This window comes from Streptomyces sp. NPDC001796 (assembly GCF_042892355.1).
In the GTDB taxonomy this organism is placed as follows: Bacteria; Actinomycetota; Actinomycetes; order Streptomycetales; family Streptomycetaceae; genus Streptomyces.
In genome coordinates this window covers 1-55,817 of the sequence record NZ_JBIAUC010000031.1, presented here as the reverse complement: position 1 = coordinate 55,817, position 55,817 = coordinate 1, and the positions used below count along the sequence as shown (strand labels likewise).

The following is a 55,817-nucleotide window of genomic DNA, read 5'->3' as shown; positions in this document are numbered from 1 at the left end:
ACGCCGGCCATTGAGCCAGTCAGCCTGAGACGCTGCGCCCCAGGCACTGGCGGCTGAGGCGCGCCCGCAGTCGGGCGATATCAGGCTGCGACACAGGGGAGCCACCCCGTCACATCAGGTGAGACCGCCCGGCGGGGCGGTTCCACATCCAGCCTCTACACGGCAGCCGTATGCCGACGCTGAACCGTGCAATGACCATGGTCGTCGGCTTGTTCCCGGTCTCCCTCCTGAAGGGGGAGACCGTCGGCCTCGTCGAGCTGAATCACCCGCGTCATCCGTTCACCGAGGCGGCTACGCCGCCGACGCCTCCTGGGACCTGCCGAACGAACCGGTCACCGTCACAACAGCCCGGCGCCTGGCCGCCCGTCAGCTCAGGGAATGGGGTCTGGAGCCGCTCGTGACGCCCGTGGAGTCGATCGTCAGCGAACTGGTCGCCAATGCCATCCGCCACGGCGGCGGACCCAGCCGCCTACGGCTCATCCAGCACCGGGTGCTGACGTGCGAGGTCTTCGACAGCCACACCGGCCAGCCGCGCTCCCGCCGTCCCCACACGCTCGACGAGCACGGCCGCGGCCTCCACCTGGTCGCCCAGCTCTCGCGCAGGTGGGGCTCCCGCTGCGCAACGGACGGCAAGGTCGTCTGGGCCGAACAGGACCTGCCCGCCAGGGCCGGTGCCCTGTGACCCGTCGGCGAGCCGCGCGCGACAGCGCACCTTGCGGAGTGCGTTCTTAACGCTTCCGTCGACGCCCGCCCCGGCCCGCTGCCGCTCCCGCGGTTGTCGTTTCCCTCTCCGGGCCGGGCCGATCGGCTGCGACCACCAGGGCTGCCAATAGCGTCGTGACCGGCACCGAGGCCACCAGGCCGATCGAGCCCACCAGCGTGCGCACGATCTCTTCGGCGACCAGCTCGCTGTTGGCGACCGTGGCCACGCCGCTCTGGGCGATGGAGAAGAGGAGCAGGAGGGGCAGTGCGGCGCCGGCGTAGGCGAGGACGAGGGTGTTGACGACGGACGCGATGTGGTCGCGGCCGATGCGGATGCCTGCCCGGTACAGTCCGCGCCAGCCCATCGTGGGGTTGGCGTCGTGCAGTTCCCAGACGGCCGATGTCTGCGTCACGGTGACATCGTCGAGCACGCCGAGCGAGCCGATGATGACGCCGGCGAGCAGCAGACCGCTCATGTCGAGCTTCGGATAGAGGCCGTGGATCAGGCCGGTTTGGTCGTCGGTGTTGCCGGTCAGGGCGGACCAGTCGATGAACTGTGAGCCGAGGATGCCGATGAGCGCCAGTGAGAGCAGGGTGCCGAGCACCGCCACCGAGGTACGGGCGGACAGACCGTGGCACATGTACAGGGCGATCAGCATGATGGCGCTCGATCCGACCACCGCCACGAGCAGCGGGTTCGAGCCCTGGAGGACGGCCGGCAGGATGAAGAAGTTCAGCACCAGGAAGCTGATGGCCAGGGCGACCAGCGCCATCACGCCGCGCAGCCGGCCCACGACCACGACGGCGAGGGCGAAGATGCCGGCGAGCAGGCCCATGGGAAAACGGCGGTTGACGTCGGTGACCGAGTACTGCAGGTCCTTGGGCGCGGAGGGTTCGTAGGCGGTGACGACCTTCTCGCCCTGGTGCAGCTGCCGTGCCTGGTCGGGCTGCACGATCTCGGTGAAGGTGCGTCCCTTGTCCTTGCCGGTGTCGACCCGGATCGTGGCCTTGTGGCAGGTGCCGTTCGCCTCCTGCTGTGCCGAGTTGCCCTCGGCGGTGGAGGTGTCGCCGGTCGGGGTCTCGCCGGAGGCGTTCACCGCCTTGCAGCTCACCTCGACGACCTTGGTGACGGTTGCCTGCTGGGTCTGCTGGTCGAAGCCGACACCGGTGTGCTTGTGCGGCGGGGCTCCGCCCGGCCACAGCACGACGAGCCCCACCACGACCGCGGCGGTGAAGGGGATCAGGATCGCCGCGATGACCTTGCGTAGGTGCCGGGAGACCGGCGCCGCGGGCCCGTGGCTGTGACTGTGGCCGTGCGAGTGGCCGTGTCCGTGACCGCCGGCTCCCGCTTCGGGGCTGTGACCGGAGCCATGTTCGGCGGCGGTCGCTGGTGCGTGCCCATGGCCTGTCGTCTGAGAGAGGGGGAGGTGGCCCGCGCCGGCATCGGGTCCGTAGCCGGGGTGAGGTATCGACTCAGGGACATTTCCGTACCCGTAGTCGTGGCCGTACTCGCTCGTGCGACCACCTCTGGGTCGGGGCGGGTCACCGACCCGGTTCCAGTCTCCGGCGCTCTGCCGGTCAGCGGTGCCCATGCCGTCTCCCTCGCGGTTGTCCGTGCCCCCTCCGGAGCCGGTCCTGCGCGGCGGCTCTGAGGAAGAGTACGGGAACGGCTGTGGCGTGGACTCAGCCCGAGCATCGCCACTGTGGGATTCCGTCGAGCCCCAGGCCATGGCCGGAGTCATCGCCGCCGCGGGCGCACCGCTGGCCCTGACCGGGGTCGCCACCGCGGTCGATCCGGCACTCGTCCTGCCGTACCTGTCCAACGGCGACGACCTGGCCGACGTCGGCCTCGCCGCCGCTCCGACCGACCAGCGCACGGTCGCCGACACCTTCGCCCGGCAGCTGGAGTATCCCACGGTGATCGCCCTCGGCGACGACGATTCCTGCGACGAGGTCGCCGACGACACCGACCACGCGCTGCTCGCCCAGCTCACACCAGGCGCACGCAAGGTACGGGTGCAGAGCGACGGTGCCCTGGAGGCAGCGCTGTCGGCGGGCTTCGACGTGGCAGCGGCCGCCGCCCGCGTACATCCTGCCTGCGCGCTGCTGCCGCAGTCGTGCGACGAGCACGGCGTGAGCACCTTCGTCTGGCGGCGCGAACGGCCCTTCCATCCGCAGCGCCTGTACGCGGCGCTTGAGGACCTCACCTGCGCCGCCGCGCGCAGCCGGGGGCGGTTCTGGCTGGCGGACCGCCCCGACACACTGCTGTCCTGGGACGCCGCCGGCGGCGCGCTGTGCGTGGAGTCGGCCGGGCCCTGGCTGGCAGCTCTGCCCGACGCCGCCTGGGAGATGGTGCCCGCCGAGCGCCGCCTCGCCGCCTCCGTGGACTGGCACCCGGAACACCGCGACCGCTGCCAGTACCTCACCTTCACCTCGCCCGGCCTGGACCGCGACGGCCTGTCGGCCCTGCTCGACTCCTGCCTGCTCACCGACGACGAGTACGCGGCGGGCAGGGACCGCTGGAAGCAACTCCCGCACGCCTTCGACGACTTGCTCGACCCCGTGACCTGAAAGAGAGGACCGACCTCCCCATGACCCGACGCACAAGCATCCGGCGCCAGACAGCCAAGCGCCAGCGCACCAACCCGCTGGACGCCGCCGGAATCACCTACATCGACTACAAGGACACCGACTTGCTGAGGAAGTTCATCTCCGACCGCGGCAAGATCCGCAGTCGTCGGGCGACCCACCTGACGCGTCAGCAGCAGCGGCAGATAGCACAGGCCATCAAGAACGCACGCGAGATGGCGCTCCTTCCCTGCAACTCCCGATAGGGCGATGGGCGCCGCACCTTCCGTTACGCCCTGTACCGGTAGCGGATCCGGCCGTGGGTGAGGTCGTAGGGGCTGAGTTCCACGAGCACCCGGTCGTACGGGAGGATCTTGATGCGGTTCTTCCGGATCTTCCCGCTGATGTGGGCGAGCACCGTGTGCCCGTTCTGGAGTTCCACCTTGAAGGTGGCGTTGCGCAGGCACTCGATGACGGTGCCTTCGGCTTCCACGCCCCCTGCTGCCTTTGTCATGGTCTCTCACTTCTCCCGTTCTATGGCGGCGAATTCGGTACGAAAACGGTCGCTCGGTGCGATCTGGTGGCGCGTCAGGGGCGGACGAGCTCCAGGGCGCTGGCCGCGCGCCGGGCACCGATGCTCTCGAACAGGGCGGTGGCCGCCGCGTTGGACTCGTCCACCTCGGCCCATGCCGAAGGGGTCCCGGAGTGGTGCAGCGAACCCAGCGTGTGGGCCAGCAGCGCCCGGGCGATGCCGCGGCGATGCCGATCGGCCCGGACGGCGATCAGCCCGATCCGTGGCTGCCGGGTCAGCGGCCCCACCCGGACCAGTCCCACGTAGTCGTCCACGTGCCTGGCCACCGCGTACTTCGACGGGTCGAGCACGGTGGTCCCCGCCGGGCGGGGCAGCACCTCGGCCGGCATCGTCTGCCATCCGACGGTGGCCTCGATCTCGCCGCGGATGAGGCGGTCCAGGGCGCGCAGAGGGCCCTGCTCCGCCTCACCGGCGGGCACGATCGTCATGCCGGACGGGGGCCGTACCGAGCCGAGCCCGGTGATCTGCGGGTCGGTGGGCACGAGACAGCCCCACTCGCGGCGTGCGGTGGCGAAGCCGGCCCGCTTCCAGGCGGACCTCGAGTCGTGGTCGGCCTCGTCGACGACGGTGTACAGCGGTGCCGGCAGGTCCGCCGGCATCGCGTCGGCGATGCGGTCGAAGACCGCGCCGTGCCACGCGTCGATGCTGACGAAGAGCCGCCCGTCGGGCCGACGCGAAGCGACGCCGCGGCCGACCGTCAGGTCGTCCTCCACAGCGTGCCACTGCGTGTCCGAGACCCGCGTGACCACAACCGGATGGTTGTCCGTGCCCGGGGACGCCGGCCGGCGGGAGACGGATGCCTGCGGCTGTGCTCCGGGATGCGACTGCTGCCCTTGACGGTGACCACTCCGGATAGGGAGCGCGCCGGAGTTCACCGGCGCTCGTCCGCCGCCAGCCCTCGGCCGCAGTCCGGGCACACCCCGGACAACTCCACCGTGTGCCGGACGTTCGCGAACCCGGAGGTCTGCGCGACGGTGTCGGCCCATTCCTCCACCGGGCCGGAGTCGACGGGCCGGCTCAGGCCGCATTCGGTGCAGATGAGGTAGTGGCGGTGTTCGGGTCCCGGGCGGTAGCGGAAGAGGCGTTCACCGCTGGTGTCGCGCACCATGTCGGCCCGGCCGACGCTGGCCAGGCCGGCCAGCGTGCGGTAGACCGTGGAGAGGCCGACTGGTGAGCCGGCAGCGGCGAGCTGGTTGTGGAGGGCTTGGGCGCCGACGAAGCCATCGGCACGGATGAGCGCCTCGACCACGATGGTGCGTTGCTGGGTGAGGCGGCCGATCAGCGTGACGTCGTGCGAGGGGGTGGGGGTGCGCTGGCGGTCGGGTGCCATCGGGTGCCTTCGCTCATGTGCCGGTGGGGACGGCGGTGTGCGTACGAGGACGGGGGACCGGGCGTCGTATGAGGAAGGTCGCGGCGTAGACGGCCGTGGCGGCGGCCATGATGGCGAAGCTCGGCGGCATCTTCGGCAACGCGTACGAGGCGAACAGCCCCGCCCACATCTCCAGCACCGCCAGCCCTGCGGAGAGGGCGAGCGCACGGTAGGGGCGATCGGTGACCCGGATCGCGGCGCCCGCCGGGGCGGCGAGCAGACCGAGCAGGAGCAGGGAACCGACCGCCTGGGTGGCCTCGGCGGCGCTGATCCCGGCCAGGGCGAGGAAACCGTATCCGAGCAAGCGGACAGGTACCCCACGAGCCGCGGCCACGGCCTCGTCGAGCGTGGCGAACAGCAGCGGCCGGGCGATGAGGACCACCAGCAGGCCGACCCCGGCGGCCACCAGAGCGGCGACGGCCGCGCTGCTGGAGGAGATGCCGAAGACGGAGCCGAACAGCACACTCACCCCGGCGGTGCCGTTCGTGGTGCTGCGCGAGGTCGTGTAGAGGGTGATGAAGAACGCGCCCAGGCCCAGGATCCAGGAGAAGACGCTCCCGATGACCACGTCGTCGGGCCGCGCCTTGCGGCCGAGGGTGCCGAAGAGCAGCGCCATGGCGATGGTCGCGGCGAACAGCCCGAGGCGAAGATCGGCGCCGAAGGCGAGAGCGGCCATCGCACCGGTGAAGGCGACATGGCTGAGCGCGTCGCCGGTGAAGACCTGGGCCCGCAGCACCAGGAAGTAGCCGACCAGCCCGCAGGCGGCGGCGATGGCGGTACCGGCGAGGAAGGCGTGCAGGAAGAACGGGTGGGACAACGGGGACGCGGCGAGCAGGACGGTCATGCGACCACCTCCTTGGCAGCGGGCGTGGCCCCGGCCCGGGTGCGACCGAGTACCTCGCGCAGCGAGCGCCGGCCCAGCGCGAGCAAATATCCGGCGAAGGCGATGGTCGTCACGAAGAAGCCCAGAGGGTAGGGCCAGTAGTAGGCGGCGGTCAGCCCCAGCCAGGTCGCGGCGAAGGCCAGCAGAACGGCCAGGGTCAGACTCAACGCCGGGCGGGCGGTGAGGACTTGCGCGGTGGCGGCCGGGATCACCATGAGGGCGAAGACCAGGAGGGTCCCGGTGATCTGGCTCGCCTCGGCGGTGGCCGCACCGAGCAGGACGAGGAAGACCACCGACAGGGCGCGGACCGGCACCCCGCGCCCGCCGGCCACCTGCGGGTCCACGGACGCGAACAGCAACGGCCGCCCGATCAGCGCCAACACCGCGAGCACCACCGCACCGACCACGGTCAGCACGGTCACCTGGGAGGAGGTGATTCCCAGGAAGGTGCCGAAGAGGATGGTCTGCGGCCCCTCCAGCAGCCCTCTGTACAGGGCGGTGAACAGGAACCCGGACGCGAGCAGAAACGCCTGCACCGTCCCGGTCAGCGCCGACTCCTCGTGCTCACCGCCGCCCCGCAGGGCCGCGATGACCAGCGCTGCGGCCACACACAGCGTGAAGTAGCCGTAGACCGCGCTGAACCCGAGCAGGAGCGCCCCGGCGGCGCCGGGGAAGGCGACGGCGGAGACGGTGTGCGCGGCGAACGTCTGCCGCCGCAGCACCACGATCCACCCCACGACGGCCGAGACCACGGCCACGACCGCGCCGGCGCGGAACGCGTTGACCATGAATGGGTAGGACCACATGTCCTGGAAGTCGGTCAGGAGGTTCCACGACCAGGTCGGTGCCCCTGTCTCAGCCAGCAGCATGACCGCTCCCCGGGGTGTCGTGCCGGTCGGTGTGCACGGCCGGTGCCTCCGGCTGGCCCACCACGACCAGCCGCCCGTCCGAGGTCTGCAGCACCTCGACCGGGGTGCCGTACAGCCGGGTCAGCGTCTCGGAGGTGATGACCTCGCCCGGCGTGCCGGTGGCGGCACCGCCCTCCGCCAGGTACACCACCCGGTCCAGGTGGTGGAGTATCGGGTTCACGTCATGGGCGACCATGACCACCGAGACACCCTCGTGATGGCAGATGCGCCCGATCAGCGCCGCGACGGCGCTCTGGTTGGGCAGGTCGAGGCTGTCCAACGGCTCGTCGAGCAGGAGCAGTTCGGGTCGGCGGGCCAGTGCCTGGGCGATCAGTAGGCGCTGCTGCTCGCCGCCGGAACACTGCCCGATGGGCCGGTGCGCGTACGCCGACGCTCCGACCAGCTCGATCACCTCGTCCACCCGCGCACGGGAGGCCCGCCGACGCGCACTCGGGAACGGCAGCGGCACCCCCCACCGGTCACCGTCCAGGCCCATGCGCACCACATCGACACCGCGAATGCGCAGATTGGCGTCGAAGCTGCGCCGCTGCGGCAGGTAGCCGATGCGGTCGTTGGCCTGTCCGGGCCGGGCGCCGAGCACCCGAACCTCGCCGGCCGCCGCGGGCAGGGCACCCAGCAGAACCTTGATCATGGTGGACTTGCCGACTCCGTTGGGGCCGAGCACGGCGGTGAACTCGCCGGCCCCGATGCGAAGGTCCACACCCGACCACAACGTCCGGCCGCCGACCCGCACCGCGGCCCCGCGCAGGGCGACCACCGGATCGCTTCCTGCTCCACTTGCCGTGTCGTGACCCCCGCCTCGGCGGCCGGGGACGGCGTGGCCGCTGGTGTGTGTGACGGCTTCGCGGGCCTTCGCTATCGGGTTCATGGCTTCAGTTCACTTCCTGGTGGCCTTGGCCAGGGCCTGCTCGATGCCCTGCAGCTGGGTGGTCTGCCACTGCTGGAAGGTGGCCCCGGCGGGGGTGAGGGTCTCGGTCACCGTGGCGACCGGAATGCCCTGGGCCTTGGCCTCCTTGACCTGCGCCTGCACGTCCGGCGTGGAGTTCTGGGAGTTGTAGACGTAGAGCTTGATCTTCTTGTTCTTGATCTGCTGGTCGATGGCGGCCTTGTCCTTGGCTGTGGGGTCGGAGCCCTCGCTCATCGCGTCCAGGAACGTCTCCGGGGTGAGCATCTTCAGCCCCAGGCCCTCGGCGAGCGGCGTGACGATGGACTCGGAAGCACCGATCGGCGTGCCCGCGTACTTCGCTTCGATGTCGGCGACGAGCTTGTTGTAGTCGGCGAGCGTCTTCGTCTCGAAGGTCGTCTTCTGCTGGTCGAAGTAAGCCGCGTCGGCCGGGTCGATCTTCTTGTAGTCCGCGGTGATCTTCTCGATGACCTGGTGGACGTTGTCCGGGGAGTACCAGCGGTGCGGGTTGCCGCCCGGCTTGATGCCGACCAGGTCGCCGATCTTGAGCTGGGTGCGTCCGCTGCCGGGGTTGGCGGCCAGCAGCTTGTCGGCCCAGGTGTCGTAGCCGATGCCGTTGACGATCGTGTACTGGGCGGCGGCCACGGTGCGGGCGTCGGCAGCCGTGGGCTCGTAGTCGTGCGGGTCGGCGTCCGGGTTGTCGATGATGCTGGTCACCTTCACGTGGCTGCCGCCGAGCTGGGAGGCGATGCTGCCCCAGAAGTTCTCCGCCGCCACCACCTGGATCGTCTTGCCCGAGCCGCTGCCACTGCTGGTCGCGGCGGTGTCGCTGGTGTGCGAGGAGGAGGTCGAGCAGGCGGTCGCCGTCACGGCCGTCAGGGCGGCCGTCGCGGTGACCAGTGCGATCCTCGCGGTCGGCCGGGCGGAACGGGAGGCGGGGGCGGTGGACATGCGGGAGCTCCTTCGGGCGATACCGGGCGCGCAGCGGACACGCGCCGGCCGTGTGGCGACACCTCCGACGCTAGATGGAAATGATTTTCAGATCAATGGCAGATGAAAACCATTGCCATCTTTTGACCAGGCGTACGACTGCTCGGGGGCTGCGCAAGTAGGGGGTGCGGCGGATGCCGCCGGGACAAGCGCTGACGGCCGTCGCTCACGAGGACCGGGTGTCCTGGTGGGCGACGGCCGCCGAGGGGACGAAGTGGCCGGCCGGCCTGATTGCCGAACGCCGGTTCCGGCAGTCGGCGGTCGCGACCGGCAGTGGTTCAGCAGTCGCGGAACTCCGGCGACTGGTTGAGGATCTGCGCCCGGAGCGAGGTGAAGCGGGCGTGGGTCTCGCCGCCGCGTGCCTCGGGGCGGAAGGCCGCGACGCGGTGGCAGTTCTGGAAGGCGAGGGCGATGCCGAAATGGCGTTCCAGGCTGCCGCGGATGGCGTCGCTTGACAGGGCGCGCAGGAGCTGGCCGCGCTCCGTCTCGGAGGGTGGCGGGGTCTGGTTGTCGGCGAACTCGGCCGTGCCGGACCGCAGTTCCTCGGCGAGGCGGGCGATGAGGTCGTAGGCGTACGGCAGGGAGGTGCGCACCGTTTCCACGAAGTCCTGCTCCCGCACCTCGCCGTTCTCGGCTTCGGCGAGCAGCTGCGGGGAGACGTCGAGTGACATGAAGGGCTGTCCTGTTCTGTGGTTCTTTTGGTGGAGGGGATGGGGTCAGGCGAAGACGGTCAGGGCTGCGGGGCCGTGCTGGAAGTCCGGGTCGACCTGGGTGGCGAGGTCATGGCCGGTGGCCTCGTTGGCCCAGGCTGCGGCGTTGCGCAGGTGGAACTCCACGGCGTGCTTCTGGAAGGTCGCCCAGTCCTTGGGGCGGGTGTCCACGGCCGCGCGCAGCAGGTCCAGGGTGCGGGTGTTGTGCGGCTCCAACTCGCCGTGGCCGCGGCCCTGTTCCTGGGCGCGTACGTAGAAGGACTGCGCGAAGTGCGCGAGCAGATCGTCGCCGACGTGCTCCTTGAGGAAGAGCAGGTCGTCCTCGCCGGTGACCTTGTTGCCGACGACGGCGACCGGGACGCCGAACTCGGCCGCGTGGTCGCGGTACTGGCGGTACACGGAGACGCTCTTGCGGGTCGGTTCGACGACCAGGAACGTCATGTCGAAGCGGGTGAACAGGCCGGAGGCGAAGGCATCGGCGCCGGCGGTCATGTCGACGACGACGTACTCGCCGGGTCCGTCCACGAGGTGGTTGAGGTACAGCTCGACCGCGCCCAGCTTGGAGTGGTAGCAGGCCACTCCAAGGTCGCTCTCCTTGAAGGCGCCGGTGACCATGAGCGGTACGCCGCCGACCTCCTGGACGTGGTGGCTGTGCACCTCGTCGTCGCCGAGCAGCCGCAGCAGCCGGGACCCGCGTCCGGGCGGGGTCGTCTTCACCATGGCTTCGATGGAAGGGATCCGCGGATTCGTGCCCCGCAGGTACTCCTTGATCTCACCGGTGCGGGCGCTGAGCGGCGGCGCGGCGAAGACCTCGTCCTCGTCGAGGCCGAGGGCGTACGCCAGGTGCTGGTTGATGTCGCCGTCGATCGCGACGACCGGCGCTCCCGAGTGCGCCAGGTGACGGGAGAAGAGGGCCGACAGGGTCGTCTTGCCGCTGCCGCCCTTGCCGACGAAGGCAACGCGCATGGCTAGCCACCCTCCTTATTGAAAATGGATGTCATGCGCATAGGCTGGTGGTGCGGCCGGGTGCTGTCAAATCACCGGAGCTGCAACTGGCTGATTCCCACAGCGGGTCTGGGACCACGCGGCGGCAAACAGGGGATCCCTTTCACTCATACGGAGGAGACTCAGAGATGAGCGATACCGCAGGCGGCCGTCAGTGCCGCCCTTTCACCCTCGTGGTCTGCGGCTCATGCCGTGCCGCCGCGAGGGGGCGGGTGATGGACGTACTGCGCCGTGCGGTCCGGGAGTGCCCGCATGGGGTGATGGTCTCCGCCGGTTGCCTCGTGAGGGTGCTGCACTGCCGCAGGCGCCGCGGGCTGCACGCCGCCGTGCAGCCGTGCGGGGCCGACCGCAGGCCGAGTGGTGTCGTCGTACGCCTCGGTCCGCTGGTGACGGAAGCCGACGCCGAGGCGGTCGGGGCCTGGCTTCGGGCCGGAATGCCCGACGACGGCACGCTGCCCGACCGGCTGCGCACGGCCCCGGCGCCGCAGCAGGTGGCACACCTCAACTGACGTACCCCTCCTGGATGCTGTGCGTCAGCCGAGGTCGCGTACGCCGAGGCGCAGGTGCTCGATGTGGTGGACGGCCTGGTCGAGGAGTTGGGCGACGTGGTCGTCGTAGAGGCTGTAGACGATGCGACGGCCGTCGCGGCGGCCGGTGACCAGGCCCAGGGCGCGCAGCAGGCGCAGTTGGTGGGAGACGGCGGACTGTTCCATGCCAATGGCGGCGGCGAGTTCGCCGACGGGGTACGGGCGTTGCCGCAGGGTGGTGAGGATCAGCAGGCGGGACGGTGTGGCGAGGGCCTGGAGCGTCGTGGCGACGGAGGCGGCGGTGGCCTCGTCGAGCCGGGCGGCCGCGAGAATGTCGCGGCCGCCGGCGTCGAGGTCATCGGCGTGCACGGGCGCGGGCCTCGCGCGGCGGGCGGATGAGCTGGAGCGCCAGGGCTGGCGGTGGTTCGGCGATGCCGGGTCCGCCAGCCTGCGCCCAGTGCAGGAGGTCGTCGGTGCAGTCGTCGTCCATGGCGAAGCCGACCCAGACGGCGCGGCCTCCGGCCCGGCGCCCGGCGGTGGAGGGCTGGACGACGATGACGTTGGCCTGGTCGCAGGGACCGAGGCAGTCCGTCGTACGGACCTGGAAGCCGTGCTCTGCCGCGCCGGCGCGCAGTCGGTCCAGTTGCCAGGTGTGGTCGGCGCCGATGGGGGTCCCTCCGGTCGAGCGAAGCCGAGACTGGGGGAGCTTGCGCAGGTTGCCGCAGCAGCAGCCCCGGCACACGACGAGCGTGCAGGGGCGGGGAGCGGCCGCCCGGATGACGGGCCGGTTCACAGCGCGGTCCGGGACGGCACGCCGTACGTCCGGACCTGGCCCATGGTCCCGTCCCGCGATCGAGTCCGGGGCACACAAATCCGGGCCACCGCGATGCGCGGCTCAGCCGACGAGCTGCTGGCCTCCGTCGATGTCGTAGGTCGCACCGGTGAGTGCGGTGTTGGTCATGATGTGCACGGCGAGCGCCGCCACGTCCTCTGGTACGACTACGCGGCCGATCGGCAGCGTGGCGCGCAGTTCCTCGCGGCGGGCGTCGAGTGCGTCGCCGAGCAGCCGGGCCGACAACGGCGTGTCCACGAAGCCGGCGGCGATCAGGTTCACCCGGACCGGCGCGAGCTCGAGTGCGAGACTGGCCGTGAACGCGGGCGTCGCGGCGGTGACTGTAGGGGCGACACCGAGAGCGGCCCGGATCCGGCGGGCTCCCGTGCCGCTCATGAGCAGCAGCGTGCCGCCCGGCCGTACGGTGCCGGCGCAGTGGCGTGCGACCTCGAGGGCGAGCACCATGTGGTCGCTGACGGCCCGGCGCGCCTGGGCGGCGTCCATGTCCAGAAGGCGGCCGTATGACGGGCCGCCCGCGGTGACGTGGTCGATCGGCCCTGGCAGCTGCTGGAAGAACCGTTCGAGTTGCTCCGGGGCATGGGCGTCGAAGGCGGCGGTGCCGAGGGCGTCGGCCTCCTTGGCGGCGGAGCGCAGGCGTTCGGGGTCCCGTCCGGTGAGGACCACGCCGGCGCCCTGGGTACGGGCGAGCCGTGCGGTTGCCAGCCCGATGCCCGCGCTCCCGCCGATGACGACGAGGGTCTGCCCGTGCAGGGCCTGGTCGCGGGATCCGTAACCCGCAGTCGGCTCGACCGTCATGATTCCTCCCGCGCTGTGGTCTTGCCTGGGTTTCGTCCTGGGCGAAGGCGAGCAAGAACTTGCGGCTGGCAGGGTCGGTTTCTACTTGTTGAGGAATTCCAGAAGGTCCCGGTTGAACCTCTCCTTGTCGCCCGGCACCATCGCGATGCCGTGGGAGCTGCCCTCGTACACCTTCAGCTCGGCGTTCGGGATGATCTGGGCGGACTTGCGGCCGGTGGCGTCGATGGGCACGACCTGGTCGTCGTCGCCGTGCACCACCAGGGTGGGGATGTCGAATTTCTTCAGGTCCTCGGTGAAGTCGGTGTAGCCGAAGGCGTCCACGCATCGCACGCCGCCTTCGATGGTCTGCGCCATCGCCATGTACCAGAAGGCGTCCTTGTTGCCCTGGGTGACTTTGTTGCCGGGGCGGTTGGCGGAGAAGAAGCCCTCCGCGGTGTCCTTCCAGAACTGGGAGTGCTCGGCGAGGATGCCGTTCTTGAGTGCGTCGAACACCTCGTCCGGAACGCCCTCGGGATTTTTGGCAGACTTGATCATCACCGGCGGGATGGCGGACAGCAGCACCGCCGAGCGCAGCCGCCCGGTGCCGTGTCGGCCGATGTAGCGCGCGAGCTCGCCGCCCCCCATGGAGTGCGCGACCAGGGTGACGTCTCGCAGGTCGAGGTGGGTGAGCAGGTCGTTGAGGTCGTCGGCGAAGGTGTCGAAGTCGTAGCCGTCCCAGACGGGCGTGGAGTGTCCGTGGCCGCGGCGGTCGTGCGCGATTCCGCGGTATCCGGCGTCGACGACGGCCTTGAGCTGGTCCTGCCAGGCGTCGCCGTTGAGCGGCCAGCCGTGGATGAACACCACGGGACGCCCCTGCCCCCAGTCCTTGTAGAAGATTTCGACACCGTCGCGGGTGGTGCAGATGGGCATGTGGCCTCCGTTGGCGCAGCTCCGGCCGTACGTGGGCAGGCCGGGCGGAAGAGAGGGATGTTCTGGCACCCGCTTGCCAGCGGAACGCAGGCCCGCACCGGGCGCAAGCGTCGACCGCCAGATGGCCTACGTGACGGTGGTGCTGGCCCTTCGATCGAGCCGATGCTCGCCGAAGCACGACGATCGCCGCCTGGGGACGAGGCTCTGCGGCGTACGGGATCGCGGAGCAGAAACTGGACGGTTTCCGGGCCGGCCCTTCGCGCGTCCCGGACTCGTGGTGATCCTGACATCGCCGCCGCGGCCGCCGAGCTGAGCGAGGCGGCCGTGCTCGACGGTGAGCTCGTCGGACCGCACGAGGGGCGGCTGCATTCGGTGAGCTGCAGCGCCGTCCAGGCCACGACGGAACGTCCGGCCTGCCTGATCGTTTCCATCGTTTGTTGCCACCGCGGTCCAACTCGGTCCAGCGCACGATGTTGGCGTTGCGTTCGGCCGTGGCCCTGATGACGGGCAGGCGGCCGTGTTGGTGAGTCAGTAGGTGTGCAGCCAGCCGGGGAAGACGTTGATGGCGGCGGTGCTGTCCTGGAGCAGGCGCAGCCGGTAGTCGGGGTCTGTCCACGCCTTGGCGACGACCTTGGCCCCGTTGAGCGGGCCCACGTTGGTCTCGTACTGGGTGATGATCCCGTTCATCACCTGCGGGTCGATCAGGCCCCGCTCGGTGAGCAGCTGCTCCAGTGCCTCGGTGCGCAAGGCCACGGAAGGAGGTTCGTCCGGGCCGCCGGCGGTGGTGGGCGTGCCGTGGTCTCCAGGTAGCTCTCGTACATGTCCACGGTGAGGGCGAAGCGTTCGGCGTCGGCGCCCACCAGTTCGCGTGAGTCGAACCGGACCGTGTAGACGTGCTGCGGGTTCTCGCCCAGGAAGTGCGCGTTGGTGTCCGGCAGCACATGGGCGGGCTGGATGATGTCGACGACTCCGGTCTGTCCCCGGATGTAGCCCGGCAACCGGATGTGCGTTCGGCTCACTCGAATGGTCGGCATGCCTCCTGTCCAGCATCAGCTCGGCGGGAGGGCCACGCAACGCGGGAGCAACGCGGCTTCACCGTGAACGGGCGCGCAGTCGCACCGCTTCCAGGAGGAATGCGAAGCCTGCGCACCCCGGGCAGTCTGGAGGTGGGGCGCGTGGCATGTCCTCAAGTCGCACGGTCGCCAGTGGCGACGTCACCGCTGACGCCCGGCACGTCGGGAAGAGGCCCCATGAACGAACATCCGCTGATCGAAGACCACGGACTCATCGGTGACCTGCACACGGCCGCGCTGGTGTCCACCCGGGGAACGATCGACTGGTTCTGCAGCCCGCGATTCGACTCGCCGAGCATCTTCGCAGCACTGCTCGACGGTGACAGCGGCGGTCACTGGACGATCACTCCCCAGGCGCCGACGTATGCGACCAAGCAGCTCTACTACCCGGACACCTGTGTGCTGCTCACCAGATTCATGACCGAGCAAGGCGTCGGCTCGGTCGTGGATTTCATGCCTCCCGCCTCGCCACGCAGTCCGACGAACCGGCACCGGCTGGTCCGCATGCTGCGCTGCACGCGTGGCGAGATCTCGTTCGACATCGAGATCGCCCCGCGGTTCGACTACGCGCGGCAACCGCATGAGGTCACGTCGTCCATGGGCGGCTGGCATTTCGCCGGCCGGGGCACGGACTTGACCATCCATGTGGTGGACACACTCGACGACGAGCGCCTGGACGACGGGAGAATCCGCGCAGGCAACGCGCTCATGTCCTGCGCGGGTCCGAAGGTACCTTCTCGGCGTGCACGTTCTGGTACGTGGAGGCCCTCGCCCGCGCCGGCCATCTGCGCGAAGGGCGATTGGTCTTCGAGAAGATGCTCACCTACGCCAATCATCTCGGTCTGTACTCGGAAGAGATCGGGCTGACCGGTGAGCAACTGGGCAACTTCCCTCAGGCGTTGACCCACCTCGCTCTCGTCTCCGCCGCGCTGAGCCTGGACGCCCATCTCGACGCCGCCGTGCCAGGTTTCCCTCCCACCTCGCCGGTTCCGGTTCCCTATCTCTACGCGCAACCGATGACGGCGGAGGCCGGAGGTTCGCCGGTCACGCCGGCCAGCCCGTATCCGCCGGACCACATCGTCCGCAGGTGAGCGCACCAGCCACCAGGTGACGGGCATCGGTTCTCGTCTCACGCTGCCGCGTGACGGCGGGGGCGGTGGCGGGAGGCGATGGTGGCGGTCAGGGCCTCGACGGCGTCGACGGTCGCGGTGCTCAGGGCGACGGCGCGGCCGGTCGCGGCGCTTTTGGTGCCGTCGGACGTCTCGGCCAGCAGGCCGGAGCGGGCGGTGAAGGAGTCGTACACCGACCGCAACGCCCCCGGGGCCACGGTCTCGGCTCCGGCGGCGGCGCGGGCCAGGGCGGTGAGGTGTACGTGCAGCGGGTCGGCCAGTTCGGTCAGCTCCGGCACGGTCTCCTGCGGGGTACGGGGCAAGTGTTCGCCCAGCAGGGTGGCACAACCGGCGACCGTGGAGACCTGAGTCCTGATCTGCTCCAGCTGCGCGTTCGACCAGGGCCCGCGGTGCTCGGCGGGCTCGCCGTGCGACTGCTCCACCGCGGTCTCCATGTGCTCCCGGACCTGCCGTGACCGCGCCCGCAGCGCGTCGACGGCTGCCAGATCGGCCGCCCCGACGTCGGCGTAGCCGGTCAGCAGTTCGGGCAGTAGCCGGTCCTGCACGCGCAGCCACTCCGCGAGCAGGCCCGGCAGCCGCCGGGTGGACCAGGTCGGCCAGACCAGGAAGATGAGCTTCGCGAGCGCAGCGCCGACCACCGTGTCGGCGGCGCGCGCCCACGCCGTGGGCCCGGGCAGCCCGCCGACGTGGTGGATCAGGAAGACGATCCAGGTGGTCAGCCACAGGTTGAGCATCAGCTGCCTGGTCCGCAAGGTCGCGAACGACGCCGCGGCCAGCACCACCGACGCGACCGCAAGGCCGGTGGGCGACCAGTGCGGCAGGGAGAGCATCCAGGCGAAGAGACCGCCCAGCACGGCCCCGGCCGCCCGTCCCCAGCCGCGGGCCATGGTGTGCCCGTACCCGGGGAAGAGGACCAGCATGGTGGTCAGGGCCACCCAGAAGCCGTGCGCGGAGATGCCCAGCCCGCCCCAGCCGCCGATCGACCGGCCGATGACCTCGGCGAGCACCACGCCCACGGCGAGCCGCACCGCGTGGCGGAAGATCGGCGACTGGAGATGCAACTGGGCCCGGATGCGCCGGGCGGTGCGTGCCACGGAGGGGGTGCCCGCGTACAGGCCCGGCACCTCGGTGTGGGGTTCCAGCACATCGCCGACGCGGCCCTCCGTCGAGCGCCCGGCCAGCTGCTCGGCCACCCGCAGCCGTGCAGCCAGGTCGCGCGGGCCGCGCACGGGCGAGGCCTGTGCCGCCGACTCCAGCACGGCCCAGACCTCATCGGGCGTGCAGACGGTGACTGCATGACACAACCTCGGCGAGGCTGGTCGCCTCCGGTTGCGCCGTGGAGGTGCAGACCCCAGTCTGCTTCCTATGGACGGCATCCCGGAAGCCAGTGCGCTGCCCATACTGGTGACGGGCGCGGCGGGCAGTGTCGGTGCCGTCGGACGATCTGTGGTCGAGGGGCTGAGGCAACGGGGCCTGCGCGTCCGCGCCATGGTGCATCGCGAGGACGAGCGAGCGGAGGCTCTGCGCGCGACGGGAGCCGAGGTCGTCGTCGGAGACCTGACGCGCGCGGTCGACGTCGCCGACGCCCTGGCCGGTTGTGGACGTATGTACTTCGGCATGGGCGTGTCGGCACAGTATCTCGAGGCTGCCGTGACGGCAGCGGCCGTCGCCCGCGCGTACGGACGCCTGGAAGTGTTCGTGAACATGTCGCAGCTCACTGTCTCGGAGATGGATCTCACCAGCACCTCCGAGTCCGTGCAGCAGCGGCAGCACTGGATGGTGGAGCAGGTCCTCGGCTGGTCAGGCCTGCCCGTCGTCCAGATCAGGCCCACCGTGTTCATGGAGAACCCGCTGTTCCGTGTCGGCTTCTCCTCGATCGCGAAGAACGGAAGCATCAGATTGCCCTTCGGCCGGGCGAAAACCTCCCCTGTGACGGCTCGGGACGTCGCCGCGGTTGTCGAGGAGATCCTGGCCGATCCGGCCCCGCACATCGGCCGAATCTACGAGCTGACCGGCCCGCGCTCGGAGGACACCGCGGCCATGGCGGCAGAGCTTTCCGCAGCTCTTGGACGACCGGTCGGGTACACCGACGTCCCGTTGCAGGAATGGATCAACGACGATCTCGGACCGCTGGGCCTGCCGGACCATGCCTTTCAGCACATCTCCACCATGGCTCGTCTTCACGCCGAGAATCGATACGACCGCAAGGCGGACGGTGTCGAGCAGGTCACCGGGCGGCCTCCAACGGGGGTGGCCGATTACGTCCGTGACAACCCCAGCCTGTTCAGCCTCTGAATCCGGGTCCTCGTGGTGCGGTGTACGCACTCTCCGACAGGACGGCCTGGCCGGCGTAGGCGCGTCCAGCGCAACGTCGAAGACCATGCGGAAGAGGGCATCGAAGGGGGCAAGACCTGGCCGCCCCGGGCGCTATCAGCGTGCCCTCCACGGCGCTGAGGATGAACAGCGCGGCCTCCTCGACGTCGAGAGCGGCATCACCTGCCTCCTGGGCCTGGCGTGAGCACCCGCCGGATGTGCGCGGCCCACCGCTGGCCGCCCTGGATGGCGGAGCGGATGTCCTCGGAGTGGTCCGGCACCTCGGCGCCGAGTTGCACACCAGGCATCCGAGTCCGGGGCCGAAAGCGCCTCTCCCGCTCCAATCCAGGGACAGGCGGCTCGCTCGCGCCGGGGATTTCAGGGACCGACCGGCGGGGTTAGATCCAGCACCGGTCGTTTGTGCCCGATCTGCATCAATTCCACTTCGGCTCCTCATCGAAAGGGGCGTTGTTCGAGATGGTCTGTTTCAGGATGCCTTTTGGTCGGCGGGCTTCTCGATCGCGGTGGTCACCCGTGCCCTTCGGAAGAGCACCGGGAGCCACAGGAGACATGCCAGCAGGGGGACCGCGGCGTAGGTGGCCATGCCCACACTGGAGCCCAACCCGTCCATGAGCGCGCCGAGGACGAGATAGCCGGTGCCGATGAGCGCCGACTCCACGAATGCGATCATCGACAGCAGGCTCGCCCGGTGGCGCGACGGCACTGCCTCGTGGAACACGTTGTCCACGAGCACGGCGGTGATCTCGGGAATTCCGACCAGGACGAGGAACGCGGCGATGGTGACCCAGACAAGGCCGAGGCCGCTCAGGCCGAGCGCCACGGCGAGCGTCAGGAGAGACACCGGGACGGTGACCCGATACCCGATGCGCCGGTTCGCGCGGTCCGACAGCAAGGGAGTGAGTCCGCCGACGAAGAATCCCGCCGATATGACCACGCTGACCAATGCGGTGCCCGCTCCCTGATCGGAGAGGGTCTTCTGCGTGAAAATGATGTACGGCGTCAAAGTCGCATGCATCAATCCGGACACCACGACAAGCGTCACGAGCGCCGGCGTGGCGACCCGAAGCATCGCCCGCCATGCTGTGGCGTCGCCGTGCTGCTTCTCGGCTCCGCCCTGCTCGTCCACCGCGTCCGCACCGCGGATCTCGGGCACCCGTGACATCAGCACCACCACGGCCAGGACGAGACAGGACGCCGAACCGACGTAGACGACTCCCCAGGAGATCCGCTGCAGTTGGCCGCCGAGGACGATGGCGATTCCCGAGGTGACCGTCCCGAGCATGGTGAACCGGGAATTGATCTTGACATAGTTGGCCGTTGCTCCACGACGCACGAGCAGGTCGTACAGCAGGGCGCGGTCCGAACCGGACACACATGCCATGCCCACGCCCTGCCCGATGAACAGCGCCAGGAACACCCAGTAGCTGGAGAACGTCCCCTGGGCGAGCAGACATCCAGCCACCAGCATCTGGCCGATCACGACGCTGGCACGCCTACCGATTCGGTCGGCGATGACTCCCGTCGGCAACTCCGCAAGTCCGCCGACCAGGTAGATCAGTGTCTGAAGGAGGGCCACTTGCCCGGCGGAGAAGCCCCGCTGCTGAAGGAAGAGGACGAATACGCCACGCTGGAACAGCGAGTTGGCGAGCACGGCGTACACGTAGAACGGGCGCGTGACGCTTCGTACTGCATCGTCGACTGCAGCCGACCCGCCAGGAGCCTCCGTGGTGCTGGTCATGCTGCGGGCTCCCCCTGGTGACTCTGGTGATCAAGGACGTCCTCCACCACCACCGCCTTCGCGTTCGGCGTCGTACAGCCCCCGGAATTCGGCCTCGTCCGACGTCTCCGGCCAACTCGGCGACCGCCCGGTACAGCGCCTGAACGTAGCGCTCGTCGTCGTGGATCGTGCCGTCGATGTCGAACAGCACCGCGTCGACGGGCTCGGCCGGCCGCTCCCCGCTGGGCGCGGAATGATCCCTGGTCGGGGGCTTCACGGTTCACCTCCTGGCTCGGAGGACCCACTTCTTTGCTTGTAGGGCTGGATGCCTCGCCGACGCGGCTTGGGGTTGTCAGGTATGCAGTGCCAGCACGCGCCGGGCGGCCCGGTCGTCGACGACCAGGGAGTGGGCCAGTCCGCTGTTCAGGACAGTATGGATGGCTCGGGCCTTGGACTCGCCGCCGGCTACGGCGATGACCTCGGGGATGCGTCGGAGCGCGTCGAACCCTATGCCGATGGTCCGCTTGGCGAGGTCGGGGTCGACGGGCGTTCCGTCCTCGGCGAGGGGGATGGAACACGTCTCGGCCGCCACGTCCTCGGACGACAGCGCGGCGAGCGTCTTCGGTTCCAGCAGCGGGTAGAGCTGGGATCCTTCGGCGTCCCAGCTGCCGACGGCCACGGCTGCCTTGGTGATGGAGCCGAATCGCGACACCGCGGCGGCGATGCCGGGCTGGGTGAGGATGGCCTGCGCGGTGGCGGCGTCGGAGACCACGAGGGGCGCGTAGATGGGATAGACAGGGCCGTTGGAGACGGCGGCCAGCCGTCGTACCAGATCGGCCGAGTTCGCGCTGACCGTGCCGGTGACGCCGGTCATCTGCACGATGCTGCAGGGGGCCAGGCTGGTGAGTGAACGGGCCATCGCGTGCAGGGTCCGGCCCCAGCTGACGCCCAGGATGTCGTCCTCGGTCACGACCTCGGTGAGCAGGGCGGCGGCGGCGGTCCCCAGCTCGCGGCGCAGGGTGGCGGCGTCGGATGCGGTGGTCTTGATGACGAGTACGTGTTGCAGGTCGAAGGTGCGGCGCAGCTGCTCGGAGAGCTCGCCGTCCACTGCGGTCGGGGTGGCGATCTCGATGCGCACGATGCCCTTCTCGAGGCACTCGTCGAGGATGCGCGCGACCTTGTAGCGCGAGATGCCGAACTCCTGGGCGATGTCGACCTTCGACCGGCCTTCCAGGAAGTACTGCCGGGCGATGGTGGTGGCTCGCAGCATCTCGGTCGGGCCCATGGAGCCCTGGGCTGCGGCTCGCAGCATGTCGGTCGGTCCCATGGGGTCCCCCTCACGAAGAACGGGTACGCGAGCCACACGATACCTGATGCGCCCGCATGAGCGCAGTTTTCTCATCTGCGCACGTATTTCGCCTTCAGGTCGCGCGTATGTGCTCAGGTGGGCGATACCTCAGCTGGATGGGCGACATGTGGGCGCCCGCTGCGCTGCGATCAGGGGTGCCACGGCAGCGAGCGCGCCCATATGGGCGCACTCATTGACATGTGGCCGAGCCTTCCGTCTAGTGTCACCCATCAGCTCGCCCAAACGGGTGGCTAATTTGTCAGATGGGCGGAGAGCGGGTCTCCTGCCCGGGGTACTGCGACGGATCCGTCAACAGGCCGCGCAGGACCTGCAGGTGAAATTGATCAAGGGAGGTGGGACCGATGCGGGTCCCCTTCGCAGGATGCGCGGCGAGCGGCAGGGCGTCTCGTCGCCGGACGTACGGCGGTCTGTCATGACCGCGGGCGTGGGAGTGGCCGTCGGCACCCCGGTGGTGGAGGCGCGCGGGATCCGCAAGAGCTTCGGCCATGTCGAGGCGCTCCGCGGGGCAGACTTCGAGGCGCGGGCCGGCGAAGTGACCGCTCTGATCGGTGACAACGGCGCCGGCAAGAGCACCCTGGTGAAGGTGCTGTCGGGCGTGCACACCGCCGACGACGGAGAACTGCTCATCGACGGGAAGCCGGTGCGTCCGACCTCGCCGCAGGACATCAGGGCCCATGGCATCGAGACCGTCTACCAGGATCTCGCTCTTGCCGGTGACCTGACCCCGTACGAGAACGTCTTCCTGGGCCGGGAGCGGCGCAAGGCCGGTGTCCTGGGCCGGGTGGGTCTGGTGGACCGGCGCACGATGCGGGAGGAGACCGCCAAGGTCTTCTCGGATCTCAACGTGCGGATCAAGGACCACAAGGCACATGTGTCCGCGCTGTCCGGTGGCCAGCAGCAGAGCGTCGCCATCACCAGGGCCGCCATGTGGGCGTCGCACCTGGTGATCATGGATGAGCCGACGGCCGCGCTCGGTGTGGCGCAGACCAAGAGCGTCCTCGCGCTCATCCGCCGCGTTGCCGAGAGCGGCATCGGGGTGGTGCTCATCAGCCACAACATGCCCGACGTCCTGGAAGTCTCCGACTCCATCCAGGTCCTGCGCCTGGGCCAGCGGGTGGCCGCGTTCCGCCGTGGTGAGGCGCAGGTGCCCGATCTGGTGCAGGCGATGACCAGCGGCACGTCCATGGAGGAGACCTCATGAGCCTGCTCGACCACGAGACCTCGGTCGGCGAGGCGATCGCCAACCGTACCCCGTCCGCGCTACGGGACCGCACATCCCGGCTTGCCCAGAGTCTGCTGGCCCGGCCGAGCATGGGCATGCTGGTCATCCTGCTGCTCATGGTGGTCCTCTTCTCGGTCCTGCGCCCGGACGCGTTCCTCGGTGCCTACAACTTCCGCAGCATCGCCCTGTCGGCCGCCGTGATCGGCGTCGCCGCCGTGGGACAGACGTATGTGCTGGCGACCGGCGGCATCGACCTGTCGGTGGGGTCGGTCCTGGTGTTCGGGACCGTCGTATCGGCGAAGGTCATGGGCGCGATGGGCGGCATCGGCGCCGGATGGGGCGCTGTCATCGTCGGCGTCCTGGTGTGCGTCGCCGCCAGCGCCGTATGGGGGCTGGTGAACGGTCTGATCGTGACCTGTCTGCGCGTTCCCGCGCTGATCGCCACCCTGGGCACCCTCGGCATGGCGCTCGGCGCGGCGCAGATCCTCAGCAGCGGCCTGGACATCCGCACGGTGCCTTCCGTGATGACCACGTACATCGGCTATGAGAACTTCGCCGGCATCCCCCTGCTCGTACTGATCTTCCTGCTGGTCGCGGTCGTGGGCGGACTGGTGCTGTGGCAGACGGTGTACGGCGTCAGGACCAAGGCCATCGGTTCCAACGCGCAGGCCGCGTTGCGGTCGGGCGTCCCGGTGCGCCGCCACCTGATCTCGGTCTACGTCCTCAGCGGCGCGCTCGCGGGTGTGGCCGGCGCGATGAGCCTTGCCCAGTTCTCCACCACCACGATCGGCGGTCACACCAGCGACAACCTCACCACCATCGCCGGAGCGGTCCTCGGCGGCACCAGCCTGTTCGGCGGGGTGGCCACCGTGTTCGGCACCGTCATCGGCACCTTCGTGCCCGTGACGCTGCAGAGCGGTTTCACCATCGTCGGCATCCAGCCGTTCTGGCAGACCTTCGCTGTCGGCGCCGTGCTGGTCCTGGCCGTCTTCATCGACCAGGTGCGCCGCGGCAACCAGAACCGAAGGTAACCCCCACCGGGGAGCAGTCCCCGGCCTTCCCGCACAGTCGTCGGCCGCTTCCCCCGAGCCGCGTCATCCGCCGCATGACAGGAGTGTCCATGTCCACGTTCGTCCCCGGAGTCTTCCAAGGCGCCACTCGCCGCACCGCGGTCGTCGTCGCCGCTGCCGGCCTTGTTGCCGTCGCCACCGGCTGCAGCAATTCCGCCACCACCGCCTCGTCGACCTCCCGGAAGGAGGTCAAGAGCGTCGCCCTGATCGGAGGCGTGAAGGACAGCCCCTTCTATGCCGCGATCGACTGCGGTGCCAAGACCGAGGCCAAGAAGCTCGGCGTCGGCTACAGCTACGCCGCCCCGGGGACGTTCGACCCCTCCCAGCAGCAGCCGGTGCTCTCCTCCGTCGTGGCCAAGAACCCCCAGGCCATCCTCATCGCGCCGACGGACAAGACCGCGATGTTCCAGCCGATGCACCAGGCCAAGCAGGCCGGCATCAACCTCATCACCGTGGACACCAAGCTCACCGACACCTCCGACCTGTCCAGCCAGGTCAACAGTGACAACATCGCGGGCGGTGCGCTGGGTGCCGACACCATGGCCAAGCTCATCGGCGGTAAGGGCAAGGTCGTGGCGCTGAGCGAGCCGCCGGGCAGCAGCACCGACGACGAGCGGGTGAAGGGCTTCGTCGACAGGATGAAGTCCAAGTACCCGAACATCACCGTGCTGACCACGCAGTACGCCGATCACTCCGCGCAGGCCACCGCCTCCAAGGTGAGCTCCGTGCTTGCGGCGAACCCCGACCTGAAGGGCGTCTTCGCGGTGGACAACTTCACCGGCGACGGCGCGCCCATCGGCGTGCGCAACGCCAACGCGCGCAAGAGCGTGAAGATCGTGGCGTTCGACGCCCAGCCGAGCCAGGTGCAGGCTCTCAAGGGCGGCGACATCGACGCCATCGTGTCGCAGAACCCGTACGACATGGGCGTCAAGGGTGTCCAGTACGCCGTCGACCTCGGCAAGGGGAAGCAGGTTCCCAAGACCGAGATCACCGGACTGATGGCCATCACTCAGCAGAACATCGACGACGCCACGGTCAAGCCGTACATCTACAAGTCCTGCTGAGAACGAGCATGGGCCCGGCGAAAACCGCCGGGCCCGCAGGGACAAGGGTCGCCGCAGTGCCCGACACCCCTGGGCACATCGCGACCGCACATCCTTGGTAAGGAGACACCGAAATGCCCTCCGTCGCTGGAGTGGACTCCTCAACCCAGTCCTGCAAGGTCGAGATCCGCGACCTCGACGACGGTTCCCTGCTCGGTTCGGGGAGCGCACCGCATCCGCCGGCCTTCCCGCCCAGCAGTGAGCAGGACCCGGCCTCGTGGTGGGCGGCCCTCAAAGCCGCGTTCGAAGCCGCGCGGCGCTCGGCCGGCGTGCCCGGCAGCGACATCGCCGCGGTCTCCGTCGACGCCCAGTGCCACGGCCTCGTCGCGTTGGACGAGCAGGACGAGGTGATCCGGCCGGCGAAACTGTGGAACGACACCACCTCGGCACAGCAGCTCGAACGGCTCAAGCAGCGCATCGGGGCACAGGAGTGGATCCGCGCCGTCGGATCCCTTCCCACCGCCGCCTTCACACTCAGCAAGGTGGCCTGGCTGGCTGAGAACGAGCCGGACAACTTCCGGCGGCTGCGCAGGATCCTGCTGCCACACGACTGGCTGACCTGGAAACTCTCCGGGCGCTACGTCACCGACCGCTCCGAAGCCTCCGGCACCGGCTACTACAACGCGGTGGAATCCCGCTATCTGCCCGAACTGCTGGCCCACGTCGACGATCGGCGCGAGTGGCTGGAGGTACTGCCCGAGGTGGTCGACGACTCGCGGGCAGTCGGAACGCTGTGTCCGCGGGCGGCGACCGAACTCGGCCTGTCCCACGGGACGTTGGTGGGACCCGGAGGCGGCGACCAGCATGCGGCGGCCCTCGGCTTGGGCATCGAGCCCGGCGACGTCGTCTACACCTTCGGCACCTCCGGTGTCGTCTTCACCACCAGCCGCACCCCGGTCTTCGACCCGACCGGCATCGTGGACGGGGTCGCCGACATGACCGGCGGCTACCTGCCCCTGGTGTCCACGCTCAATGCCGCACGGGTCACCGACACCTTCGCGCGGATCCTCGGCGTCGACCACGGGGAACTGTCCAAGCTGGCCCTCACCGCGCCCGGAGACTCCGGGCTGGTCCTCGCGGCGTTCCTGGACGGCGAGCGCAAGCCCAACCGCCCCGGAGCGCACGGGCTGCTGGCGGGACTCACCTCCCACACCACCCGGGAGGACCTGGCCCGCGCCGCCTTCGAGGGGGTGATCCTCGGGCTGGTCTCCGGCGAGCGGCACCTCAACACCGCGGGAGTCGCCACCGGCGGCCGGCTCATCGCCACCGGCGGGGGCTCACGCTCCCCGGCCTACACCCAGCTCCTGGCCGACCTCACCGGCCGCGAGGTCCTCCTCGCCGACGCCCCGGAGGCGTCCGCACGGGGAGCGTGCGTCCAGGCCGCCGCCATCGCCCTGGGCCGCCCAGTGCGGGAGGTCCTCAGACAGTGGGCTCCTGCAACACAGGTCGCCGCCACACCGCGCGCCGGCTCCGAGACGGCACGCGCACACGCCGCCGCCCGCTACGACGTGCTCGCCGCCTGGGACGCCCTGGACGCCGATACCTCCGGCGCGACAGGAAGGACGTCGTGAAGGGCTGCACGGGTTCGCTGAACCCGGCCATCACCGCGCAGATCGACGGTCATTCCGGCGCCACCCTGGCCGGAAGCATCTATGCGGTCGCCGAGTCCGACCGGATGGCCGCCGCACGCCACCTGGCCAAGGAGCGGCTCTGGATCCACGCCGACGTGATCATCGACGACCTCACCCACCGGGGCGTCGACCTGTCCCTTGTACGCACGCTGAAGGACCGCCGGCTCGGCCCCCTGGACGTCCACCTCATCGCGGAGGAACTCGACGGCCCGCTCGACGAGGTCTGCGCCGCGAAGGTCGACCGCGTCACGTTCCCCTTCGAATCGTGCGCGGACCCGACGGCCGTCGCCGAGCAGATCCACCGCAGCGGGGCCGAGGCGTGGCTCGCGGTCGCGCCGCAGACCAGTCTCACCGCCGTCCAGCACGTCCTGGAAGGCGTCGACGGGGTGCTCGTCATGCTCATCAAGCCGGGCAGCTCCGACACCGCCGATCCGGCCCTGCTGGCCAGGGTCGAGCAACTCGCGCCCGTTCTTCCGGCGGGTGTCGACGGGGGAGTCGACCAGACGAACCTCGCCGCCTGCCTGCGTGCCGGCGCCCGCTACGTCGTCTCCGGCCGGGCGCTGTTCTCCACCACGGCTCCCGCCGTCCTCCCCTCCGAAGGAGTGTGACCATGTCCACCACGTCAACGGCGATCCCCGAGACCATGCGCGCGAGCGTCCTCACCGGCGTCGGCGAAATCGTCATGGAGGAGCGCCCAGTTCCCCGGCCGCAGCGTGACGAAGTGCTGATCAAGGTCGCCGCGGTCGGTGTCTGCGGTTCGGATGTCCACTACTACCGGGAAGGCCGAATCGGTGACTTCGTCGTCGACGCGCCGCTCGTCCTCGGTCACGAGGTCTCCGGACGCATCGTCGCGGTCGGCGATGACGTCGACGCCTCCCGGACCGGAGAGCGGGTCGCCATCGAACCGCAGCGTCCCTGCCGTGTCTGCGGGCAGTGCAAGGCGGGCCGCTACAACCTCTGCCCCGAGATGGAGTTCTACGCCACCCCGCCCATCGACGGCGCCTTCTGTGAATACGTGACCATCCAGGCCGACTTCGCCCACCCCGTGCCCGACGCCGTCTCCGACGAATCCGCCGCGCTGCTCGAACCGTTGTCCGTCGGCATCTGGGCCTCCCGCAAGGCCCGTATCGTGCCCGGCTCCCGGGTGCTGATCGCCGGTGCCGGTCCGATCGGCGTCATCACGGCCCAGGCGGCCAGGGCGTTCGGCGCCGCCGAGGTCATCGTGTCCGACCCGGCGGCCGACCGCCGGGCCCTGGCCGAGCGGTTCGGTGCCACCCGCACGCTCGACCCGACGAAGGAGGCGGTGCGCGACCTGGCCGTGGACGCCTTCATCGACGCCTCCGGCGCGACGCCCGCGGTCATCAGCGGCATCGAGGCCGTCCGCGGGGGCGGCGTCGTCGTCCTCGTGGGCATGGGCGCGGACCAGATCCCGATGCCCATCCCCGTGATCCAGGCCCGCGAGCTGATCATCACCGGAGTGTTCCGCTACACGGACACCTGGCCCCTCGCCGCGCACCTCGTCGCCTCGGGCCAGGTCGACCTGGACAGCCTGGTCACCGCCCGGTTCGCACTGGAGGACACCGAGAAGGCGCTCAACAACGACAAGGTGCCCGGCACCCTGAAGACGCTGGTGGTGCTCTGAATGGGCGTCCTCGACACGTTCGCACTGAACGGCCGCCGGGCCCTGGTCACCGGCGGCAACCGCGGACTGGGTCTGGCCTTCGCCACCGCACTCGCCGAAGCCGGCGCCGACGTCGCAATCGCGGCCCGCGACGGCGAACGCACAGCCGGCGTGGTGAAACAGGCAGCCGAGCAGGGGCTGCGCCTGCACCCGATCACGGCCGACATCACGGACGACGCCGACGTGGAGCGCATGACAGGCGAGGCCGCCGACGCGCTCGGCGGCCTGGACATCCTCGTCAACAACGCCGGCACCTGCTTCCACAACAACTCCTGGCACGCCACGGACGAAGAGTGGGCGCAGGTCTTCGACCTCAACGTCCGCGCGCTGTGGAAGTGCAGCATCGAAGCCGCACGCCACATGGCCGACACAGGCGGCGGATCCATCGTCAACATCGGCTCCATGTCGGGCCTCATCGTCAACCGGCCCCAGTGGCAGCACGCGTACAACGCCTCCAAGGCGGCCGTGCACCACCTCACGAAGTCCCTCGCGGCCGAGTGGGCCGATGCCGGGATCCGCGTCAACGCGGTCGCTCCCGGCTACGTCAAGACGGAGATGGCACCGGTGGACCGTCCTGATCTGCGCCGCCACTGGATCGAGGACACCCCACAGCAACGCTATGCGCTGCCCGAGGAGATAGCACCGACCGTCGTGTTCCTCGCAAGCGAGGCGGCGTCGTTCATCACCGGTTCCGTCGTCGTGGCCGACGGCGGATACACCGTGTACTGAGAAGCGGAGAACTACGTTGACGCAACACATCAGGCGCGTGGTCGTGACCGCCGACGAGGTGGGCTGGGAGACCGCGCCGGCACCCGTTGCAGGACCGGGCGAGGTCCTCGTCCGCACCTCGCTCGTGGGCGTGTGCGGCTCGGACACGCATGCGGCGCTCGGCAGGCACCCGTTCATCGAGCTGCCCTACCGCCCCGGTCACGAGGTCGTGGGAGTCATAGCGGCCACCGGCAGCGGCGTCGAGAGCATGCGCGTCGGCGACCGCGTCGTCGTGGAACCCAATCTGTACTGCGGCTCCTGCTTCCAGTGCCGCTCCGGCCGCTACAACATCTGCCGGCAGCTGAAGGTATTCGGCTGCCAAGTGCCCGGTGGGCTGGCGGAGTTGTTCACAATCCCGGCCGGCCGGGTGCACATCCTGCCGGACGCCATGTCCGACACCCAGGCCGCGCTGATCGAACCGCTCGCCACGCCACTGGCCGCCATCGCCAAGGCGGGAGACCTTCGGGGACGCACCGTGGCGATCCTCGGCGCCGGGCCGATCGGCCTGCTGCTGCTCGCCGCCGCCAGGCACCAAGGCGCCACAAAGGTCGTCGTCACCGATCTGCTCGCATCCAAGCGCGCCCGCGCGCTGCGCCTGGGAGCCGACGCGGTCTTCCCCGCCGACTCCCCCGACCTGGTCAGGGCAGCCCACGATGCCTTGGGCGGGGCCGCGGACGTGGTCTTCGACTGCGTCTCCCGGGAGACCTCGCTGGCCCAGGCCGTCGACCTGGTGACCAAGGGCGGCCTCGTCGTGGTCGTAGGGGTGGGCCTGCCCGGGACCACACCGGTGCGCATCGACCTGATCCAGGACCGCGAGATCCGTCTCGTGGGAAGCCTGATGTACGTCGCCGAGGACTTCACCCAGGCGATGTCCCTGATCGGTTCCGGAGTGGTGGACGTCGACGAACTCGTCACCGCGACCTTCCCGTTCCACGAGGCGGACAAGGCGTTCGCCGCCTCCTGTGACCCCGAACAGGTCAAGGTACTCATCACTGTGGCCCCGGCGTGAGCGGGTGGGGGCCCGGATGCTCGACCCGAGACCAGAGAGGAGTGGCCCAGTGAATCCTCGATCGGTTCAGGAACGCCGGATGTGGCTGGCCGTCCGACACGAAGTGGCGAACCTCCTCCAGGACGTCGACGAGAACTCCTTCACCGCTGCCGTGGCCGAGCTCCGGACTCGGGGGCGACGATGGTTCGCCACCGGGCAGGGCCGCTCCGGGCTCGTGGCTTCGATGACGGCCATGCGGCTGATGCACCTCGGCCGGGAAGTGCACGTGCTGGGGGAGGCGACAGCACCGTCCGTGAGGGCGGGCGACGGGCTCATCGTCATCTCGGGTTCCGGTGAGACACCGGTCTCCGTGCACTTCGCCCGCAGGGCGGCGGAACTGGGGGCACGAACGCTGATCGTGACCGCGAATCCGGCGAGCACGCTGGCAGACCTCGCGGACATCGTGCTGCCCGTGCCGAAGGCGGCGACCGACCAGTTCGGCGGCAGCTTGTTCGAACAAGGAGCCCTGCTCATTCTCGATGCCGTCGTCATGGAACTCGCCGCTGACGACGGTGACGCCTACGAGCAGATGCACGCTCGCCACACCAACATGCAGTGACGCCCCCCCGGGTCCGGCCACTCGGCGGCGAGATGCGCGAGCGGCCCGCAGGAGGGGCTGCCCTCGAAGGGTTTGCGTGCGTTACTGACCTTTGTTGTGTGTTGTCATAGCTGCTGACCGTTCTTGATCGTTGCGGTGTGCCCGATGCGTGCGGTAGGCGCACGGGGGCGGGATGACCGCCAAGGAGCAGTCGTTTCGCGAGGCTATGCGATTGCAGGCCGCTGATCGCTTCGCTCGCGGTGAGAAGAGCTCGGTGATCGCCGCGGAGTTACGGGTCAGCGTGCGGTCGGTGGAGCGGTGGCGGCGGGCCTGGCAGGAAGGCGGCACCGCGGCGTTGCGCTCGAGCGGACCGGCGAAGCGGCCGTATCTGGATCGGGAGCAGTTCGCTGAGCACCGCGTCAGGCACCTTGAAACCCAGGAAGTGGCATGGCGCCCGCAGCCTCAAACGCTGCGCGGCCCGGGGTCTTCCACCTGGTCAGACCTGTGCAGTCGCACCCCCCGTCCTAGGGGCAGTCGTGAGACGTGAGAGGGTCTGAGGCGTGAGTGATCACCGTCGAACACCCTGCAATACCGCTTTGACGGGCCAGAAGAGGCTCCCGTCCTGATCCTGGGACCCTCACTGGGTACCACCTGGCACATGTCGTAGAGACCGTCTTCGGGCGTCCATGTCAGTCCAGGGCGGGCATGAAACTCCAGGTCAGAGCGTTCTGGTCCGTGAGGGGCCGCCCAGTCGGTGATTGCTGCGTGATAGACGAGTGATACGGCGAGGACCCGCCGGGGTCCTGCCTGCCGGGACTCTACTCGGAGCTCTGAGACGGCGCAGCCGCACCGGATTGCTCCGGTGCGGCTGCGCCGTGAGATCGGCTGCGCTGTCGCGGACGATGCAGTCGGCGCCTCACGCAGTCCGGGTTCCTGCGACGATCTGGGAGTGCCTGATTTGCGATCGCACCCGCCTACTCGTCCGTAACGATCCGCGTAGCACATGGCGCGCCCCGGCCACGCGCGGGTAGGGGCGTGAATGACGAGGCGGTGGCCGCGCTCCCCCCATGGCGATCTCGCCGGTCCGGGCGCTGACCTGACCAACCCGGTGGCCGTCGACCGCCTGCGGGACATCCTCTAGGCGTCGAGGGACGCAGCGTCGCAACAGCGAGTGCGATGTCCTGGGGGAGCCTGCGCGCGAAAAAGGAGTAAAAAGAACATATGCGTCTGCGGGGTGTCTGGCGGGACCGGCTCCCGGAACAGCAGCGCGGTCTGTTGGTGACGGCGCTGGCGCTGATCGTGGCCATCGCTGCGGTGGACATCGGCATAGGGACCAGTGTTCACCTGGGCCCGCTGCTGGTCATCGCGCCGACGTTGACCGCCGCCTTCGCCGGTCCGCGGCTTACCGCTCTGGTCGGGGCTCTGGCGGAGGTCGCCCTGGTGATCATCGCGATTTTCCACGGCGGACTGACCACGACCAACCACGTGGCGCAGCTGATCGCCCTGGCTGTGCTGTCAGCTCTGGTGGTCTTCGTCTGTTATGTGCGGGAGCGGCATGCCCGGGAGCTGAGCCGGTTGCGGGCGGTGGCCGAGATGGCGCAGCGGGTTCTGCTGCGGCCTCCACCTCGTCGGATCGGGCCGTTGCGGGTGGCCTGGCTGTATCTGGCCGCCGAGGATGAGGCCCAGATCGGGGGTGACCTGTTGGCGGTCGCCCGCGCTGATCACCCCTGCACCCGGGTACTCATCGGCGACGTACGAGGCCATGGTCTTGCCTCCGTCGGCGAAGCATCGGTGGCGATGAGTGCGTTCCGTGAGGGCGCTCACCGGTACCCCTCCTTGCCCGAGCTCGCCACGGCCGTCGAAGAGAGCATCTGCCGGAACTTGGAGGAGGTCGCCGACACCGCGCACGATGCCGGCGAGCACTTCATCACCGCCATCATGATCGACATCCCCGATCAGGGCCCACAGGCTGAGATGCTCAACTGCGGCCATCCGCCGCCCCTGCTGATCCGCGGTGGCCAGGTGACTGCCCTGAACTCCCGCCGTCCCGCACCCCCATTGGGCCTGCGTGCCCTGTGCGTACTCAACGACCGGACCGACCGGTTCGCATTGGAACCGGGCGACATGCTGCTGCTCTACACCGACGGCGTGATCGAAGCCCGCTCACCGACCGGAGCCTTCTACCCGCTCACCGAACGCGTCGCTTCCTTCCCCGCCTCAAGCCCCGACGCCTTGCTGCACCACATTCACCGCGACCTGCTCGCGCACACCGGCGAGCAGCTCACCGACGACGCCGCTTTCCTGATCATCGAACGCACCCCGTCACACCATCTGCACCGGCCGCTCCTCGCGTCCCATGCCGACGGTCGCACTCGTCCACAGCCAGCTGGCCGTCACGGTCTGGCCCGCTGAACACGTTCCGCGCATTCCCTCACCCCGATGCGAGCGGGCGACCACCATGCTCTTCCGTTGCACAGTCTGCGGCGCCCACCTCGCCCACGCCCGGCGGAGGCGGTGCCCCCGGCGCCGAGGACAGCTGCCGCGGTGATGGCGGCCAAGGTGGTCGCGAGAGCGGCGCGCTGCACGAGCTTGTGCATGGTCGTCTCCCTGTCGCAAGGGCTGGCCGTGGTGGGTCGGCCAGGGCCCGAAACCCCTTTCCATACGCTGCATGGGACTGCCCCCCGACCCCGCCACGCGGTCCGCACCGCACTTCCTGCCGGCAACGCCCCGCCATGCGGGGAGCCGTCGAGAGAAGGGCGGACGCCGTGCTCCTGGAGCTGTTGGAGGAGCATGGGAAGGCGCCTCCGTCAAGGGCGAGACCAAGCGGCTGAACGCATCGAAGGGCGAGGGCAGCGCCGGCGTGAACCTCTGATCGTGCCTGCGGCACGAAGAGAGGGCGTCGCACGACACCGGTGGCGCGCGAGCTACTCCGTTTCGTTTCGAAGCGCGGGTTGCGGACGGGCGCTGCTCACATGGGTGCGGTGAGCCCAAAGCAAGCGGAATTTTGAGTTCCGGAGACCAAGATCCCGTGCCGTGGTCGCGGGTTGACTGCTCTGTGTGAGTGGCAGGAGCCGGCCACTCGGCCCGACCGTCGGGTCGTCACCGTGGTGCTGTGACGGTGTCTGCGCGGCCGGGCCGACGGAACTGAAGCACGGTGCGAGGCACGCATGGACAGTTTGCTCGGAGCTTGGGTCCTTGAGGACTTCTCGCTGACACGACAAGGGACGGTCGTCCGTCTGCTCGGGGAGCGTCCCAGGGGGGTGCTGCACTATGCCGCCGACGGCTGGATGAGCGCACTGCTGACAGTCCATCCCGATGATGCCCCGTTCGTATCCCCGTTCGAGGAGATGGCCACCGGGACCGTGGCGTACGCCGGACGCTGGGAGCGCGAGGCGGACGGGTCGGTCGTGCACCACGTTCAGACTAGTCACTACGCCCCGTGGACGGGGACGGACCTGGTACGCGAGGTCCGGTTCGGCCCGGGACGGCTGGAGCTGACAGCTGCCGCGGCCGACGACTCCCAGGTCCGCATTGTCTGGCGACGGGCCGACGCCTGACGACGTAGGGCGGGTCGGTCTCCCGCCACACAGCCGGAGCAGCGACAACGACCGTCCGGATGATCACCCGATCATCCCGTTCCCCCTTCCCTTTTTCGCTTTCTGAACATGGAGGTGTGGTGCCATGCGGACAGCCACGCTCAACAGCCGTCTCGTGCTCGTCTTCCCCGACGGCGCCGTAGATGTGGAGAAGGCCAGCGACGGCCTGTTCTCCTCGGACCCGCAGGCGGTCTTCGACCGCTGGGCCGAGTTCCGCGACTGGGCCCAGTCGGCGGCCGCGACCGGCCACGAGCGGATCGCCGTGGTGGAGCAGCAGCTGGGCGCGCCGGTGCCGCGCCCGCGGCAGGTCTTCGCGGTCGGGCTGAACTACGCCGACCACGTGGCGGAGTCGGGGGTCGCAGTACCGGAGCGTCCCGCTGTCTTCACCAAGTACGTCACGTCCCTGACCGGGCCCTACGCCACGGTCGAGCTGCCGAGTGCCCTGGTCGACTGGGAGGTCGAGCTGGTAGCGGTGATCGGTCGTGAGGCGCACCAGGTCGCCGCTTCGGACGCGTGGCGGTACGTGGCCGGCCTCACGCTCGGCCAGGACCTGTCCGAGCGCGGCATCCAGTTGTCGGGACCGGCGCCCCAGTTCTCTCTCGGCAAGTCGTTCCCCGGCTTCAGCCCGACCGGGCCGGTGCTGGTCACCCCGGACGAGTTCGACAACCCCGACGACCTCGCGCTCGGCTGCGCGATCGACGGCGAGACCATGCAGGACTCCCGTACCTCCCAGATGATCTTCTCGGTGTCCCAGCAGATCGCCTGGATGTCGTCGATCTGCACGCTGCTGCCCGGCGACCTGATCTTCACCGGCACCCCGGCCGGCGTGGGTGGCGCCCGGAACCCGCGCCGGTTCCTGGCCCCCGGCGAGGAACTGCGCAGCTGGATCGACGGCATCGGTGAGCTGCGCAACCCCCTGGTCGCCGGCCCCACCTACCCCGAAGGCACCCAGCCCGTCTGACGCGCGGCCCCACACCTGTCTGCAGTACACCACCCGCACACTGAAGCTCTTTGAGGAGACTGCCATGGCCCTGCACCGCGTGGCGCACATCACGATCGGGGTGCCCAATGTGGCCGACACCTCGGCCTACTACGCCGATTTCGGACTGACCGACCTCGGCGACGGCCGATTCGCCACTGCCGACGGTGGCGAACAGCTCAAGATCATTTACGCGGCACGGCGCCGCCTGGAGGAACTCACCCTGAGCGCCGACGACCAGGATGACCTCGGGCGGATCGGCTCGGCCCTCGACCGGCTCGACGTGCCGTTCGTCCGGGACACCCACCACCTGCGCGCGGTCGACCCGGGCACCGAGGTGACGGTGACCGTCGAGGTGCAGCCGCGCATCGTGCAGCCCGCCGCCGCGCGGATGCCGTACAACGCTCCCGGGCGGATCGAGCGGACCGGCGAGCGTGCCCCCGGCGTGCTGCGAGAGGGTCCGGTGCGCGTCCGCCGCCTCGGACACGTCGTCCTGGGCTCCACCGACCAGGAAGCCTCCCAGCGCTTCTTCACCGAAGGGCTCGGCTTCAAGGTCAGCGACCTGGTACCGGGCGCGGCGTTCCTGCGGTGCTCCACCGACCACCACAACGTCCTCGTCCAAAAGGCCCCCATCTCCTTCCTGCACCACACCTCCTGGCAGGTGGACGACGTGGACGAGGTGGGACGCGGCGCCACCCGGATGCTGGAGGACCACCCCGAGCGCCACGTCTGGGGTCTGGGCCGCCACCAGCTGGGGTCGAACTTCTTCTGGTACCTCCGGGACCCGGCCGGCAACTTCTCCGAGTACTACTCCGACATGGACTGCATCGTCGACGACCAACTGTGGACCCCAGGGACGTGGGAGGACGCCCGCCTCGCCCTGTACAACTGGGGCCCGCCCGTACCGCCGTCCTTCCTCCGCCCCGAGGACCTCGCCGCGATGATGACCGGCGCGCACGACGCCGGCTGAACAGACGAAAAGGAACGCACATGAGCACCTCGACCGAGGGTCTCGCCGCGGAGACCTACGACGTGCTGGTCGTCGGCGCCGGTCCGGTCGGGCTGGCCACGGCCATCCAGCTGGCCACCCGAGGCCGCCGCGTCGGCATCGTCGAACGCTGGCCGCAGCCCTACCCGCTGCCACGCGCGGTCGTCTTCGACCACGAGGCCGGCCGCATCCTGGCATCGCTGGGGTTGGACATGGCCGCTGTCAGTGAACCCGCTGTCGACTACGAGTGGCGCAACGGAGAGGGTCAGCTACTCCTCCGTTTCGACTTCTCGGACGACAACTACTCCGGCTGGCCCAGCGTGAGCGCGTTCAACCAGCCCACCGTGGAAGCGGCCCTGAACGAGCGCGTCCAGTCGCTGCCGGGGATCGACATTCTGCGCGGCTGGGAAGCCGTGGCCGTCCAGGCGGGCCCCACGGCGGTAGAAGTCACCGTGGCGGAGAGCGCGGGAGACGAGCCCCTGCTCCGTGACGGGGTGCGCGCGCAGCGTACCCTCCGGGCCGCGTACGTCGTCGGCTGCGACGGCGCCAACAGCTTCATCCGCTCGTGCATGCGCACCTCGGTCACCGACCTCGGCTTCAAGTACGACTGGCTGGTCCTCGACGTCATGCCCCATGACCGGGACCGCGCATGGACGCCACGGAACCTGCAGCTCTGCGATCCGGCCCGGCCGACCACAGCGGTGGTCGGCGGCCCCGGCCGCCGTCGGTGGGAATTCATGCGCCTGCCCGGCGAGTCCATCGCCGAGCTCAGCAAGGCCGAGACCGCCTGGAAGCTGCTCGAGCCGTGGGACCTGCACCCGGACAACGCCACCCTTGAGCGGCAGACCGTCTACACCTTCCGGGCACGCTGGGCGGACTCCTGGCGCGACGGCCGGCTGCTGCTCGCCGGGGACGCGGCCCACCAGATGCCGCCGTTCGCCGGGCAGGGCCTGTGCTCGGGCCTCCGTGACGCCATCAACCTGAGCTGGAAGCTCGACCTGGTGCTGTCCGGGAAAGCCGACGACAGTCTGCTGGACACCTACACCACCGAGCGATGCCGGCATCTGCAGAACGCGATCGAGAAGTCCGTGATGCTGGGGAGGGTTGTCTGCGAGCCGGACCCGGCGGCGGCCGCCGAGCGCGACGCCCGCATGATCGCCGACCAGCAGGCAGGCCGCGTACCACAAGGAGACCCGTTCCTGGGGACCTTCACCGGCGGACTGCTGGACCGCGACTGCACCGGCGCCACCGCGGAGCCGACCGGGCAGCTCAGCCGGCAGGGACGGGTGCGGTTCAGGGGCCGTACCGGCATGTTCGACGAAACCGTCGGCATCGGGCTCACCCTGCTCACCACCGGTGATCCGCGTGACGGGCTCGACGAGGACACCCTGGCCTGGTGCGCGCAGATCGGGCTCCGCCTGCTGAGGATCACCGACGACCCGGCGGCGAACGGCCCCGACGACGTCGTCGATCTCGACCGCACCTACCTGTCCGACCTGGCCCGTACGGGCATCGAGGCCATGCTGGTGCGCCCCGACTTCTACGTCTTCGGCGGCGCCAAGAGTACGGCCGACCTCCCGCGTCTGGTCACTGCGCTGCGCGGCGGGCTCACGGCGGCCCCCGCCCCGGAGGTCACCGCTTGAGCCACCGGCGCAGCCGGTGCCCATGGCAGGCCGCGCCGAGCACAGCGACGCGCGGCACGCGGCGGCGCTTCACGCACTGCGCCGCGCCGCCGCGCGGGGTGAGCAACCCCTGCCGGTGAACGGTGCGACCGTGCAGGCCGGCTGCAGGACGCATCCTGCAGCCGGCCTGCACGGCGGCGCTCGTCGTCCTCAGCGGCGGGGTCCGCGGCTGCTCGACTCAGCAGGGAAGATATGGTTCCCTGACCTGGGTCGCAGCTGCGAGCGGCCCGCTCGCCCACCTTCCCCGCGACGGAGGGACGAGAAGCGTGAGGGGACAGTGGCTCCAGTGGTTGCGGCCGGACCCCGGCCGCCTGACCGAGCCCGTCCTGCCACCGGCGGAACTGGCCGCGGCACGCACGGAACTCGGCGCGGACCCGGTCGAGTGGGCGCTCCAGAGCGCCGACGCCATCGCGGAGGAGGTCCTCAGGAAGGTGCCCGAGCACGGCGGCGGTCCCGCTGCCGCGACCACCCTGCGGCGTGTGACCCAGTCCGCGGTGCTGACGGGCCTGCACCTGATGGCCTCCGACATCGGCCGGCCCCTCCCCAGCCTCACCGAGGAGGCGCTGGAAGGATGCCGGGAGTTCGCGCGCCGCGGCATCCCGCTCGAGCTCGTCCTGCGGGGGGTGCGGCTCGGGCACGCGCAGCTGGCGCGCGGCCTGGCAGCAGCAGTCGAGGAGCACGTCCCGGCCGACCAGCGCCTGGCCGAGCTGCGCCGGATCGACGACCTGATGTTCACCTACGTCGACGCCCATTCGAGCGTGATGGCCGAGGAGTACATCGCCGAACGGGACCGCTGGCGCGGCAGTGACGAAGCCGCCCGCCGCGCCGTCATCGACGAACTGCTGGCCGGCCGCCCGGTCGACCGGGAAGCCGCCGCCCTGCGTCTGCGCTACGACCTGTCAGGCACGCACGTGGCCGCGGTGCTGTGGAGCGACGACACCGCCACCGCCGCGCCCGCCGCCCAACGGCTGCACCACGCGGCCTCGACCATGGCCCGCGCCCTGGGAGCGGCCAGGACGCTCGTCATCCCGGCTCACGACAACCATGTGTGGGCATGGTTCGCCGTCAGCGGCAAGACCGACGAAGACCACGTCCGGCACCTGCGCAGCTCCCTGCCCGAGCCGGCAGGAGTGCGTGCGGCTCTCGGCCCGCCCGCACCAGGGCCCCACGGCATGCGCCGCAGCCATCTGGGGGCGTTGCAGGCACAACGGATGGCCTCGCACGCGTCGGGCTCCTGGCTCTGCGACTACCACGACATCCGCCTGGCGGCCCTCGTCACGGCCGACCCCGAACACGCACGCTGGTTCCTGCAGGAGGTCCTCGGGCCGCTGGCCTCCGAGGGGGACCGCCTGCGTGAGCTGCGCGAAACTCTGCGCGTCTACCTCGCCGAGGAACGCAGTCCCCGCGCCGCGGCCGAACGCCTGCACGTAGCCCGCAACACCGTCACGTACCGCGTCAAACGCGCGGAGGAACTGCTGCCCGTCACCACCACGGCAATCACCTCGCTGGAAGTGCGCGTCGCGCTCGAAATCGCGGCCGCCTCGCCCCTCGGCCCATCGGCCAGGAGCTGAGCTCGAGTACAAGGTGCCGTGACGGACGGTCCGCCAGACGGAGTCGAGGGCCGGAGCGGCTGCTTCCGCCGCAAACCTTCACCCCCGTGGTGTGACCGGACCCATTGGCGAACCACGCCGCTTGCCGCACGGACGGCGCAGGCCCGCGCCGAGACCCGTCAGGCATTGATCCGTGCGGCCCGACAGATCCTCGCGGAGACCGGGGACACCAGCGCCGGCATCCAGGCCATCGCCGAGCGCGCGGATGTCGGTTTCGGCTCCTTGTACAACCACTTCGAGTCCAAGACGGAGCTCCTCGACGCGGCGGTGACGGACGCGCTGGAGGAGTTCGGCCAGGTCATCGACGAGCGTGTGGAAGGGATCGAGGACCCCGCCGAGCTGGTTGCGGCGGGTTTCCGGCTCTCCGCCCGGATGACGGACTCCCACCCCGAGCTCATGCGGATCCTGCGCGACCGCGGCCTGGCCCACATCCACTCCGAGAGTGGCCTGTCGCCACGAGCACGTCGCGATCTGGAACGCGGCATCGCCTCGGGCCGCTTCACCGCTGCCGACCCCACCACAGCCCTGTCGGCCCTGGGCGGCACCCTGCTGTCGCTGGTGGCGTTGAGGCTGGACCGCCCCGACCTCGACGGCGACGAGGTCGCCTCCGACCTGGCGGAGATGGTCCTGCGTATGCTCGGGCTCCCGCCTGAGGACGCGCACGAGGTCACGCGGCGCCCGCTGCCCGATCTCGTCTGAGGGTCCGGATTGGCGCGCCGCCGCTGGCCAAGTCGGCTGGGCCCCGTGCTACGGCACCGTTGCCCTGCAGGCCGGGGCGTAGGAGATCCACGAGGTCGTGGACACCGATGACAGTGGCGGCCCAGGCTTGCGACGTGTGACGGTGTCATTGGCCTAGCTCCGCGGCGTGATCGCCAGTCCGACGGGACATAGCGTCGCCAGGCTCCGGCCGTCTTGGAATGAGCGCCCGCCCCGCTCGGCGGGATGCACGGCGGTGCGGGAGCCCTCCCATGGGTGCCGGGCGGCATGGGGCCAGCGCCGCCCGAGATGCACCCACGGGCGCTGTTGCGGACGTGCCAGTCACACCCGAGAGCTGCTCCAGTGCTCCTCGAGGGCGGCGGCGACCTCGGCCGGCTTCTGGATCGGCGTCCAGTGGCTGCTGTCCAGCCTCAGAAAACGGGTGGCGCGCACGGAAGCGGCCATCTTCTCGCCGAAGTCGACGGGGCAGACTGGGTCGAACGCCCCCCAGAACACCAGGGACGGTCCGGTCAGGTCCGCCAGATCCGGTTCCCACTCCGCACCGACCGTCAATGCGGAACGGTACAGCTTGAGAATGCTGTCGCGCATGGTCTCGTCCACGCGGTCGGCCGTCTGTCCGGCCAGCTCAGCCGGGACCTGGAGGTTGTCGGTCAGGTCCTTGGCGAACGCGCCGGGGTCGTACTCCTTGGCCCAGCGGTCGCCCGCGACCGGATCCTGCCACAGCTTGGCCAGTGGATGCCAGACGTACTCGGCGCTGACCGGACCGTTGCTGCCGGCCCACGTGCGGATCAGATCCGGCCGTACGGAAGCCACGCGCGCGGTGAGGAGGCAGCCCCAGTCGTGGCCGACCAGGTCGACCGGCTCGCCGAGTGCCTCCAACCGCTCGATGAGCCAGGAGACGTACTCCTCCTTGGTGCAGTGGAAGCCCTCGGGTCGCGGCGAACCGAAACCGGGCAGGTCCCAAGCCTCCACGTCGCTGCGGGTCAGGTGCTCGCGCACGCCGTCCCACACGTGGTGGGTGTCGGGTACGCCGTGGATGAGAATGGCAGGCATGAACGAACTCCTACAAGGATGGATATTTTTATTGAGAAGCGAAGAAACGGCACAGAGCAGGTAAAGATGCCGAAGCCTCGTGCCGCGGGTCAGGGTCTTCGCTCCCACGTGGACGGGACCGAGTGGCGCGGCACTTCGTGCCTGAGGCGTTTCGATCCACACTGGTCAACGAGTCGGTACAGCTGCTCCGACCGGGGTGACCACCAGTACCGCGCAGCTAGGCGGCGTTCCGGTCATGTCATGGCTGCATCTGGCTGCAGCACAGACACCACTTGGTCATGCAACACGGCTCGAACCCGGCGTGATGCGGTCTGTGGTGCTACGCCGGCGGCGACGAGGAACGCGGTCGCCGCGGCCTCACCCGTGGGGTCCGCCCAGGTGGACGTGGTGTTCTCCTCGGCGAGGGCCAGCATCAGTGCTTCCAGTGCTTGGGCGAGGACGGGCGCGGGGACGTGGTTCGCGAACACGCCTTCGTGCTGGCCACGCCGTATGGCCGCGATGGCCTCTTGGCGGGCAGGTGCCAGGGTGGCGCGGATGGCCTCCTCTCCGAGGTGGCGGCGACCGAGGGAGATGAGCATGCGGTACTGGTCGCCCACCGCCCATGCCGCCAGGGCCATCCGCGCCATCTCCTCCAGCGGATCAGCGCCCGGGATGCGTGTCATGGCGAACGCTTGGCGAAGCGCCTGGGCTGCTTCCTGCGCCAACTCGGTGATGAGCGCGTGCCGGTTGGAGAAGTGTCCGTAGAGGGTGCGCCGCGCGAGGCCGGCCGCCACAGCGATGCTGTCGAGACTTGCGTCGGGGTCGTCCCGCAGTTTCCGCCGAGCGGTGGCGAGGATGCGTTGACGGTTCGCGCGAGCGTCGCTGCGCTGCGGTGCGCGGCCCGGGGTGTCGGTCGTCTGCATGGTTGTGTCTGTCCGCGGTTGCCGGAAAGCCGTGGGCGCCGGTGCTCCCTCACGCACCGGCGCCCACTCACCCCTGCCCAGGGTGGCTTGTTGTCCTGCTGACAGGTGTCAGGGGACGAGGATGAGGCGGATCGGGTCGCCGATCTTGTTCTCGAGACGGTGGACCGCGTCGGCCGCGTCGACGAGCGGGATGTGGTCCGTGATGGAGGGGGCCAGGTCGAGGCGTCCGGCCGCGGTCAGCTGCACCAGCTCGGAGACGGATTCGGGGAAGCCTCCGTAGTGGCCGCGCACCTGCTTCTGCAGGTAGTTGAAGGTCAGGCCCTCGGTGATGGTGAGCGGCCTGGGGGTGATGCCCACCAGGATGAGGGAGCCGCCCAGGCCGAGTACGGAGGCGGCCTGGTCGCGGACGGCGGGGACGCCGGCGCAGTCGAATGCGAAGTCGAGGCCGCGTCCGCCGGTGGCGGCGCGGACCTGGTCGGCGAAGTCGGGTGCGGCCGGGTCGAGCGCGATGTCCGCGCCGAAGGCGAGGGCGCGCTCGCGGGCGCTGGGGAGGGGGTCGACGGCGATGATGGGTGCGGCGCCGACGAGGCGGGCGAGGCGTACGTTGTGGGCGCCGACTCCGCCGACTCCCCAGACGCCGACGGACTGGGCGGGACGGACGCCCGCGGTGGCGACGACGGCGGCGTAGGGGGTGGAGACCGCGTCGGGGATGATCGCGGCCTGGTCGAAGGGGAGGCTGTCGGGGATGGGGATGAGGGTGTCCTCGCGGGCGATCACGTACTCGGCCCAGCCGCCGTCGTAGTCGATGCCGGCGGTGAGCATCTGGGTGCAGGGGCGGTGGCGCACGCATCCGGCGCACTTGCCGCAGGTCTTGCCGGCCTCCAGGGTGACGCGGGTGCCGACGGGCAGGCCGCGCTTGAGGTCGGGGCCGAGCGTGTGGATCACACCGGAGACCTCGTGGCCGACGGTGATGGTGTCGGAGGTGGCGAACAGCGGGACGAGGGAGCCGTCGAGGAGGTGGACGTCGGAGAGGCAGACGCCGGCGGCCTTGACCTCGATGAGGACCTCGCCCGGGCCCGGCACGGGGATCGGGACCTCTTCCACGGCGAACTTCTTGCTGTCCAGGTGGAAGCGTCCGGCGAGCATGGTGTCCATGAAGGTCTGCTTTCTGTGACCGGCACCGCCCGGTGATCCGGGACGCTGGGTGCCACGGGGTGCGTGAGGGGCTTGTGGTGGCCGGGAGGCGTACGGCCGGCAGCGGGGGGTGCCGCACGCCTCCCGGCGGCTGGGGGTCGGCGCGCCTTGACGGCGTGCGACGGTCAGGCGAAGACGTCCTGCTGGTAGCGCTCGTCGGCCTCGAGCTGGGCGAGCCACTGCTGGGCGGTGTCGTCGTCGCTGCCGGTCTTCTGGCGGTGGATGGCGGCGAGTGCCTCGCGGACGGCGGGGGCCATGCGGCGGCCGTCACCGCAGACGTAGATGTACGCGCCGTCCTCGATCGCCTGCCACACCGTGTCGGCGGCGTTCGCGATGGCGTTCTGCACGAACCGGGCCGGGTGGCCGGTCACCGCCGAGTAGGCGGTGTGGATCTGGGCGATGCCGGTCTGCTCCCAGTTCTGCATCTCCTGGCGGTAGAAGTAGTCGTGCTCGGGGTGGCGGCAGCCGACGAAGACCTGGGACAGGCCCACCTGGGTGCCGTTGGCGTGCTGTGTCGCCCGTTCCTCCAGGAAGCCGCGCAGCGGCGCGATGCCGGTGCCGGGGCCGATGAGGATCAGCGGCGTGGCGGGGTCGGCGGGCGGTGCGAACGTCGGGGAGGGCACGCGGACGTAGCCGTAGACGATGTCTCCGGGCTCGAGGCCGGCGATGTAGGAGGAGCAGGTGCCGCGGTACTGGCCGTCGCCGGACAGGGCCGGGCCCTCCAGCAGGCCGACGGTCAGGCGCACATGGCGCGGGTTGGCGGACGGGGCGGAGGAGATGGAGTAGAAGCGCGGGCGGATGGGGCCCATCATCTCCAGGAACACCGCCAGCGGCAGCTCGACCGCGGGGAAGCGCTCCAGAAGCCCCAGCACCGAGACCCGCCTGGCGAGGATCTCCTTGCTGTAGCGATCCTCGGCCTCCTGGGTGTCGGCGGTGTACGCCAGCAGCTGCGGCCGGGTCCACGGGCACTCGGTGTACTCGGCGAGCGTCTGGATCTGGGAGCGGGTGGCCACGTCCTGTAGTTCCAGGAACTCGGTGAGCAGGATGCCGGCGGTGACCGGGGTGCCGACCGGCAGGTGGCTGCGGCCACCGGCCGGCTGGTCGAGCCGGAGCACCTGGTCGTACTCGACGCTGAGCCGCCTCAGTGCGCGCTCCACCAGGGCGGGCTCGTTCTTGGCGAAGACGGCCAGGTGGTTGCCGGTGTCGTAGGTGACGCCGTCGGGCAGCTCGAAGGTGATGGACTTCGCGGACGGGCGCGGCGGCTCGATCTGGAAGTCCCACAGGCCGGTCGCGTCGGCCACGAGCTCCTCGTTCGCCACCACGGTGAGCGGGTACGCCTGCTCGGAGACGATGGCGGGACGCACGTCGGACTCGGTGAGCAGCTGGACCTCGTAGCGGGGGCCGCTCGCCTGGGAGGTGTCGGCGGCGTACTCCTCGGCCAGAGTGGCCCACAGGGTGTCCATCCACCGCGTGGCCATGCCGTCGAAGTCACCGGCGGCGTCCGCGATGCCGCGCTCCACGACCGGGGTGGCGCCGGCCGCCAGCAGACCTTCCTCGATCCGCTTGGGGAATGCCTGGTAGGTGGCCACCCACTGGGTGTTGCCGGCGCCCAGCAGCGCGTACCGCACATTCGCCAGCGAGCCCTCGGGCAGCCCGGCGGCGAGCAGGTCGTCGAAGCGCTGGGCGTTGTCGGGAGCCTTGCCGTTGTAGCTGGCGGCCACCACGGCGAGCAGGCCCTCGGTGGGCAGGTTGTCACCCAGCTCGTCCAGGCTCACCAGCGTGGTGCCGAAGCCGGAGCGCTCACCTCGGTCGGCGATGGTGCGCGCCAGGTCCTCGCAGGAGCCCAGGCTGGAGCCATACGCCACCGTCAGGTTCACACCCACACCGCTGACCGCTGCCTGGGCCTGGGTGTCGTCGGTCTGCAGGTCCGCGGCGCCGAAGACGGTCCGCTCGTGCTCCTGACGGCGGCGGACGATCAGCTCGAAGTTGCCGGGCTTGCGCGTCAGCGCCTCCCGTACGTCCATCGCGTAGTCGCTGGTGTCCGAGAACTTGAACTTCTGCAGCACCAGTGTCAGGGCCAGGCGGGCCTCGGTGAGCGCGAACTGGCGGCCGATGCAGGCACGAACGCCGTTGCCGAACGGCTTGTAGGCGTGCGGGTGCTGCTGGACGCGGTTCTCCGGCAGCCAGCGGTCGATGTCGAACTCGTCGGGCCGCTCCCACGCCTTGGGGTGGGTGTGCAGCGGGCCTTCAAGGATGCTGACCCGTGTGCCCTTCTTCAGCTCGTAGCGGCCGCCGATGACGGTGTCGTCGATGGGCGCCTTGGCGATCATCGGGATGGGAGCCCACAGCCGCAGGGTCTCCTCCAGGATCCGCGGGATGACGTCCAGCTGCATGATCGTGTCGTAGTCCGGGACGGTGTCGCCGGGCAGCAGGCGGTCCACCTCGGCGTACGCCTGGGCCAGCACGTGCGGGTTACGCATCAGCGAGTACGTGGCGAACGACAGCAGACCACTGGTGGTCTCATGCCCGGCGATCAGGAACGTCAGCACCTGGTCACGCACGTTGTCGACGTCCAGCCGCTTGCCGGTCTCCGGGTCGGTGGCCTCCAGCATCAGGCCCAGCAGGTCGTCCTCAGCGCTGCCCTTGCCCTCCTGGCGCTCCTTGATCACGCTCTCGACCAGCTCGCGCATCACCTGGATGTTCTCGCCGTACTTCTTGGCATCGGCCCTGCGCAGCTTGGTCATCATCGGCAGCTCCTGAGAGCGCCGCATCGACTCGGTCAGCGCGCCCAGCATCGCGTTGAGGAACGGGTGCAGCTCCTCCTTGTCGAAGGACTCGAACCGGTAACCGAACCCCGACAAAGCGATGGTGTCCAGCGTCAGGCGGGTGTAGTCGTCGGTGATGTTGACCGGCTGACCCTCCCGGCGCTCCCACTTGCCCACCAGGTTTTGGGCGATCTCCAGCATCTGCCCGAAGTAGCCCCTCATGGCCCGCTGGCTGAACGCCGGCAGCAGGATCCGGTGTGCCCTGCCCCATTCCTCTTCGTGCTGGTGGGCGGTGAACAGGCCGGCGCCGGCGAAGTCCCGGATGTGGTGCAGCGGCGTCTTGTCGATCTGCTTGAAGAACCGCGTCTCGTCGCTGACCTCGGCCACCAGGTCCGGGTCGTAGACGAAGACCTGCTCGATGCCGGCGATGTCCATGCCGTAGATGCCCTCGGGGAACTGCTTGGACAGCTCACCGAAGTACTCCACCGGGTTGGTGTCAGGGATCTGCGGCGTGTGGCCGAGCAGAGGGATCCCCCGCGGGGACCGGATGGGGCGAAGGTCGTTCGCGGTGTTCGTGCTCATGGCTTGCTCCTTTGTACGGAGAGAGGGGAAGGGCAAGGGCGCCGGTCGATGCCGCGCTGCACGACAGAACCATACGTCGTATGGCATTAAAACCATACGCGGTACGGAAAGCGGAGTGCAACCCGGGTGGGCAGGTGACCGCTGTGAGGAAGCTCATTTCCGTACGACGTACGGAACTGGTACCGTACGTGGTATGGAAAAGCCGAGGCGTCCCCCGCGGGGCACAAGGAAGAGAGACGTGCCTCTGACCGAGGCCGGGATCTACGCCGCCGCCCTGCGGCTCATCGACGCGGACGGGGTCGAGGCACTCACCATGCGCAAGCTCGCGACCGTGCTCGACGCGAACCCGATGTCGCTGTACCACCATGTGGCGAACAAGGAAGCCGTGCTGCGCGGGGTGACGAGAAGGGTGGGAGCGCAGTTCCGCACCGTGACGCTGGAGGACGCGCCCTGGCAGGAGCGGATCCGCCTGCTCGCCACGGACTTCCGGACGCTGGCGCGCCGGCACCCCAAGCTGATGGCCTACTCCTTCAGCCACCAGCCTGACTTCATCCAGCCCGACGACCCGTTCTGGACCGCGCTCACCGCGATCGTGGCGGCTGCCGGAGTGCCGCAGTCAAAGGTCTCGGAGATCGCCGCGCTGATGGTCGCCGTCGTCGTCGGTGTCCTCAGCGCCGAACTCAACGGCTCGCTCCACCAGTGGGCGAACCTCACACCCCCCGGCCCCGACATCGACGAAGAGGAAGCCGCGGACGCAGATCCCGGCCCTGCGGCTGCAGCGCATGAAGGCCCTGACCAGGACCACATGTTCCGCCTCGTGCTGGACACGCTGATCACGGGCCTGGAAAGCCGGCTCACCGGCGATCGTGACGGCCAGGGCACCGACCGCTGACCCGATCATCCTGAGGCGCTGTGCCCCAGGCACTCGCACCTGAGCCGCGCCCGCAGTCGGGCGACGCCAGGGCTGCGACACGGTGGAGCCACCCCCCGTGACATCGGGGGAGACCGCCCGGCGGGGTGGTTCCACAAATCCTGCACGGCAGCCCTATGCCGACGCTGCGTGCAAAGGGCGCGTGTTCGTCCTTTCTGAGGCAGGAAATCGTCGGCCTCGTCGAGCTGCATAACCGCGCCTCCGTCACCGAGGCGGGCAGCCGCCGGCTGCTCCCGCCCGTGAGCGCGAAGTGGCGCCCCGTACCGGATGAGCCCTACCCGATCTCTCGATCCGTTTTTTCTCTCTTCCTCCATCCCCCACCGCTGTCTGGAGGGCTGCCCCGCATGTCCCAGAACGCCACCGCCGCTGCTCGCGGCGCCGAGACCGCACCTGAGAATGTGCCCGATCGCTCGCATCAGGGGCGCTGGTGGATTCTGCTGGTCGTTTCGCTGTCCATGCTGGTGGGTGTCCTCGACGGCACCATCGTGAACATCGCCCTGCCGTCCGCCCAGCACGACCTGGGCTTCTCCGACGCCTCTCGGCAGTGGGTGGTCACCGCCTACGCGCTCGCCTTCGGCAGCCTGCTGCTACTCGGCGGCCGGGTCACCGACCTGGTCGGGCAGAAGGTGACGTTCCTGGTGGGGCTGGCCGGCTTCGCGGCCGCTTCCATGGTCGCAGGCGCGGCGAACGGATTCGCCATGCTCGTCATCGCGCGCGCCGTCCAGGGCCTGTTCGCCGCACTGCTGGCCCCGTCCGCCCTGTCGGTCCTGATGACCACCTTCACCGATCCCCGTGAACGGGCGAAGGCGTTCACCGTCGCAGGTTCAGTTGCCGGTGCCGGCGGAGCCATCGGTCTGATCCTCGGCGGCGTGCTGACCCAGTACCTGGACTGGCGCTGGACCATGTACGTCAACGTGATCTTCGCGGGGGTGGCGTTCGTCGGTGGAGCAGCCCTGCTGCACCGCACCCCGCGCGATACGTCCTCGAAGCTCGATGTCCCCGGCACCGTGCTGGTCACCATCGGGCTGTTCTGCCTGGTCTACGGATTCTCGAACGCCGAGACAAACGGCTGGGGCTCGGCCGCGACCTGGGGCATGCTGGCGGTCGGCGCCGTACTGGTGGCCGTCTTCGTGTGGTGGCAGAGCAGGGCGGCGCGGTGCACGACGCCCACGAGCACTTCATCACCGCTGCCCTGCTAGACATCCCCGATCAGGGCCCGCAGGCCGAGAAGCTTAGCTGCGGCCATCCCCCGCCCCGGCTGATCTGTGGAGACCAGGTGACCGTCCTGTACTCCCGCCGGCCCGCGCCCCCGTTGGGCCTGTGCGCCCTCTGCGTCCGGAAGGACAGCACCGACCCGGCGTCATCGAAGCCCGCTCACCCGCCGGAGCCTTCTACCCGCTCGCCCACGGGTCGCCTTCTTCCCCGCCTCAAGCCCCGACGCGCTGCTGCACCACATTCACCACGACCTGCTCGAATACACCGCAGGGCGACTCACCGACGACGACGCTTTCCTGATCATCCAACGCACCCCCTCGCGTCATCTGCACCGGCCGCACCTCATGTCCGGCGCCGAGGGAACTGCCTTGTAACGAGACCCGTTGGACGCCGGCCGCCATGGCCGAAGCATCCCGTCGCGCGAGAACCCTCAGCGCAAGGGTGAGTCGGGGGTGGGCGTCAGTGCGGTCTCGGTGACGCCGACGATCTGGCTGAGGTCGAAGCCCTCCATGTCGGCGCGGAATTCCGGGCTGGCCAGATACGCCAGCAGCCGCTCCTGCACGTCGTCGCCGTCCCGGTAGGAGACGAGGGCGTACAGCTGGGGCGTCTCACTGCCGGGAGCCGCGGGCACCGTCCAGACACCGTGCGTGGTGATCCGGTGCTTCGCCATGCCGGGAATGTGCTTGGACCAGATGTTCGCGTAGGCGACGAGCGCCTTCCGGCTGCACAGCGTGTAGACACGAAGCTGGTACTGGGCCATCAACAGTCGATCCTTTTCCGTCTGAGCATGGATGATCAGTGGTCAGCTTTGCGAGAGCAGGTATGCCAGTTCGGCGTCCCAGTCGATGCCGGCCTCGGTGCCCCGTGGCACCACGGTCTCCGTGCGCTCCAGGAAGGTCTTGACGTCGTGTACGGGGACCTCGACAAGGGCGGTGCCCGCGCGAGACCCCAGAGCGATGTACATCGCGGGGTCACCACGGTTGGCGGCCGACCAGATCCGGACGTCCCCATGCCCTGCGCAACCGTTCAGCCCGTCGGCCAGAAGGTCACGCCCCAGGACCCATTCGACCGGCTCGTCGCTGTGGACGAAAAAGGCGGCACGGACGACGTAGGGATCAGCAGGCTCGTACCGCAGCCGCATGCACAAGGGCTGTGAGCAGGTGCGCGAGACGACGAGCTGCGCGGTCACGGCCCGAACCACGGTCCTCGAAGACTCCATGGGCATTCACTCCAAGGCACCCCCCTTGCCTCGGCTGCGCCCCGGCGCTCGTGGCGACAAGCACGCATCGAATCAGGAGGTGTTCAGCAGGTCCAGGGCGCCGGACAGTATCGGCGGACCGTGCGGGTCATGGCGTCGCGGAAGTTGGGCGACGCGCGCCTGTGGCACGAGGTGGTGCCGCAGGCAGGTTCAGAGGGAGCAGGGAGCAGGCCGCCCGGGCGGCGGGCAGGGGACCGCTGATCCGTGACCAGCGGTCGCATCCCCGCCGCCGACAGGCATCAAGGTGAGAGGTACAGCCTCCGCTCAGGGGCACAGACGGGACCTGTCTTACCAGTCACCGTGGTTCCGGCCGTAGTGGTCCCATCCGTAGGAGTCCCAGCCACCGTGGTTCCGGTAGTAGTGGTCCCAGTCGAAGTAGTCCCGGTCACCGCGGTTCCAGTCGTGGTGGTCCCAGCCCCGGCCGTCGCTCTCGTAGCGGTTCCAGTCGTACCGGTAGGACCTGTCGGACTTCCACTCGCGCCCCTCATCGTCCCAGCGGTAGCAGCGACCGTCGCGGCTGTGCCAGAGGGAGCCGGCGACATGGTCGTCGTGGTGCCAGCCACGCTCTGCGTCCCAGCAGTAGCCCTGCTCGATCAGGTAGCCCACGCCGTGGTCCCAGCGGTAGTCGGCGGGGTTGACCTCGGCCGACCGCTGGACGTGCACGGAGGCGGGAGTCGCGGCCGAAGCGGTGCCCCCGGCACCGACAACGGCGACACCCGCGACCGCCACGGAGGAAACGGCGACAGCAATCCGCTTCGTGAGCTTCTTCATGATCTTTCCTTCCGGTTGGTGCGGTCTGCACCAACGGCTGCTTTTGCAGGCGATGTGTAGCGCCTGGCGTTGTGTGGCGTTGTCCGTCAGCAGTTCCATACGATGTATGGAATCGCCCTGCCAGGATAACCATACGACGTATGGAAATGGGGCGGCGGTGACAGTGACTCGGGTCACCCGGACCACCTGGCCGAAGGGATGTACCTGAACGCTTCTCAGCAACTGGAAGGTGGTTGCCGGGAGTTCGTCTCCTTCCCCCTCACCCTGCTGGCCCGAATACCAGCTCTCCATCACAAGGCATGCAGGCACTCAGCTCTGGCCCCACGCTGGAGATGAGGGGGGTGTGACAACGGAGGAAGAAGTGGTGGAGATGCGGACCGTTGTCGACCTCACACGCTGCCAGGGCTATGCACAGTGCGTGTTCCTCGCCCCTGAGGTGTTCGAGCTGCACGGGGAGGAGGGGCTGCTGTACGCCACGGCCGTCCCGGACGACCAGGTGGAGTGGGTACGTCAGGCCCCGGCGGCGTGCCCTGGTGCAGGTCCTCCTCGGGGAAGAGGTGAGCACCGGTGCCCGGTGACCTGAAAGACGGCCGTTCGTCATCGTCGGCGCGTCGCTGGCCGGGCTGAGAGCCGCGGAGGCGCTGCGTGAGGAGGGCTTCACCGCATCCCGAGCAGCTGGACCGGCTGCGCCGCGACCCCGAACTGCTGCCGCTAGCAGTGGAGGAACTGCTGCGTAACGAGCTCCCGGTCCACATGCGCGAGCGCATCCCGCACGCCGACATCGACGTCGCCGGCACCAAGATCCCGCAACACGCGTCCGTCATTCTGGTGCTGGCATCAGGCAACCGCGACCCCATGCGGTTCCACGAGCCCGACCGGTTCGACCCCACCCGCCCAGACAACCAACACCTCGGCTTCGGCAGCGGTATCCACCTCTGCTACGGCGGACCCCTGGCCCGGATCGAGGCATACATCGCGCTCAGCGCGCTGCTTCCCCACCTCGGCAGCGCCCGCCTGGTCGAGGACCCGCCCCTCTACCGTCAGAACGCCATGCTCCGCGGCCCCCGCCCCCTGTCCATTCGACTGTGAAGCCGCGTCGTCGGCAGACAGCACATCGTCTTCACGCCGCAGCGGGAAGGGGCCGCCGGGCGAGGTCACGGGCCTCGTCCGCGGAGACGCCAAGCATGTGCAGGAGCATCTCGGCCATCTTTGCGGCTGCATGGTCCCTGTCGGCCTCGGGCTGATGGGACCAGAGCTGCAGGAGCGCCAGCAGGCTGCCGTTCAGCACGGTCAAGGCGATCATCGGGTCGACCACGGTGAAGCGGCCAGAAGTCATGCCCTGCTCCACGTCGTGTCTCGCGCGCGGAGCCAGTCCGCAGCCGGCGCATATGCGGACGAGCTCGCTGTGGCAGAGAATCCGCATGATCTCCGGGTGTGAGCTGGCCATGCGTGCGCTGAGCCGCATACCGGCGGCGAGGCGCTCGGCGGGGTCGTCGACGCCGTACAGATGTTTGTCGACGGCTCGGGCGAACTCCTCCAGTGCATCGGCCACGGCTGCGTCGAACAGGTCCGGCTTGGACGTGAAGTGGTTGTAGAACGAGCCGAAGCCCACGTCGGCGAACTCCGCGATGGTCCGGATGCTGGCGCTCGTATCGCCCGAATCGGCCAGAAGCTGCCGCGCGGCGCGGACGAGTGCCTGCCGGGTCTCGGCCCGACGGCGTTCGAATCGATTCCTGGGTGAGGCTGACATCGGCATACACCGCACACAAGGTCACCAGTTCTGATGAATTCATCATCGCGCTGCCGCTGCGAATTGTCCAGCCTGAACCTCGCCAGACCCAACTTCGCCGCCCCGGGGGCAGTGATTACAGCGGCGACAGAGGCCGCCACACCTCCCTCGTCGCACTGCATGGCCATATTTGATTGAACGATCAGTTTCGGTGGCCTTGACGATGAAGCGGTCGTATCTGACTATTTCATCAGAAGTGGGCAAAACGGTGCAAAGGTGGCGGATGTCGGGCTGCGGGTCACAGGGCAGCGGCGGAGGTCGCCCGCTGCACCGCAAGGCTCCCGCTACCCCCGGGGTCTCCGCCTCCTGCCCATCACCGTCCACCACGGCTACAGACCGGGCGGCCGCGCCCGCATGCCGGCACTCCCTCACCTCCGAACTGAAGGGGATCAACCACGATGACGCATACCGACCACACGCCACTCGCCAAGCCGGTGAGCCCCGGTGAGATACCGGACTCGGCGATAGCGGTGATCAATGCGGACGGGACGGTGGCGGCGTGGACGCAGGCCGCTGAGCGACTTGTCGGGTACTCGGCTGCGGAAGTGGTGGGCCGATCCGCCGCGCACGTGCTACCGCCCCCTGAGGAGGCCCGAATGGCTTCGCTGTTCGCCGAGCAGCGCCGTGCCCAAAGTGGCTGGTCCGGCACCGCCGCGGTCCGCCACCGCGACGGCCACACGCTCAAGATGTCGCTGCGGGTCTCGCTGTTGTGGGCACAGGACGCCGGCACCCGGTGGCTGGTATCCGTGACCGACATAGGCGCCCTGTCCTCGGAGCCTGCCAACGGACCGGTGCGGGAATCGCTCCTTGCCCATGCACCGATCGGCATCGTGGTGTATGACCCACAGTTGCGCTGTACCTGGGTGAACGACGCCATGGAGCGCCACGACGGCATTCCCCGTGACCGGCGCTTCGGACGCCGTCTGAAGGACTCGCTGCCCGCCGTGGAGGCCGAAGCGCTCGAGGTGGTGATGCAGCAGGTGCTGCAGAGCGGTACCACCATGGTCCACGAATACCGGGCGTGGCCGCTGTCGGACGGGCGCCGTGAACATGCGTTCTCGGCCTCGTTCTTCTGCCTCCAGGACGCGGACGGCACGCCCCTGGGAGTGTGCTCCATGACCGTGGATGTCACCGGAAACCGGCGGGCGCGCGAACGCCTTGCCATCCTCAGCGAGGCGAGTACGCGCATCGGCAGCACCCTCGACGTCATGCAGACCGGGCAGGAACTGGCCGAACTCGCCGTGCCCCTGCTGGCCGACCACGCCCTCGTCGATCTGGTCGAGTCGATTCCCTTTGGCGTGGAACCCTCGGCACGGATCGGCACGACGAGCGGCCGCCCACCGCTGCTGCGCCGTGCTGGGGTGGCCTCCATCGACCTGGGACTCCTGGAGTTGCCGTGGGTCCGGGAAGAGGTGATCCACACCCACCCGAGCTCATCGTTCGCCGTCGCCCTGCGCACGGGCAGGTCTCACCTGGAGCCGGTGCTCGACACCCAGGCCGGTCCGTGGGTCGACCACGACCCGGTGCGGGCGCAGAAGGTGCGGGACAGCGGCGTCCACTCCTTGATGGTGGTGCCCATCCGTTCGCGGCGCTGCGTGCTGGGACTGGCGCTGTTCGGCCGCTCCGAGGAACAGACGCCGTTCCAGGAGGACGACCTGCTCCTCGCCGAGGAGCTCGTCACCCGGACCGCGCTCAGCCTGGACAACGCCCTGCAGTATGCGCGCGAGCGCACCGCGGCCCTCACGCTGCAACGCGACCTGCTGCCCCATCGTGTGCAGGGCGGTGCCGCCGTCGAGGTCGCCTCGCGCTATGTGCCGGCGGACATGGACCACGGCGTGGGGGGTGACTGGTTCGACGTGATCGAGCTGTCCGGTGCCCGGGTGGCCCTGGTCGTCGGCGATGTGGTGGGACACGGCATCAACGCCGCGGCGACCATGGGCAGGCTGCGCACCGCCGTGCGCACGCTCGCGGACCTCGACCTGCTCCCGGACGAACTGCTGACGCACCTCGATGACACGGTCCGGCGGCTGAACGACGAGGACACCGACGACACCGACGATACCGACCAGGCCCCCGCGGTGGTGGGCGCCACCTGTCTGTACGCCGTCTACGATCCGGTCACCCGGCGGTGCACCATGGCGCGGGCCGGGCATCCGCCGCCCCTGATCGTCGGCGCGCAGGGCGGGGTCACCGTCCCCGACCTGCCCGCCGGAGCCCCGCTCGGACTCGGCCTCGGCCTGGTCCCCTTCGAGTCCGTGGAACTGGAACTGCCCGAAGGAAGCGTGCTCGCCCTCTACTCCGACGGGCTGGTCGAGTCCCGGGACGAGGACATCGACGCCGGCCTGCGCCGCCTGGGCGCCGCCCTGGCACAGCCGGGCGCATCCCCGGAGGACATGTGCTCGCGAGTGATGGAGACCTTGCGGAGTCACACGCCGGCCGACGATGTCACCTTGCTTCTTGCCCGGACCCGCGCGCTCGAGCCCACCCAGGTCGCCTCCTGGGACCTGCCGAACGAACCGGTCACCGTCACAACAGCCCGGCGCCTGGCCGCCCGTCAGCTCAGGGAATGGGGTCTGGAGCCGCTCGTGACGCCCGTGGAGTCGATCGTCAGCGAACTGGTCACCAACGCCATCCGCCACGGCGGCGAACCCAGCCGCCTACGGCTCATCCAGCACCGAGTGCTGACGTGCGAGGTCTTCGACAGCAACACCGGCCAGCCACGCCCCCGCCGTCCCCACACGCTCGACGAGCACGGCCGCGGCCTCCACCTGGTCGCCCAGCTCTCGCGCAGGTGGGGCTCCCGCTGCGCAACGGACGGCAAGGTCGTCTGGGCCGAACAGGACCTGCCCGCCAGGGCCGGTGCCCTGTGACCCGTCGGCGAGCCGCACGCGACAGGAGTCGTCCGCGCGTGTCGGTCTCTCGTAGCCGCATGGCTCTTACCAGGAAGCCAGCATTATGGATCACCCAGTGAATGGTGAAGACGCCGACTCGGTAGCCTCCCAAGCAGCTATGAGTTGTCTTTGGTGCCGGTCCCGGCCGGGATGTCCGCCCTGGACGGCCGGCAGTCGCGGTGCTGGACGACCGAGGCGTGGTGGTGGGGCGAACCGGGACAGCAGAGGATCTGACGGGGTTCCACGCCGATGACGTCCACGGCCGCCCCGTGCGGCCCTGCTCTTCGCCGCAGTGGCCGCAGCCGCGGTGATGAGGCGGCTTGCCAGGTCCTGAGCGTTGCCTCATCGCACGGTCCACCCGCCCTCGCCTGGCCGGGCGGGTCACGTCCGCTGGAGTGGTGTATCGACGGCCACTCGGTGATCTCGTTTTGAGGCTATGCGGTGAGTTCGGTCGGGAGGACGGTCTCGTCGGTT

The 55,817-nt window shown here is 69.5% G+C and carries 52 protein-coding genes and 7 pseudogenes (1 of these 59 running past the window's edge); 31 read left to right on the top strand and 28 right to left on the bottom strand.

The window, feature by feature from the left end:
- Together ACFYZE_RS34855 and ACFYZE_RS34850 are read left to right on the top strand one after the other, a co-directional pair.
- Positions 1–14, top strand: the final stretch of a protein-coding gene (locus ACFYZE_RS34855; protein ID WP_389003315.1) for a TetR/AcrR family transcriptional regulator. It extends 640 nt beyond the left edge of the window; the window shows 14 of its 654 coding nt (coding positions 641–654); its start codon lies beyond the left edge, outside the window; its stop codon occupies positions 12–14.
- A 104-nt stretch (positions 15–118) separates the two neighbouring features.
- A complete protein-coding gene (locus ACFYZE_RS34850; protein WP_389003312.1) occupies positions 119–682 on the top strand; it encodes an ATP-binding protein in 564 nt (187 codons plus the stop codon).
- Positions 683–728: 46 nt separating this feature from the next.
- On the opposite strand, the gene ACFYZE_RS34845 is transcribed toward ACFYZE_RS34850, so the two are convergent.
- Positions 729–2,294 (bottom strand): YibE/F family protein, encoded by a 1,566-nt coding sequence (locus ACFYZE_RS34845; RefSeq protein ID WP_389003309.1) that lies wholly within the window; start codon positions 2,292–2,294, stop codon positions 729–731.
- 109 nt (positions 2,295–2,403) lie between these two features.
- Here ACFYZE_RS34845 and ACFYZE_RS34840 point away from each other — a divergent pair.
- Both ACFYZE_RS34840 and rpsR read left to right on the top strand, forming a co-directional pair.
- A pseudogene (locus tag ACFYZE_RS34840) lies at positions 2,404–3,273 on the top strand (GTP-binding protein); the annotation flags it as partial.
- Positions 3,274–3,293: 20 nt separating this feature from the next.
- Positions 3,294–3,536: a 30S ribosomal protein S18 gene (gene rpsR / locus ACFYZE_RS34835; RefSeq protein WP_389003306.1), complete on the top strand. Its 243-nt coding sequence runs from the start codon at positions 3,294–3,296 to the stop codon at positions 3,534–3,536.
- A gap of 23 nt (positions 3,537–3,559) precedes the next feature.
- On the opposite strand, the gene infA is transcribed toward rpsR, so the two are convergent.
- The 9 genes from infA to ACFYZE_RS34790 form a co-directional block, all read right to left on the bottom strand.
- Positions 3,560–3,784, bottom strand: coding sequence for a translation initiation factor IF-1 (gene infA / locus ACFYZE_RS34830; RefSeq protein WP_389003303.1), 225 nt, complete (start codon positions 3,782–3,784; stop codon positions 3,560–3,562).
- A 74-nt stretch (positions 3,785–3,858) separates the two neighbouring features.
- The gene (locus ACFYZE_RS34825; protein ID WP_389003300.1) at positions 3,859–4,611 is read right to left on the bottom strand and encodes a GNAT family N-acetyltransferase; all 753 of its coding nucleotides are present in this window, start codon (positions 4,609–4,611) and stop codon (positions 3,859–3,861) included.
- Between the two features lie 122 nt (positions 4,612–4,733).
- Entirely contained in the window at positions 4,734–5,192 is a 459-nt protein-coding gene (locus tag ACFYZE_RS34820) for a Fur family transcriptional regulator (protein WP_389003298.1), read from the bottom strand.
- 13 nt (positions 5,193–5,205) lie between these two features.
- Positions 5,206–6,075 carry a metal ABC transporter permease gene (locus tag ACFYZE_RS34815; RefSeq protein ID WP_389003295.1) on the bottom strand — a complete coding sequence of 290 codons (870 nt, stop codon included), beginning with the start codon at positions 6,073–6,075 and terminating at the stop codon, positions 5,206–5,208.
- Entirely contained in the window at positions 6,072–6,983 is a 912-nt protein-coding gene (locus tag ACFYZE_RS34810) for a metal ABC transporter permease (RefSeq protein WP_389003293.1), read from the bottom strand. The genes ACFYZE_RS34815 and ACFYZE_RS34810 overlap by 4 nt, the downstream gene beginning before the upstream one ends.
- Entirely contained in the window at positions 6,970–7,911 is a 942-nt protein-coding gene (locus ACFYZE_RS34805) for a metal ABC transporter ATP-binding protein (protein WP_389003290.1), read from the bottom strand. Before ACFYZE_RS34805 ends, ACFYZE_RS34810 begins: the two co-directional genes overlap by 14 nt.
- A 9-nt stretch (positions 7,912–7,920) precedes the next feature.
- Positions 7,921–8,898 (bottom strand): metal ABC transporter solute-binding protein, Zn/Mn family, encoded by a 978-nt coding sequence (locus ACFYZE_RS34800; protein WP_389003287.1) that lies wholly within the window; start codon positions 8,896–8,898, stop codon positions 7,921–7,923.
- 317 nt (positions 8,899–9,215) lie between these two features.
- A complete protein-coding gene (locus ACFYZE_RS34795) occupies positions 9,216–9,608 on the bottom strand; it encodes an SCO5389 family protein (protein ID WP_389003284.1) in 393 nt (130 codons plus the stop codon).
- Between the two features lie 45 nt (positions 9,609–9,653).
- Positions 9,654–10,613, bottom strand: coding sequence for an ATP-binding protein (locus ACFYZE_RS34790; protein ID WP_389003281.1), 960 nt, complete (start codon positions 10,611–10,613; stop codon positions 9,654–9,656).
- A 167-nt stretch (positions 10,614–10,780) separates the two neighbouring features.
- Between ACFYZE_RS34790 and ACFYZE_RS34785 the strand changes: the two genes are divergently transcribed.
- Positions 10,781–11,161 (top strand): hypothetical protein, encoded by a 381-nt coding sequence (locus ACFYZE_RS34785; protein ID WP_389003278.1) that lies wholly within the window; start codon positions 10,781–10,783, stop codon positions 11,159–11,161.
- A 24-nt stretch (positions 11,162–11,185) separates the two neighbouring features.
- Here the strand turns inward: ACFYZE_RS34785 and ACFYZE_RS34780 are convergent, their stop codons facing one another.
- The 6 genes from ACFYZE_RS34780 to ACFYZE_RS34755 all read right to left on the bottom strand — a co-directional run bounded on the left by ACFYZE_RS34780 (position 11,186) and on the right by ACFYZE_RS34755 (position 14,770).
- The gene (locus ACFYZE_RS34780) at positions 11,186–11,548 is read right to left on the bottom strand and encodes an ArsR/SmtB family transcription factor (protein WP_389003275.1); all 363 of its coding nucleotides are present in this window, start codon (positions 11,546–11,548) and stop codon (positions 11,186–11,188) included.
- Complete coding sequence (locus ACFYZE_RS34775; protein ID WP_389003272.1) at positions 11,535–11,972, bottom strand: (2Fe-2S) ferredoxin domain-containing protein; 438 nt, start codon at positions 11,970–11,972, stop codon at positions 11,535–11,537. Before ACFYZE_RS34775 ends, ACFYZE_RS34780 begins: the two co-directional genes overlap by 14 nt.
- Positions 11,973–12,074: 102 nt before the next feature.
- Positions 12,075–12,827 carry an SDR family oxidoreductase gene (locus ACFYZE_RS34770; RefSeq protein ID WP_389003270.1) on the bottom strand — a complete coding sequence of 251 codons (753 nt, stop codon included), beginning with the start codon at positions 12,825–12,827 and terminating at the stop codon, positions 12,075–12,077.
- 81 nt (positions 12,828–12,908) lie between these two features.
- The gene (locus ACFYZE_RS34765; protein WP_389003267.1) at positions 12,909–13,736 is read right to left on the bottom strand and encodes an alpha/beta fold hydrolase; all 828 of its coding nucleotides are present in this window, start codon (positions 13,734–13,736) and stop codon (positions 12,909–12,911) included.
- A 528-nt stretch (positions 13,737–14,264) separates the two neighbouring features.
- Complete coding sequence (locus ACFYZE_RS34760) at positions 14,265–14,489, bottom strand: nitrile hydratase subunit alpha (RefSeq protein WP_389003264.1); 225 nt, start codon at positions 14,487–14,489, stop codon at positions 14,265–14,267.
- A complete protein-coding gene (locus ACFYZE_RS34755) occupies positions 14,438–14,770 on the bottom strand; it encodes an SH3-like domain-containing protein (protein WP_389003261.1) in 333 nt (110 codons plus the stop codon). The genes ACFYZE_RS34760 and ACFYZE_RS34755 overlap by 52 nt, the downstream gene beginning before the upstream one ends.
- On the opposite strand from ACFYZE_RS34755, the pseudogene ACFYZE_RS34750 reads away from it, so the two are divergent.
- Positions 14,678–15,370, top strand: a pseudogene (locus tag ACFYZE_RS34750) (trehalase-like domain-containing protein); the annotation flags it as partial. The gene ACFYZE_RS34755 and the pseudogene ACFYZE_RS34750 sit on opposite strands and share 93 nt — an antisense overlap.
- A gap of 152 nt (positions 15,371–15,522) precedes the next feature.
- Positions 15,523–15,759, top strand: a pseudogene (locus ACFYZE_RS34745) (glycoside hydrolase family 15 protein); the annotation flags it as partial.
- 179 nt (positions 15,760–15,938) lie between these two features.
- Here ACFYZE_RS34745 and ACFYZE_RS34740 read toward each other — a convergent pair.
- On the bottom strand, positions 15,939–17,243 hold the full coding sequence (locus ACFYZE_RS34740; RefSeq protein ID WP_389003258.1) for an FUSC family protein: 1,305 nt from the start codon (positions 17,241–17,243) through the stop codon (positions 15,939–15,941).
- Between the two features lie 61 nt (positions 17,244–17,304).
- Here ACFYZE_RS34740 and ACFYZE_RS34735 point away from each other — a divergent pair, with 61 nt between their 5' ends.
- Positions 17,305–18,234, top strand: a complete 930-nt coding sequence (locus ACFYZE_RS34735; protein ID WP_389003255.1) for an NAD(P)H-binding protein — start codon at positions 17,305–17,307, stop codon at positions 18,232–18,234.
- 505 nt (positions 18,235–18,739) lie between these two features.
- Here ACFYZE_RS34735 and ACFYZE_RS34730 read toward each other — a convergent pair.
- Positions 18,740–20,011, bottom strand: coding sequence for an MFS transporter (locus tag ACFYZE_RS34730; protein WP_389003252.1), 1,272 nt, complete (start codon positions 20,009–20,011; stop codon positions 18,740–18,742).
- 331 nt (positions 20,012–20,342) lie between these two features.
- Positions 20,343–21,317 (bottom strand): sugar-binding transcriptional regulator, encoded by a 975-nt coding sequence (locus ACFYZE_RS34725; protein WP_389003249.1) that lies wholly within the window; start codon positions 21,315–21,317, stop codon positions 20,343–20,345.
- Between the two features lie 454 nt (positions 21,318–21,771).
- Here ACFYZE_RS34725 and ACFYZE_RS34720 point away from each other — a divergent pair, with 454 nt between their 5' ends.
- The 17 genes from ACFYZE_RS34720 to ACFYZE_RS34640 all read left to right on the top strand — a co-directional run bounded on the left by ACFYZE_RS34720 (position 21,772) and on the right by ACFYZE_RS34640 (position 39,974).
- Entirely contained in the window at positions 21,772–22,560 is a 789-nt protein-coding gene (locus tag ACFYZE_RS34720) for an ATP-binding cassette domain-containing protein (protein WP_389003246.1), read from the top strand.
- Positions 22,557–23,612, top strand: a complete 1,056-nt coding sequence (locus tag ACFYZE_RS34715; RefSeq protein ID WP_389003243.1) for an ABC transporter permease — start codon at positions 22,557–22,559, stop codon at positions 23,610–23,612. The genes ACFYZE_RS34720 and ACFYZE_RS34715 overlap by 4 nt, the downstream gene beginning before the upstream one ends.
- An 89-nt stretch (positions 23,613–23,701) precedes the next feature.
- The gene (locus ACFYZE_RS34710; protein ID WP_389003240.1) at positions 23,702–24,715 is read left to right on the top strand and encodes an ABC transporter substrate-binding protein; all 1,014 of its coding nucleotides are present in this window, start codon (positions 23,702–23,704) and stop codon (positions 24,713–24,715) included.
- A gap of 113 nt (positions 24,716–24,828) precedes the next feature.
- Positions 24,829–26,325 carry a xylulokinase gene (gene xylB / locus ACFYZE_RS34705; RefSeq protein WP_389003238.1) on the top strand — a complete coding sequence of 499 codons (1,497 nt, stop codon included), beginning with the start codon at positions 24,829–24,831 and terminating at the stop codon, positions 26,323–26,325.
- On the top strand, positions 26,322–26,993 hold the full coding sequence (locus ACFYZE_RS34700; RefSeq protein WP_389003235.1) for a hypothetical protein: 672 nt from the start codon (positions 26,322–26,324) through the stop codon (positions 26,991–26,993). Before xylB ends, ACFYZE_RS34700 begins: the two co-directional genes overlap by 4 nt.
- A 2-nt stretch (positions 26,994–26,995) precedes the next feature.
- A complete protein-coding gene (locus ACFYZE_RS34695) occupies positions 26,996–28,027 on the top strand; it encodes an NAD(P)-dependent alcohol dehydrogenase (RefSeq protein WP_389003232.1) in 1,032 nt (343 codons plus the stop codon).
- Positions 28,028–28,795, top strand: coding sequence for an SDR family NAD(P)-dependent oxidoreductase (locus ACFYZE_RS34690; RefSeq protein ID WP_389003229.1), 768 nt, complete (start codon positions 28,028–28,030; stop codon positions 28,793–28,795).
- A gap of 16 nt (positions 28,796–28,811) precedes the next feature.
- On the top strand, positions 28,812–29,843 hold the full coding sequence (locus ACFYZE_RS34685; RefSeq protein ID WP_389003226.1) for a zinc-binding dehydrogenase: 1,032 nt from the start codon (positions 28,812–28,814) through the stop codon (positions 29,841–29,843).
- Positions 29,844–29,892: 49 nt separating this feature from the next.
- Complete coding sequence (hxlB, locus tag ACFYZE_RS34680; protein ID WP_389003223.1) at positions 29,893–30,441, top strand: 6-phospho-3-hexuloisomerase; 549 nt, start codon at positions 29,893–29,895, stop codon at positions 30,439–30,441.
- A gap of 172 nt (positions 30,442–30,613) precedes the next feature.
- On the top strand, positions 30,614–30,967 hold the full coding sequence (locus tag ACFYZE_RS34675; protein ID WP_389003220.1) for a helix-turn-helix domain-containing protein: 354 nt from the start codon (positions 30,614–30,616) through the stop codon (positions 30,965–30,967).
- A 731-nt stretch (positions 30,968–31,698) separates the two neighbouring features.
- On the top strand, positions 31,699–32,832 hold the full coding sequence (locus ACFYZE_RS34670; protein WP_389003217.1) for a PP2C family protein-serine/threonine phosphatase: 1,134 nt from the start codon (positions 31,699–31,701) through the stop codon (positions 32,830–32,832).
- Between the two features lie 755 nt (positions 32,833–33,587).
- A complete protein-coding gene (locus ACFYZE_RS34665; protein WP_389003214.1) occupies positions 33,588–33,977 on the top strand; it encodes a lipocalin-like domain-containing protein in 390 nt (129 codons plus the stop codon).
- A 124-nt stretch (positions 33,978–34,101) separates the two neighbouring features.
- Positions 34,102–34,977 (top strand): fumarylacetoacetate hydrolase family protein, encoded by an 876-nt coding sequence (locus ACFYZE_RS34660; protein ID WP_389003212.1) that lies wholly within the window; start codon positions 34,102–34,104, stop codon positions 34,975–34,977.
- Between the two features lie 64 nt (positions 34,978–35,041).
- Entirely contained in the window at positions 35,042–35,965 is a 924-nt protein-coding gene (locus tag ACFYZE_RS34655; protein WP_389003210.1) for a VOC family protein, read from the top strand.
- 20 nt (positions 35,966–35,985) lie between these two features.
- A complete protein-coding gene (locus ACFYZE_RS34650; protein ID WP_389003208.1) occupies positions 35,986–37,626 on the top strand; it encodes a bifunctional 3-(3-hydroxy-phenyl)propionate/3-hydroxycinnamic acid hydroxylase in 1,641 nt (546 codons plus the stop codon).
- 305 nt (positions 37,627–37,931) lie between these two features.
- Positions 37,932–39,236: a PucR family transcriptional regulator gene (locus tag ACFYZE_RS34645; protein WP_389003206.1), complete on the top strand. Its 1,305-nt coding sequence runs from the start codon at positions 37,932–37,934 to the stop codon at positions 39,234–39,236.
- A gap of 165 nt (positions 39,237–39,401) precedes the next feature.
- Positions 39,402–39,974 (top strand): TetR/AcrR family transcriptional regulator, encoded by a 573-nt coding sequence (locus ACFYZE_RS34640; RefSeq protein WP_389003203.1) that lies wholly within the window; start codon positions 39,402–39,404, stop codon positions 39,972–39,974.
- A gap of 339 nt (positions 39,975–40,313) precedes the next feature.
- Here ACFYZE_RS34640 and ACFYZE_RS34635 read toward each other — a convergent pair whose 3' ends face one another.
- The 4 genes from ACFYZE_RS34635 to ACFYZE_RS34620 form a co-directional block, all read right to left on the bottom strand.
- Entirely contained in the window at positions 40,314–41,045 is a 732-nt protein-coding gene (locus ACFYZE_RS34635) for an alpha/beta fold hydrolase (RefSeq protein ID WP_389003200.1), read from the bottom strand.
- Positions 41,046–41,278: 233 nt separating this feature from the next.
- On the bottom strand, positions 41,279–41,947 hold the full coding sequence (locus ACFYZE_RS34630) for a TetR/AcrR family transcriptional regulator (RefSeq protein ID WP_389003197.1): 669 nt from the start codon (positions 41,945–41,947) through the stop codon (positions 41,279–41,281).
- A gap of 108 nt (positions 41,948–42,055) precedes the next feature.
- Entirely contained in the window at positions 42,056–43,102 is a 1,047-nt protein-coding gene (locus tag ACFYZE_RS34625; protein ID WP_389003194.1) for a zinc-binding dehydrogenase, read from the bottom strand.
- 164 nt (positions 43,103–43,266) lie between these two features.
- Positions 43,267–46,488, bottom strand: a complete 3,222-nt coding sequence (locus ACFYZE_RS34620; protein ID WP_389003191.1) for a bifunctional cytochrome P450/NADPH--P450 reductase — start codon at positions 46,486–46,488, stop codon at positions 43,267–43,269.
- A 238-nt stretch (positions 46,489–46,726) separates the two neighbouring features.
- Between ACFYZE_RS34620 and ACFYZE_RS34615 the strand changes: the two genes are divergently transcribed.
- The 3 genes and pseudogenes from ACFYZE_RS34615 to ACFYZE_RS34605 form a co-directional block, all read left to right on the top strand.
- Complete coding sequence (locus tag ACFYZE_RS34615) at positions 46,727–47,380, top strand: TetR/AcrR family transcriptional regulator (RefSeq protein WP_389003189.1); 654 nt, start codon at positions 46,727–46,729, stop codon at positions 47,378–47,380.
- 383 nt (positions 47,381–47,763) lie between these two features.
- Positions 47,764–48,588: pseudogene (locus ACFYZE_RS34610) on the top strand (MFS transporter); the annotation flags it as partial.
- A pseudogene (locus tag ACFYZE_RS34605) lies at positions 48,552–48,683 on the top strand (serine/threonine-protein phosphatase); the annotation flags it as partial. The pseudogenes ACFYZE_RS34610 and ACFYZE_RS34605, both read left to right, overlap by 37 nt.
- Before the next feature lie 163 nt (positions 48,684–48,846).
- On the opposite strand, the gene ACFYZE_RS34600 reads toward ACFYZE_RS34605, so the two are convergent.
- The 4 genes from ACFYZE_RS34600 to ACFYZE_RS34585 form a co-directional block, all read right to left on the bottom strand.
- Positions 48,847–49,035 carry a hypothetical protein gene (locus tag ACFYZE_RS34600; RefSeq protein WP_389003330.1) on the bottom strand — a complete coding sequence of 63 codons (189 nt, stop codon included), beginning with the start codon at positions 49,033–49,035 and terminating at the stop codon, positions 48,847–48,849.
- A gap of 29 nt (positions 49,036–49,064) precedes the next feature.
- Positions 49,065–49,394: an NIPSNAP family protein gene (locus ACFYZE_RS34595; RefSeq protein ID WP_389003186.1), complete on the bottom strand. Its 330-nt coding sequence runs from the start codon at positions 49,392–49,394 to the stop codon at positions 49,065–49,067.
- A 42-nt stretch (positions 49,395–49,436) separates the two neighbouring features.
- The gene (locus tag ACFYZE_RS34590) at positions 49,437–49,853 is read right to left on the bottom strand and encodes an SsgA family sporulation/cell division regulator (protein ID WP_389003184.1); all 417 of its coding nucleotides are present in this window, start codon (positions 49,851–49,853) and stop codon (positions 49,437–49,439) included.
- Between the two features lie 327 nt (positions 49,854–50,180).
- Complete coding sequence (locus tag ACFYZE_RS34585) at positions 50,181–50,663, bottom strand: hypothetical protein (RefSeq protein ID WP_389003181.1); 483 nt, start codon at positions 50,661–50,663, stop codon at positions 50,181–50,183.
- A 370-nt stretch (positions 50,664–51,033) separates the two neighbouring features.
- On the opposite strand from ACFYZE_RS34585, the pseudogene ACFYZE_RS34580 reads away from it, so the two are divergent.
- Together ACFYZE_RS34580 and ACFYZE_RS34575 are read left to right on the top strand one after the other, a co-directional pair.
- Positions 51,034–51,241 (top strand): annotated as a pseudogene (locus ACFYZE_RS34580) (ferredoxin).
- Between the two features lie 88 nt (positions 51,242–51,329).
- A pseudogene (locus ACFYZE_RS34575) lies at positions 51,330–51,752 on the top strand (cytochrome P450); the annotation flags it as partial.
- Positions 51,753–51,783: 31 nt separating this feature from the next.
- On the opposite strand, the gene ACFYZE_RS34570 reads toward ACFYZE_RS34575, so the two are convergent.
- On the bottom strand, positions 51,784–52,419 hold the full coding sequence (locus tag ACFYZE_RS34570; RefSeq protein WP_389003179.1) for a TetR/AcrR family transcriptional regulator: 636 nt from the start codon (positions 52,417–52,419) through the stop codon (positions 51,784–51,786).
- 431 nt (positions 52,420–52,850) lie between these two features.
- Here ACFYZE_RS34570 and ACFYZE_RS34565 point away from each other — a divergent pair, with 431 nt between their 5' ends.
- On the top strand, positions 52,851–55,322 hold the full coding sequence (locus ACFYZE_RS34565; protein ID WP_389003176.1) for a SpoIIE family protein phosphatase: 2,472 nt from the start codon (positions 52,851–52,853) through the stop codon (positions 55,320–55,322).
- Positions 55,323–55,817: the final 495 nt, after the last annotated feature.

What these genes read in the sequence shown, in the direction of transcription:
- ACFYZE_RS34655 (WP_389003210.1), top strand. Translation starts at nt 35,042, where the DNA reads ATGGCCCTGCACCGCGTGGCGCACATCACGATCGGGGTGCCCAATGTG.
- ACFYZE_RS34800 (WP_389003287.1), bottom strand. Translation starts at nt 8,898, where the DNA reads ATGTCCACCGCCCCCGCCTCCCGTTCCGCCCGGCCGACCGCGAGGATC.
- ACFYZE_RS34795 (WP_389003284.1), bottom strand. Translation starts at nt 9,608, where the DNA reads ATGTCACTCGACGTCTCCCCGCAGCTGCTCGCCGAAGCCGAGAACGGC.
- ACFYZE_RS34620 (WP_389003191.1), bottom strand. Translation starts at nt 46,488, where the DNA reads ATGAGCACGAACACCGCGAACGACCTTCGCCCCATCCGGTCCCCGCGG.
- ACFYZE_RS34785 (WP_389003278.1), top strand. Translation starts at nt 10,781, where the DNA reads ATGAGCGATACCGCAGGCGGCCGTCAGTGCCGCCCTTTCACCCTCGTG.
- ACFYZE_RS34635 (WP_389003200.1), bottom strand. Translation starts at nt 41,045, where the DNA reads ATGCCTGCCATTCTCATCCACGGCGTACCCGACACCCACCACGTGTGG.
- ACFYZE_RS34755 (WP_389003261.1), bottom strand. Translation starts at nt 14,770, where the DNA reads ATGCCGACCATTCGAGTGAGCCGAACGCACATCCGGTTGCCGGGCTAC.
- ACFYZE_RS34810 (WP_389003293.1), bottom strand. Translation starts at nt 6,983, where the DNA reads ATGCTGCTGGCTGAGACAGGGGCACCGACCTGGTCGTGGAACCTCCTG.
- ACFYZE_RS34770 (WP_389003270.1), bottom strand. Translation starts at nt 12,827, where the DNA reads ATGACGGTCGAGCCGACTGCGGGTTACGGATCCCGCGACCAGGCCCTG.
- ACFYZE_RS34845 (WP_389003309.1), bottom strand. Translation starts at nt 2,294, where the DNA reads ATGGGCACCGCTGACCGGCAGAGCGCCGGAGACTGGAACCGGGTCGGT.
- ACFYZE_RS34600 (WP_389003330.1), bottom strand. Translation starts at nt 49,035, where the DNA reads ATGGCGGCCGGCGTCCAACGGGTCTCGTTACAAGGCAGTTCCCTCGGC.
- ACFYZE_RS34585 (WP_389003181.1), bottom strand. Translation starts at nt 50,663, where the DNA reads ATGAAGAAGCTCACGAAGCGGATTGCTGTCGCCGTTTCCTCCGTGGCG.
- ACFYZE_RS34595 (WP_389003186.1), bottom strand. Translation starts at nt 49,394, where the DNA reads ATGGCCCAGTACCAGCTTCGTGTCTACACGCTGTGCAGCCGGAAGGCG.
- ACFYZE_RS34735 (WP_389003255.1), top strand. Translation starts at nt 17,305, where the DNA reads ATGGACGGCATCCCGGAAGCCAGTGCGCTGCCCATACTGGTGACGGGC.
- ACFYZE_RS34715 (WP_389003243.1), top strand. Translation starts at nt 22,557, where the DNA reads ATGAGCCTGCTCGACCACGAGACCTCGGTCGGCGAGGCGATCGCCAAC.
- ACFYZE_RS34720 (WP_389003246.1), top strand. Translation starts at nt 21,772, where the DNA reads ATGACCGCGGGCGTGGGAGTGGCCGTCGGCACCCCGGTGGTGGAGGCG.
- xylB (WP_389003238.1), top strand. Translation starts at nt 24,829, where the DNA reads ATGCCCTCCGTCGCTGGAGTGGACTCCTCAACCCAGTCCTGCAAGGTC.
- infA (WP_389003303.1), bottom strand. Translation starts at nt 3,784, where the DNA reads ATGACAAAGGCAGCAGGGGGCGTGGAAGCCGAAGGCACCGTCATCGAG.
- ACFYZE_RS34725 (WP_389003249.1), bottom strand. Translation starts at nt 21,317, where the DNA reads ATGGGACCGACCGACATGCTGCGAGCCGCAGCCCAGGGCTCCATGGGC.
- ACFYZE_RS34570 (WP_389003179.1), bottom strand. Translation starts at nt 52,419, where the DNA reads ATGCCGATGTCAGCCTCACCCAGGAATCGATTCGAACGCCGTCGGGCC.
- ACFYZE_RS34630 (WP_389003197.1), bottom strand. Translation starts at nt 41,947, where the DNA reads ATGCAGACGACCGACACCCCGGGCCGCGCACCGCAGCGCAGCGACGCT.
- ACFYZE_RS34690 (WP_389003229.1), top strand. Translation starts at nt 28,028, where the DNA reads ATGGGCGTCCTCGACACGTTCGCACTGAACGGCCGCCGGGCCCTGGTC.
- ACFYZE_RS34710 (WP_389003240.1), top strand. Translation starts at nt 23,702, where the DNA reads ATGTCCACGTTCGTCCCCGGAGTCTTCCAAGGCGCCACTCGCCGCACC.
- ACFYZE_RS34660 (WP_389003212.1), top strand. Translation starts at nt 34,102, where the DNA reads ATGCGGACAGCCACGCTCAACAGCCGTCTCGTGCTCGTCTTCCCCGAC.
- ACFYZE_RS34590 (WP_389003184.1), bottom strand. Translation starts at nt 49,853, where the DNA reads ATGGAGTCTTCGAGGACCGTGGTTCGGGCCGTGACCGCGCAGCTCGTC.
- ACFYZE_RS34815 (WP_389003295.1), bottom strand. Translation starts at nt 6,075, where the DNA reads ATGACCGTCCTGCTCGCCGCGTCCCCGTTGTCCCACCCGTTCTTCCTG.
- ACFYZE_RS34730 (WP_389003252.1), bottom strand. Translation starts at nt 20,011, where the DNA reads ATGACCAGCACCACGGAGGCTCCTGGCGGGTCGGCTGCAGTCGACGAT.
- ACFYZE_RS34805 (WP_389003290.1), bottom strand. Translation starts at nt 7,911, where the DNA reads ATGAACCCGATAGCGAAGGCCCGCGAAGCCGTCACACACACCAGCGGC.
- ACFYZE_RS34625 (WP_389003194.1), bottom strand. Translation starts at nt 43,102, where the DNA reads ATGGACACCATGCTCGCCGGACGCTTCCACCTGGACAGCAAGAAGTTC.
- rpsR (WP_389003306.1), top strand. Translation starts at nt 3,294, where the DNA reads ATGACCCGACGCACAAGCATCCGGCGCCAGACAGCCAAGCGCCAGCGC.
- ACFYZE_RS34650 (WP_389003208.1), top strand. Translation starts at nt 35,986, where the DNA reads ATGAGCACCTCGACCGAGGGTCTCGCCGCGGAGACCTACGACGTGCTG.
- ACFYZE_RS34790 (WP_389003281.1), bottom strand. Translation starts at nt 10,613, where the DNA reads ATGCGCGTTGCCTTCGTCGGCAAGGGCGGCAGCGGCAAGACGACCCTG.
- ACFYZE_RS34695 (WP_389003232.1), top strand. Translation starts at nt 26,996, where the DNA reads ATGTCCACCACGTCAACGGCGATCCCCGAGACCATGCGCGCGAGCGTC.
- ACFYZE_RS34820 (WP_389003298.1), bottom strand. Translation starts at nt 5,192, where the DNA reads ATGGCACCCGACCGCCAGCGCACCCCCACCCCCTCGCACGACGTCACG.
- ACFYZE_RS34675 (WP_389003220.1), top strand. Translation starts at nt 30,614, where the DNA reads ATGACCGCCAAGGAGCAGTCGTTTCGCGAGGCTATGCGATTGCAGGCC.
- ACFYZE_RS34565 (WP_389003176.1), top strand. Translation starts at nt 52,851, where the DNA reads ATGACGCATACCGACCACACGCCACTCGCCAAGCCGGTGAGCCCCGGT.
- ACFYZE_RS34765 (WP_389003267.1), bottom strand. Translation starts at nt 13,736, where the DNA reads ATGCCCATCTGCACCACCCGCGACGGTGTCGAAATCTTCTACAAGGAC.
- ACFYZE_RS34665 (WP_389003214.1), top strand. Translation starts at nt 33,588, where the DNA reads ATGGACAGTTTGCTCGGAGCTTGGGTCCTTGAGGACTTCTCGCTGACA.